The 57,671-nt window shown below is 71.5% G+C and carries 46 protein-coding genes and 2 pseudogenes (2 of these 48 only partly in view); 23 read left to right on the top strand and 25 right to left on the bottom strand.

What is annotated here, in order from left to right; translation table 11 throughout:
- Together OHT52_RS21920 and OHT52_RS21915 are read left to right on the top strand one after the other, a co-directional pair.
- On the top strand, window positions 1–111 hold the final stretch of the coding sequence (locus OHT52_RS21920; RefSeq protein WP_328721882.1) for an ABC transporter ATP-binding protein. It extends 1,623 nt beyond the left edge of the window; the window shows 111 of its 1,734 coding nt (coding positions 1,624–1,734); its start codon lies off the left edge, out of view; the stop codon is at window positions 109–111.
- A complete protein-coding gene (locus OHT52_RS21915; RefSeq protein ID WP_328721881.1) occupies window positions 111–2,036 on the top strand; it encodes an ABC transporter ATP-binding protein in 1,926 nt (641 codons plus the stop codon). The genes OHT52_RS21920 and OHT52_RS21915 overlap by 1 nt, the downstream gene beginning before the upstream one ends.
- A gap of 95 nt (window positions 2,037–2,131) precedes the next feature.
- On the opposite strand, the gene OHT52_RS21910 is transcribed toward OHT52_RS21915, so the two are convergent.
- The 7 genes from OHT52_RS21910 to OHT52_RS21880 all read right to left on the bottom strand — a co-directional run bounded on the left by OHT52_RS21910 (window position 2,132) and on the right by OHT52_RS21880 (window position 13,017).
- Window positions 2,132–3,271 (bottom strand): RNA polymerase sigma factor, encoded by a 1,140-nt coding sequence (locus OHT52_RS21910; RefSeq protein ID WP_328723843.1) that lies wholly within the window; start codon window positions 3,269–3,271, stop codon window positions 2,132–2,134.
- A 215-nt stretch (window positions 3,272–3,486) separates the two neighbouring features.
- The gene (gene dnaG / locus OHT52_RS21905; RefSeq protein ID WP_328721880.1) at window positions 3,487–5,397 is read right to left on the bottom strand and encodes a DNA primase; all 1,911 of its coding nucleotides are present in this window, start codon (window positions 5,395–5,397) and stop codon (window positions 3,487–3,489) included.
- Window positions 5,398–5,589: 192 nt separating this feature from the next.
- Complete coding sequence (locus tag OHT52_RS21900; protein ID WP_328721879.1) at window positions 5,590–6,849, bottom strand: NAD(P)/FAD-dependent oxidoreductase; 1,260 nt, start codon at window positions 6,847–6,849, stop codon at window positions 5,590–5,592.
- A 261-nt stretch (window positions 6,850–7,110) separates the two neighbouring features.
- Window positions 7,111–8,502 carry a deoxyguanosinetriphosphate triphosphohydrolase gene (locus tag OHT52_RS21895; RefSeq protein ID WP_328721878.1) on the bottom strand — a complete coding sequence of 464 codons (1,392 nt, stop codon included), beginning with the start codon at window positions 8,500–8,502 and terminating at the stop codon, window positions 7,111–7,113.
- Window positions 8,503–8,573: 71 nt separating this feature from the next.
- Window positions 8,574–9,392: a sirohydrochlorin chelatase gene (locus OHT52_RS21890; protein WP_328721877.1), complete on the bottom strand. Its 819-nt coding sequence runs from the start codon at window positions 9,390–9,392 to the stop codon at window positions 8,574–8,576.
- A gap of 261 nt (window positions 9,393–9,653) precedes the next feature.
- Window positions 9,654–10,565, bottom strand: a complete 912-nt coding sequence (locus tag OHT52_RS21885) for an HAD family hydrolase (RefSeq protein ID WP_328721876.1) — start codon at window positions 10,563–10,565, stop codon at window positions 9,654–9,656.
- A 106-nt stretch (window positions 10,566–10,671) separates the two neighbouring features.
- Window positions 10,672–13,017 (bottom strand): GH92 family glycosyl hydrolase, encoded by a 2,346-nt coding sequence (locus OHT52_RS21880; RefSeq protein WP_328721875.1) that lies wholly within the window; start codon window positions 13,015–13,017, stop codon window positions 10,672–10,674.
- Window positions 13,018–13,316: 299 nt separating this feature from the next.
- On the opposite strand from OHT52_RS21880, the gene OHT52_RS21875 reads away from it, so the two are divergent.
- From OHT52_RS21875 to OHT52_RS21850, 6 genes are all read left to right on the top strand, one after another.
- Entirely contained in the window at window positions 13,317–13,814 is a 498-nt protein-coding gene (locus OHT52_RS21875) for a hypothetical protein (RefSeq protein ID WP_328721874.1), read from the top strand.
- A 33-nt stretch (window positions 13,815–13,847) separates the two neighbouring features.
- A complete protein-coding gene (locus OHT52_RS21870) occupies window positions 13,848–14,276 on the top strand; it encodes a hypothetical protein (protein WP_328721873.1) in 429 nt (142 codons plus the stop codon).
- A gap of 476 nt (window positions 14,277–14,752) precedes the next feature.
- Window positions 14,753–19,576 (top strand): RICIN domain-containing protein, encoded by a 4,824-nt coding sequence (locus OHT52_RS21865; RefSeq protein ID WP_328721872.1) that lies wholly within the window; start codon window positions 14,753–14,755, stop codon window positions 19,574–19,576.
- Window positions 19,577–19,743: 167 nt separating this feature from the next.
- Window positions 19,744–20,025: a hypothetical protein gene (locus OHT52_RS21860; RefSeq protein ID WP_328721871.1), complete on the top strand. Its 282-nt coding sequence runs from the start codon at window positions 19,744–19,746 to the stop codon at window positions 20,023–20,025.
- 133 nt (window positions 20,026–20,158) lie between these two features.
- Window positions 20,159–20,875 carry a SanA/YdcF family protein gene (locus OHT52_RS21855; protein ID WP_328721870.1) on the top strand — a complete coding sequence of 239 codons (717 nt, stop codon included), beginning with the start codon at window positions 20,159–20,161 and terminating at the stop codon, window positions 20,873–20,875.
- Window positions 20,876–20,914: 39 nt separating this feature from the next.
- On the top strand, window positions 20,915–21,676 hold the full coding sequence (locus OHT52_RS21850) for a hypothetical protein (protein WP_328721869.1): 762 nt from the start codon (window positions 20,915–20,917) through the stop codon (window positions 21,674–21,676).
- 66 nt (window positions 21,677–21,742) lie between these two features.
- On the opposite strand, the gene OHT52_RS21845 is transcribed toward OHT52_RS21850, so the two are convergent.
- The gene (locus OHT52_RS21845; RefSeq protein ID WP_328721868.1) at window positions 21,743–22,063 is read right to left on the bottom strand and encodes a hypothetical protein; all 321 of its coding nucleotides are present in this window, start codon (window positions 22,061–22,063) and stop codon (window positions 21,743–21,745) included.
- 319 nt (window positions 22,064–22,382) lie between these two features.
- Entirely contained in the window at window positions 22,383–22,577 is a 195-nt protein-coding gene (locus OHT52_RS21840; protein ID WP_328723842.1) for a hypothetical protein, read from the bottom strand.
- Between the two features lie 185 nt (window positions 22,578–22,762).
- On the opposite strand from OHT52_RS21840, the gene OHT52_RS21835 reads away from it, so the two are divergent.
- From OHT52_RS21835 to OHT52_RS21820, 4 genes and pseudogenes are all read left to right on the top strand, one after another.
- Window positions 22,763–23,593 (top strand): helix-turn-helix domain-containing protein, encoded by an 831-nt coding sequence (locus tag OHT52_RS21835; protein ID WP_328721867.1) that lies wholly within the window; start codon window positions 22,763–22,765, stop codon window positions 23,591–23,593.
- On the top strand, window positions 23,590–23,799 hold the full coding sequence (locus tag OHT52_RS21830; RefSeq protein ID WP_328721866.1) for a DUF397 domain-containing protein: 210 nt from the start codon (window positions 23,590–23,592) through the stop codon (window positions 23,797–23,799). Before OHT52_RS21835 ends, OHT52_RS21830 begins: the two co-directional genes overlap by 4 nt.
- 232 nt (window positions 23,800–24,031) lie before the next feature.
- Window positions 24,032–24,211, top strand: a complete 180-nt coding sequence (locus tag OHT52_RS21825; RefSeq protein WP_328721865.1) for a DUF397 domain-containing protein — start codon at window positions 24,032–24,034, stop codon at window positions 24,209–24,211.
- A 90-nt stretch (window positions 24,212–24,301) separates the two neighbouring features.
- Window positions 24,302–27,356, top strand: a pseudogene (locus tag OHT52_RS21820) (Tn3 family transposase).
- 84 nt (window positions 27,357–27,440) lie between these two features.
- Here the strand turns inward: OHT52_RS21820 and OHT52_RS21815 are convergent.
- On the bottom strand, window positions 27,441–27,995 hold the full coding sequence (locus OHT52_RS21815; RefSeq protein ID WP_328721864.1) for a TetR/AcrR family transcriptional regulator: 555 nt from the start codon (window positions 27,993–27,995) through the stop codon (window positions 27,441–27,443).
- 236 nt (window positions 27,996–28,231) lie between these two features.
- On the opposite strand from OHT52_RS21815, the gene OHT52_RS21810 reads away from it, so the two are divergent.
- The gene (locus OHT52_RS21810; RefSeq protein WP_328721863.1) at window positions 28,232–29,413 is read left to right on the top strand and encodes a 4-hydroxybenzoate 3-monooxygenase; all 1,182 of its coding nucleotides are present in this window, start codon (window positions 28,232–28,234) and stop codon (window positions 29,411–29,413) included.
- Window positions 29,414–29,561: 148 nt separating this feature from the next.
- On the opposite strand, the pseudogene OHT52_RS21805 reads toward OHT52_RS21810, so the two are convergent.
- The 3 genes and pseudogenes from OHT52_RS21805 to OHT52_RS21795 all read right to left on the bottom strand — a co-directional run bounded on the left by OHT52_RS21805 (window position 29,562) and on the right by OHT52_RS21795 (window position 31,812).
- Window positions 29,562–30,333 (bottom strand): annotated as a pseudogene (locus tag OHT52_RS21805) (tyrosine-type recombinase/integrase).
- A 466-nt stretch (window positions 30,334–30,799) separates the two neighbouring features.
- The gene (locus tag OHT52_RS21800) at window positions 30,800–31,315 is read right to left on the bottom strand and encodes a GNAT family N-acetyltransferase (protein WP_328721862.1); all 516 of its coding nucleotides are present in this window, start codon (window positions 31,313–31,315) and stop codon (window positions 30,800–30,802) included.
- 161 nt (window positions 31,316–31,476) lie between these two features.
- Window positions 31,477–31,812, bottom strand: a complete 336-nt coding sequence (locus OHT52_RS21795) for a cupin domain-containing protein (RefSeq protein WP_328721861.1) — start codon at window positions 31,810–31,812, stop codon at window positions 31,477–31,479.
- Window positions 31,813–31,883: 71 nt separating this feature from the next.
- Between OHT52_RS21795 and OHT52_RS21790 the strand changes: the two genes are divergently transcribed.
- Window positions 31,884–32,819: a GlxA family transcriptional regulator gene (locus OHT52_RS21790; protein ID WP_328721860.1), complete on the top strand. Its 936-nt coding sequence runs from the start codon at window positions 31,884–31,886 to the stop codon at window positions 32,817–32,819.
- Between the two features lie 120 nt (window positions 32,820–32,939).
- Here OHT52_RS21790 and OHT52_RS21785 read toward each other — a convergent pair whose 3' ends face one another.
- Entirely contained in the window at window positions 32,940–34,754 is a 1,815-nt protein-coding gene (locus OHT52_RS21785) for a subtype B tannase (protein ID WP_328721859.1), read from the bottom strand.
- 240 nt (window positions 34,755–34,994) lie between these two features.
- Between OHT52_RS21785 and OHT52_RS21780 the strand changes: the two genes are divergently transcribed.
- Window positions 34,995–35,666, top strand: a complete 672-nt coding sequence (locus OHT52_RS21780; protein ID WP_328721858.1) for a hypothetical protein — start codon at window positions 34,995–34,997, stop codon at window positions 35,664–35,666.
- 27 nt (window positions 35,667–35,693) lie between these two features.
- Here OHT52_RS21780 and OHT52_RS21775 read toward each other — a convergent pair whose 3' ends face one another.
- The 3 genes from OHT52_RS21775 to cutA all read right to left on the bottom strand — a co-directional run bounded on the left by OHT52_RS21775 (window position 35,694) and on the right by cutA (window position 37,163).
- Window positions 35,694–36,155, bottom strand: coding sequence for an NUDIX domain-containing protein (locus OHT52_RS21775; RefSeq protein WP_328721857.1), 462 nt, complete (start codon window positions 36,153–36,155; stop codon window positions 35,694–35,696).
- Window positions 36,156–36,282: 127 nt separating this feature from the next.
- Window positions 36,283–36,774, bottom strand: a complete 492-nt coding sequence (locus OHT52_RS21770; RefSeq protein ID WP_328723841.1) for a gamma-glutamylcyclotransferase family protein — start codon at window positions 36,772–36,774, stop codon at window positions 36,283–36,285.
- A gap of 44 nt (window positions 36,775–36,818) precedes the next feature.
- Entirely contained in the window at window positions 36,819–37,163 is a 345-nt protein-coding gene (cutA, locus tag OHT52_RS21765) for a divalent-cation tolerance protein CutA (protein ID WP_328721856.1), read from the bottom strand.
- Window positions 37,164–38,881: 1,718 nt separating this feature from the next.
- Between cutA and OHT52_RS21760 the strand changes: the two genes are divergently transcribed.
- The 3 genes from OHT52_RS21760 to OHT52_RS21750 all read left to right on the top strand — a co-directional run bounded on the left by OHT52_RS21760 (window position 38,882) and on the right by OHT52_RS21750 (window position 41,542).
- Window positions 38,882–39,676 carry an aminotransferase class IV gene (locus OHT52_RS21760; protein ID WP_328721855.1) on the top strand — a complete coding sequence of 265 codons (795 nt, stop codon included), beginning with the start codon at window positions 38,882–38,884 and terminating at the stop codon, window positions 39,674–39,676.
- Window positions 39,677–40,183: 507 nt separating this feature from the next.
- Window positions 40,184–40,753 (top strand): hypothetical protein, encoded by a 570-nt coding sequence (locus OHT52_RS21755; RefSeq protein ID WP_328721854.1) that lies wholly within the window; start codon window positions 40,184–40,186, stop codon window positions 40,751–40,753.
- Window positions 40,754–40,900: 147 nt separating this feature from the next.
- Entirely contained in the window at window positions 40,901–41,542 is a 642-nt protein-coding gene (locus tag OHT52_RS21750) for a class F sortase (RefSeq protein WP_328721853.1), read from the top strand.
- A 36-nt stretch (window positions 41,543–41,578) separates the two neighbouring features.
- Here OHT52_RS21750 and OHT52_RS21745 read toward each other — a convergent pair whose 3' ends face one another.
- On the bottom strand, window positions 41,579–42,370 hold the full coding sequence (locus tag OHT52_RS21745) for a TSUP family transporter (RefSeq protein WP_328721852.1): 792 nt from the start codon (window positions 42,368–42,370) through the stop codon (window positions 41,579–41,581).
- Window positions 42,371–42,689: 319 nt separating this feature from the next.
- Between OHT52_RS21745 and nirB the strand changes: the two genes are divergently transcribed.
- The 3 genes from nirB to OHT52_RS21730 all read left to right on the top strand — a co-directional run bounded on the left by nirB (window position 42,690) and on the right by OHT52_RS21730 (window position 46,699).
- The gene (gene nirB / locus OHT52_RS21740) at window positions 42,690–45,302 is read left to right on the top strand and encodes a nitrite reductase large subunit NirB (protein WP_328721851.1); all 2,613 of its coding nucleotides are present in this window, start codon (window positions 42,690–42,692) and stop codon (window positions 45,300–45,302) included.
- On the top strand, window positions 45,302–45,670 hold the full coding sequence (gene nirD, locus OHT52_RS21735) for a nitrite reductase small subunit NirD (protein ID WP_443046631.1): 369 nt from the start codon (window positions 45,302–45,304) through the stop codon (window positions 45,668–45,670). The genes nirB and nirD overlap by 1 nt, the downstream gene beginning before the upstream one ends.
- Before the next feature lie 105 nt (window positions 45,671–45,775).
- Window positions 45,776–46,699: an oxidoreductase gene (locus OHT52_RS21730; RefSeq protein ID WP_328721850.1), complete on the top strand. Its 924-nt coding sequence runs from the start codon at window positions 45,776–45,778 to the stop codon at window positions 46,697–46,699.
- A 52-nt stretch (window positions 46,700–46,751) separates the two neighbouring features.
- Here OHT52_RS21730 and OHT52_RS21725 read toward each other — a convergent pair whose 3' ends face one another.
- Window positions 46,752–47,162, bottom strand: coding sequence for a VOC family protein (locus OHT52_RS21725; protein ID WP_328721849.1), 411 nt, complete (start codon window positions 47,160–47,162; stop codon window positions 46,752–46,754).
- Between the two features lie 217 nt (window positions 47,163–47,379).
- Between OHT52_RS21725 and OHT52_RS21720 the strand changes: the two genes are divergently transcribed.
- Window positions 47,380–47,985 (top strand): TetR/AcrR family transcriptional regulator, encoded by a 606-nt coding sequence (locus OHT52_RS21720; protein ID WP_328721848.1) that lies wholly within the window; start codon window positions 47,380–47,382, stop codon window positions 47,983–47,985.
- 106 nt (window positions 47,986–48,091) lie between these two features.
- Entirely contained in the window at window positions 48,092–49,669 is a 1,578-nt protein-coding gene (locus tag OHT52_RS21715) for an MDR family MFS transporter (protein WP_328721847.1), read from the top strand.
- 100 nt (window positions 49,670–49,769) lie between these two features.
- Here the strand turns inward: OHT52_RS21715 and OHT52_RS21710 are convergent, their stop codons facing one another.
- The 6 genes in view from OHT52_RS21710 to OHT52_RS21685 are tightly spaced (at most 60 nt apart) and all read right to left on the bottom strand, a layout consistent with a single transcriptional unit that may run on beyond the window.
- Window positions 49,770–52,304 carry a family 43 glycosylhydrolase gene (locus tag OHT52_RS21710; protein WP_328721846.1) on the bottom strand — a complete coding sequence of 845 codons (2,535 nt, stop codon included), beginning with the start codon at window positions 52,302–52,304 and terminating at the stop codon, window positions 49,770–49,772.
- Window positions 52,301–53,839 (bottom strand): sulfatase-like hydrolase/transferase, encoded by a 1,539-nt coding sequence (locus OHT52_RS21705; protein ID WP_328721845.1) that lies wholly within the window; start codon window positions 53,837–53,839, stop codon window positions 52,301–52,303. Before OHT52_RS21705 ends, OHT52_RS21710 begins: the two co-directional genes overlap by 4 nt.
- The gene (locus OHT52_RS21700; protein WP_328721844.1) at window positions 53,836–54,825 is read right to left on the bottom strand and encodes an aliphatic sulfonate ABC transporter substrate-binding protein; all 990 of its coding nucleotides are present in this window, start codon (window positions 54,823–54,825) and stop codon (window positions 53,836–53,838) included. The genes OHT52_RS21705 and OHT52_RS21700 overlap by 4 nt, the downstream gene beginning before the upstream one ends.
- A gap of 60 nt (window positions 54,826–54,885) precedes the next feature.
- The gene (locus tag OHT52_RS21695; RefSeq protein ID WP_328721843.1) at window positions 54,886–55,656 is read right to left on the bottom strand and encodes an ABC transporter ATP-binding protein; all 771 of its coding nucleotides are present in this window, start codon (window positions 55,654–55,656) and stop codon (window positions 54,886–54,888) included.
- On the bottom strand, window positions 55,653–56,525 hold the full coding sequence (locus tag OHT52_RS21690; RefSeq protein ID WP_328721842.1) for an ABC transporter permease: 873 nt from the start codon (window positions 56,523–56,525) through the stop codon (window positions 55,653–55,655). The genes OHT52_RS21695 and OHT52_RS21690 overlap by 4 nt, the downstream gene beginning before the upstream one ends.
- Window positions 56,522–57,671, bottom strand: partial view of an ROK family protein gene (locus OHT52_RS21685; protein WP_328721841.1) — the 3' portion only. Its footprint extends 104 nt past the window's final position; the window shows 1,150 of its 1,254 coding nt (coding positions 105–1,254); the start codon falls outside the window, past its right edge; its stop codon occupies window positions 56,522–56,524. Before OHT52_RS21685 ends, OHT52_RS21690 begins: the two co-directional genes overlap by 4 nt.

Here is a 57,671-nt window from a genome sequence, read left to right as displayed (position 1 = left end):
CTGGACGAGGGGCGGGTCGTGGGCACGGGTACCCATCGCGAACTGATGGACGGCAATGAGACGTACCGGGAGATCGTTCTCTCCCAGCTGACGGAAGCGGAGGCGGCGTAATGGCGGGGCCGGGCGGACGGATGATGGCCGGGGCGCCCGCGAGCAAGTCCGCGGACTTCAAGGGGTCGGCCAAACGGTTGCTGGGGCGGTTCAGCGCGGAGGAGTCCTCGCTGTACCTGATGCTCCTCGCGGGTGTGCTGAGCGTGGGTCTGTCGGTGGTCGGGCCGAAGATCCTTGGCGCTGCGACGGACCTGATCTTCGGTGGGGTCGTCGGGCGGAGCATGCCCGAGGGCACCACGAAGGCGCAGGCGATCCAGCACCTGCGGGACCAGGGCGACGGCGGCATGGCGGACCTGCTGTCCGGGGTGGACTTCACTCCGGGGCAGGGCATCGACTTCACCGCGGTGGGCCATGTGCTGCTGGCCGTGCTGGCGGTCTACGTCGGTGCCGGGCTGCTGATGCTGGTGTCGACGCGGCTGTCGATCCGGGTGATCAACCGGGTGGTGTTCCAGCTCCGCGAGGACCTCCAGACGAAGCTGTCGCGGCTGCCGCTGTCGTACTTCGACAAGAAGCAGCGCGGCGAGGTGCTGAGCCGGGCGACGAACGACATCGACAACATCTCGCAGACGCTCCAGCAGACGATGGGGCAGCTGATCAACTCGTTGCTGACCATCGTCGGCGTGCTGGTCATGATGTTCTGGATCTCGCCGCTGCTGGCGCTGGTCGCGCTGGTCACGGTGCCGCTCTCGGTGGTCGTGGCGTCGCGGGTGGGCAAGCGTTCGCAGCCGCAGTTCGTGCAGCAGTGGAAGGTCACGGGCAAGCTGAACGCCCACATCGAGGAGATGTACACCGGGCACAACCTGGTGAAGGTCTTCGGTCGTCAGGACGAGTCGGCCGAGCGGTTCGCCGAGGAGAACGACGCACTGCACGAGGCCGTGTTCAAGGCGCAATTCAACAGCGGGATCATGCAGCCGCTGATGATGTTCGTGTCGAACCTGAACTACGTGCTGATCGCGGTCGTCGGCGGGCTGCGGGTGGCGTCGGGTGCGCTCTCGATCGGTGACGTGCAGGCGTTCATCCAGTACTCGCGCCAGTTCTCGATGCCGCTGACGCAGGTCGCGTCGATGGCGAATCTGGTGCAGTCCGGTATCGCTTCGGCGGAGCGGGTCTTCGAGCTGCTGGACGCCGACGAGCAGGCGGCGGACCCGGCCGAGGCGCAGCGTCCCTCGGAGCTGCTGGGCGGTGTGCGGCTGGACGAGGTGTCGTTCCGCTACGACCCGGAGAAGCCTCTCATCGAGGATCTGTCGCTGGACGTGGAGCCCGGGCAGACGGTGGCCATCGTGGGGCCGACCGGTGCGGGCAAGACGACGCTGGTCAACCTGCTGATGCGGTTCTACGAGGTGACCGGCGGGCGGATCCTGCTGGACGGCGTGGACGTGGCGCGGATGTCGCGCGACGACCTGCGGTCCCAGATAGGGATGGTCCTCCAGGACACCTGGCTGTTCGGCGGGACGATCGCGGAGAACATCGCGTACGGCGCCGCGCGCGAGGTCACCCGGGAGGAGATCGAGGAGGCGGCCCGCGCGGCCCACGCGGACCGGTTCGTCCGTACGCTTCCCGAGGGGTACGACACCGTCATCGACGACGAGGGCACCGGGGTCAGCGCGGGCGAGAAGCAGCTGATCACCATCGCGCGGGCGTTCCTGTCCGACCCGGTGATCCTGGTGCTGGACGAGGCGACCAGCTCGGTCGACACCCGTACCGAGGTGCTGATCCAGAAGGCGATGGCGCGCCTGGCGCACGGGCGGACCAGCTTCGTGATCGCGCACCGGCTCTCCACGATCCGGGACGCCGACGTGATCCTGGTGATGGAGAACGGTTCGATCGTGGAGCAGGGCTCGCACGAGCGGCTGCTCGCGTCGAAGGGCGCGTACGCGCGGCTGTACGCGGCCCAGTTCGCCGAGGCGCTGGCCGAGGTCGACTGAACCCCGGACGGGGTCGAGTCGCGCCCGAGGGCGCTCCTGGAGGGCTTCGCCGCCGTCCGGGGGCGCCCTCGGGCGTGTCCGGGGTCCGGCCCCGGTCAGTCGAGGTAGCCGCGGAGCTGTTCGGCGTAGGCGTGGCCGCGGAGCCTGGCGAGGGTCTTGGCCTCGATCTGGCGGATGCGTTCGCGGGTCACGCCGAAGAGCGTGCCGATCTCCTCCAGGGTGCGGGAGCGTCCGTCGTCCAGGCCGTAGCGGAGCCGGACGACCCGGCGTTCGCGTTCGCCGAGGGTGGAGAGCACCGCTTCCAGGTGTTCGCGCAGCAGCAGGAAGGACGCCGACTCCGCGGGTGAGGCCGCGTCGCCGTCCTCGATGAGGTCGCCGAAGCAGACGTCCTCCTCCTCGCCGACGGGGGCGTGCAGCGAGACGGGTTCCTGGGCGAGCCGCAGGACCTCGCGGACGCGTTCCGCGGTGAGGTCGAGTTCGGCGCCGACCTCCTCGGCGGCGGGCTCGTGGCCGCGTTCCTGGAGCAGCCGGCGGCGTACCCGCACGACGCGGTTGATCTGCTCGACGACGTGGACCGGGACGCGGATGGTGCGGGCCTGGTCCGCGAGGGCGCGGGACATGGCCTGGCGGATCCACCAGGTCGCGTAGGTGGAGAACTTGTAGCCCCGGGTGTAGTCGAACTTCTCGACGGCCCGGATGAGTCCGAGGTTCCCCTCCTGCACCAGGTCGAGGAGGGTGAGGCCGCGCCCGACATAGCGTTTGGCGACGGAGACGACGAGCCGGAGGTTGGCCTCGATGAGGCGGCGTTTGGCGGTGCGGCCGAGGACGACGATCCGGTCGAGGTCGTGGGCGAGCCGGGAGTCGGGGTCGGGGGCGGCGGCGAGGCGTTCCTCGGCGAAGAGTCCGGCTTCGACACGGCGGGCCAGCTCCACCTCCTCGGCGGCGGTGAGCAGCGGGACGCGTCCGATCTCCCGGAGGTACTGGCGCAGGAGGTCCGATCCGGCCCCGGTGTGCTCGGTGGCCCGGCCCGGGGGCGGCGCGGGGGCGAGCTCCTCGTCGTCCTGTTCCTCCAGCAGGCCGTCCGGGCCGCGGGGCACGGGCGGCCGGGCCCCGCTCTCCGGGTGGTGCGCGGCCCTGCTCTGCGGGGGAATCGCGGGGGCGTACGCGGGGGTGCGCGGGGGGACATCGTCCGTCGTACTCGTCACGGTCCGGGTCTGCACGGGGGCGACCTCCAGGTGATCGCTGCCGGAACGCGGTGACGGGGGTCCGCCCTCGGTGGGCCGACGCGCTCCGGTGGTTCAGGCACCGCTGTCCAGTGTGGCGTACGACACAACGTCGCCACGAGGGGCGTGCGGCGACTTTTTCGGTACCCGGCGGAGCCGGTACGGGGCCCCGGCGGTGCCGGTACGGACCGTCGCGGGCCCTGTCGCGGGCTCCGGGCGCGCAGGCGTCAGAGCGCGTCGGTGCCGTGGCTGCGGAGCGCCTGGGCGTACTGCTGGAGGACCCATACCTCGTTCTGCGCGGCGGCGAGGTGGTCGGGGGCGACCTGGGAGCCGAGGCGGGCGAGGCTGCTGTTCACGTCGGCGATCCGGCGGTCCACGGCGCGCAGCCGGACCTGGACGAGCTGCATGCCCGCGTAGGTCTCGTCGATGGACTTGCCGTGGAAGACCTCGACGGCCAGCTCGGTGACGAGTTTGCGGACGGAGTCGTGCGGGGTCGCTTCCAGGACGGCGGCCAGGTAGTCGCGGGGTTCGGCGACGCCCTGTTCGGCGCCCCCTGCCTCGGCGATGCACTCGCGCACGGCCGCGTAGGGCGGGGCGGTGAACTCGTCGGAGCCGTACGCGTCGAAGGCGGGCGAGACCAGGGCGGGCTTCTGGAGGGCCAGCTTGAGGAGTTCGCGTTCGGTGCGGTGGGCGGGGCTGCGGAGGTTGAGCGCGGGGCCGGAGGGCGCGACGGAGACGGGCGCCACGTCCTGGTGCCGGGCGCCGGGGCGCTGCTTGCTCCCGGACCTGCCGGTGTCGCCGCCCCGGCCGCGCGCCCACTGGGCGAGCTGGTGGACGCGGTGGACGACGTACTCCTGGTCGAGGATGCCGACGAGGCCGGCGAGCTGGACGGCCACCTCGCGCTGCACGCTGCTGGTCTTGATCTTCGCGACGACGGGCGCGGCCTCGTCCAGGGCGGCGGCGCGGCCGGCCGGGGTCTCCAGGTCGTAGCGGGCGACGATCTGGCGGAGCGCGAACTCGAAGAGCGGGGTGCGGGGTTCGACCAGGTCGCGGACGGCGTCGTCGCCCTTGACCAGGCGCAGGTCGCACGGGTCCATGTTGTCGGGCGCGATGGCGATGTAGGTCTCGGCGGCGAACTTCTGGTCGTCCTCGAAGGCGCGCAGGGCGGCCTTCTGGCCGGCCGCGTCGCCGTCGAAGGTGAAGATCACGCGGGCGCTGCCGTTGTCCATCAGGAGGCGGCGCAGGATCTTGATGTGGTCGTTGCCGAAGGCGGTGCCGCAGGTGGCGATGGCGGTGGTGACGCCGGCCAGGTGGCAGGCCATGACGTCGGTGTAGCCCTCGACCACGACGGCCCGGCTGGCCTTGGCGATGTCCTTCTTCGCCAGGTCGATGCCGTAGAGGACCTGCGACTTCTTGTAGACCGGGGTCTCGGGGGTGTTCAGGTACTTCGGGCCGTTGTCGTCGTCGCGCAGCTTGCGCGCGCCGAAGCCGACGATCTCTCCGGCGGTGTCGCTGATGGGCCACATCAGCCGGCCCCGGAACCGGTCGATCGGGCCGCGCCGGCCGTCCTGGGAGAGGCCGGAGGTGATGAGTTCCTTGTCGCTGAAGCCCTTGCCGCGCAGGTAGCGGGTGAGGTGGTCCCAGCCGGCGGGGCTGTAGCCGACGCCGAAGTGGGCGGCGGCGGCCTGGTCGAAGCCGCGCTCGGCGAGGAACGCGCGGCCGATCTCGGCCTCGGGTCCGTCGAGCTGCTCGACGTAGAACTTCGCGGCGGCCTGGTGGGCCTCGATCAGCCGGATGCGTTCGCCGCGCTGGTGGGAGGGGTTGTAGCCGCCCTCCTCGTAGCGCAGGGTGATGCCCGCCTTCGCGGCGAGGCGCTCGACCGTCTCGGAGAAGGTGAGGTGGTCGATCTTCATCACGAACGCGAGGGTGTCGCCGCCCTCCTGGCAGCCGAAGCAGTGGAACAGGCCCTTGGAGGGGCTGACCTGGAAGGAGGGGGACTTCTCGTCGTGGAAGGGGCAGAGGCCCTTGAGGTTTCCGCCGCCCGCGTTCTTGAGCTGGAGGTATTCGGACACGACGGAGTCGATCGGGACCGCGTCCCGTACCGCCTTCACGTCGTCGTCATTGATCCTGCCAGCCACGCATGAAGTCTACGGGGGCGCGAGGGGTTACCCGTCTGGCCGGTGCGGCGAGGTCCTCACGGCGCACGCCGGGGCGCGGAGTGCGCACGGCGGCGCGCATGTGCGCCGGAGGGTTGCCGGTGGCATGTCCCGTACACAGAGGGGCCGGCGCCTCCTCGTGTACGGGACGGGTCCCCGGGCGTGCGGAACGTCTCAGAGCAGGGATTCGAGCGGGACCGAGGGGTCCGCCAGGGCGTCCGGGCCGACCGGGGCGCGGGCGGTGATCAGCGCTTGGACGGTCTCCGTGACGTCCCACACATTGACGTTCATCCCTGCCAGCACCCGGCGGTCACGCAGCCAGAAGGCGAGGAACTCGCGCTTGCGCGCGTCGCCCCGGATGACGACCTGGTCGTAGCTGCCGGGCGGCGCCCACCCCGAGTACTCGAGGCCGAGGTCGTACTGGTCGGAGAAGAAGTACGGCACCCGGTCGTAGGCAACTTCCTGCCCGAGCATCGCGCGGGCGGCGGCCGGGCCGCCGTTCAGCGCGTTGGCCCAGTGCTCGACGCGCAGCCGGGTGCCGAAGAGCGGGTGCTCCACCGAGGCGACGTCCCCGGCGGCGTAGATGTGCGGGTCGGAGGTGCGCAGGGAGGCGTCCACGGCGATGCCGCCGCCGTGCGCCCGGTCGGCGAGCCGCAGCCCGGCGGCCTCGGCGAGGCCGGTGCGCGGGGCGGCGCCGATCGCGGCGAGCACGTGGTGGGCCGGGTGCTCCTCGCCGTCGTCGGTTCGCGCGGCCAGCACCACGCCGTCCTGGCCGACGATCTCGGTGAGGCGGGCGCCGAAGTGGAAGCGGACGCCGTGGTCGCTGTGCAGGTCGGTGAAGATCTGGCCCAGCTCGGGGCCGACGACACCGTGCAGCGGGGTCGGCTCGGGCTCGACGACGGTGACCTCGGCGCCGTAGCCGCGGGCCGCCGCCGCGACCTCCAGGCCGATCCAGCCTGCCCCGGCGATGACCAGGTGGCCGTTGTCCCGGCCGAGGGCGGAGAGGACCCCGCGCAGCCGGTCGGCGTGGGCGAGGCGGCGCAGGTGGTGGACGCCGACCAGGCCGGTGCCCGGAACGGGCAGGCGGCGCGGTTCGGAGCCGGTGGCGAGGAGCAACTTGTCGTAGTGGATGACGGTGTTGTCGCCGAGCTGGACGGAACGGGCGTACCGGTCGACGGAGGTGACCGGCTGACCGAGGTGGAGCTCCACGTCGGCGCCCGCGTACCACGCCTTCTCCTGGACGAACACGCTGTCGCGTTCGGCCTTTCCGGCGAGGTACCCCTTCGAGAGCGGTGGCCGCTCGTAGGGGTGGTCGAGCTCGTCGCCGATCAGGATCACCCGGCCGTCGAACCCCTGCGAGCGGAGTTCCTCGGCCGCTTTCGCGCCGGCCAGCCCTCCGCCGACGATGACGAACGTCCTGTGTGCGTCCACCACTTGCTGCCTCCTCAGTGCGTACTGCGCGACGCCCTCACCTTGCGAGCCTCCCGCACGGAGGGTGAGGGCGGAAGGGGGTGTGCCCCTCCCGGCGCGTGTCCCATGGTTGCGTGCCCGGCTGTGTGCCAGCACATCATCCGCCCCGGGGCGCTGTCCCCGGGGGATCACGGCGCGTCAGGAGGCGGGGCGGGAGGTTTCGTTCGGATCGGGCGGGATCGGGGACCGGGACCCGCGAGCCCGGCGTGATCCGGACGGGAGGCCTCAGGTCAGGTACATGTGCAGGGAACGGGCCGAGGCGTCGGTGAGGGCGGCGATCTGGTCCACCAGGACGCGCTTGCGGGCACGGTCGTCGGGCGCGGACTCGTACAGGGCGCGGAACTGGGGCTCCAGGCCCTCGGGTGCCCGGGCGGTGAGCGCGGCGGCGAGTTCGGCGATGACCACGCGCTGATCGGCGCGGATCACCGCCTGTTCGGTGCGTTGCATGACGTACCGGACGGCGACCGCCTTGAGCACCGCGCACTCGGCGACGACCTCGCGGGGGACGACCAGCTCGGCGCCGTACCGGGTGAGCCGGCCGGGGCCGTGGACCTCGCGGGTCGCGGTCTCGGCCGCCTGGCAGAACCGGCCGATGAGCTGGCTGGTGGCGTCTTTCAGCCGGGCCTGGGCCACGGCGGAGCCGTCGTACGCGTGCGGCCACCACTCCTGGCCGGTGAGCCGGTCCAGGGCCTCCGCCAGCTCCTCCGGATCGGTGTCCGCCGGGACGTACCGGCCGATGGCGGCCGCCCAGATCGCCTGCCGCTCGGACGGGTCGTGCAGAACGGCGGGGACGAAGTGGCCCGCGTGCAGGCCGTCCTCGAAGTCGTGGACGGAGTACGCGACGTCGTCGGACCAGTCCATCACCTGGGCCTCGAAACAGGTGCGGCCGGGCGGGGCGCCCTCGCGGGCCCACGCGAAGACCGGCAGGTCGTCCTCGTACACCCCGAACTTGGCCGACTCCGGGTCGGCGGGCCGGCCGCCGCGCGGCCAGGGGTACTTGGTGGCGGCGTCGAGGGCGGCCCGGGAGAGGTTGAGGCCGACACTGGTCGGTTCACCGGTGCGCGGGTCGCGGACGAACCGCTTCGGCTCCAGCCGGGTCAGCAGCCGCAGCGACTGGGCGTTGCCCTCGAAGCCGCCGCAGTCGGCGGCGAACTCGTTGAGCGCCAGTTCGCCGTTGTGACCGAAGGGCGGGTGGCCCATGTCGTGCGCGAGGCAGGCCGTCTCCACCAGGTCCGGGTCGCAGCCGAGGGTCGCCCCCAGCTCCCGGCCGACCTGCGCGCACTCCAGGGAGTGGGTGAGCCGGGTGCGCGGGCTGGCGTCCCAGGCGTCGCCCCGGGTACCGGGGGTGACGACCTGCGTCTTTCCGGCCAGCCTGCGCAGCGCGGCGGAGTGCAGCACCCGGGCGCGGTCGCGTTGGAAGGCGGTGCGGCCGGGGCGTTTGTCGGCCTCGGTGTCCCAGCGTTCGGTGTCGGAGCGTGAGTAGGGGGCGGGCGCGGGCGCGTGGACCGGGGCGGCTGCCCGCTCCGTGCTGTCGGGCGCTTCCCGGTCCGTGCTGTCGGTGTGCCGTGTCCCGTGGCGTTCTGTCCCGTGCGTACCGATCCCGTGTGTCCCGTCCATGGTGACGACCATAACGACCGCCTCGGACAGAGGGCCCGGGATCGCACCCGCAGGCCCGGGGAGGGCTGGGGTCAGACGGTCGCGAGGAGGGGGGCGCCGGACGCCGGTCCGCCGCCCGTGGGAGCGGCTTCGGCGCACGCGTGGTCGTAGCGGTGCAGCAGCAGCCGGACCATGGCCGGGTGGTCGCCGAGCGGCGCCGCCGCGATGCCCGGGGACGCGTCGGCCGCAGCCGTCGCGAAGCGGCCGGGGGCGGTGAAGTACGAGGCCACGGCGGTGCGGTGGTATCCCCGGGCGGCGAGCGCGCGGACCGCGTCGGGCACGGTGGGCGTGGCGGCGGAGGTGTACGCGGCCACCACCGGCACCCCGCCGAGCCGCTCGGAGAGCAGGCGGGCGGTACGCCGGGTGTCGGCGGCGGACTCGGGGTCGCGGGAACCGGCGGAGGCCAGCACCACGGCGTCCCCGCTCCCGCCCGGCCGCCCTCCCGCCGGCCACCCGGCTTCCAGGAGCCGCCCGTACAACGCCTCCACCAGCAGCGGGTGGGGGCCGAGCGGGGCGGCGATCCGGGTACGGACGGCGGGTGCGCCGGCGGCGAGGGCGGGCAGGTCGTGCTTGACGTGGTAGCCCCGGCCGAGCAGCAGCGGTACGAGGACGGCGGAGCCGCCCGAGAGCCCGGCGAGCGTCTGCGGCAGCAGCGGTTCGTTCAGCTCGATGTGGCCGAGGCGCACGTCGAGGCCGGGCCTCGTCTCCCGTACCCGTTCGAGGAGTCGCGTCACGGTCCGGAACGCTCGCGGGTCCCGGCTGCCGTGCGCCACGGCGACCAGGGCCGGGGGGCGTGCAAGGTCGCCGAAGGTGTGCGGGACGGGGCGGGCTGACTGCCGGGTGCGCTGCATGGGCCTGCGGGTTCCGTTCCGGGAGGCGACGGCGGGGACAGGGGTGTTTGCCGGGGTGGCGAGGGTCCGTACCGTCCTGTCACCAGCGTGCGGGAGGGAGGTTGCCTGTCCGTTGCGCGGGGGTCACGGGTGTTTTCGCCGTCCTCACCGGCGGGCGTGGGGCGTTGTCAGCACCTTGGTACGCGCGTGACACGGGCGCCTCGTCGTCCCCCCGGGCGCGCGCCGTCCGCACGGGCGCGCCGCACCTTCGCCGCGTGCACGTCAGGCGGTGGCGGGCACGCCGTCCTGGTCGTCGCCGGTCCGGACCGGCGGGAGGACCGGGGCCGCCGCGACGACCGGCGTGACCGTGAATCCCTCCCCCGCGCCGACTGCCCCGTACAGCCGCTCCAGGACGACGGCGACCCCGTCCTCCTCGTGGGAGAGCGTGCGGTGCGCGGCTGCGGCGAGGACGTCGGGGTGGGCGTTGGCCATGGCGTAGCCGGCTCCGGCCCAACGCAGGACGGCCAGGTCGTTGGGCATGTCGCCGAAGGCGACGACGTCGAAGGCGGTGAGTCCGCGCTCCGCGCAGAGCATCGCCAGGGTGCCGGCCTTGGTGACCCCCAGAGCGCTGATCTCCAGCAGTCCGTGCCCGCCCGAGTGCGTGTACTGGGCGAGTCCGGGCGCCGCCCGCTCGATCGTCGCGAGCAGGGCGTCGGCCTCGGCCCGGTCCGACCAGGCGAGCAGCTTGGTGACGGGCCGGCCGGTGGTCCAGAGTCCCTCGCGGGACGGGACGACGGACGCCCCTTCGTCGTCGCCGGAGAAGCGCAGCAGGAAGGACGGCTCGAAGAAGACCTGGTCGCCCGCCTCGACCCCGAAGGAGATCTCCGGCAGTTCCGCCGCGAAGCGGTCGGCGACGAGCCGTGCGGTGGGCAGGGCCAGCGGCCGGGAGGCGGTGACCGTGCGGGTGGCGAGGTCGTAGACGAGCGCGCCGTTGCTGCACACCGCCGTGCCGGTCAGCCCGGTCGACTCCGCGAGCCGGTCGAGGTACCGGGGCGGCCGGGCGGTCACCACGACGATCTCCGCGCCGGCGTCCCGCGCGGTCCGCAGCGCACGCAGGGTACGGGCGGAGGGGGTGCCGTCACGTCGCAGGAGCGTGCCGTCGAGGTCGGTGGCGACGAGGCGTGGGAGCGTCATCGCACGATGTTAATGGCCGGCCCTGCGGCGGGAAACGCCAGGACCCGCCCCCGGTGAGGGGCGGGTCCTGGCGTCGGTGCGTACCGAGTGCGTGCCGGTCAGCGCGTCACTTCAGGGCGGGCGGAGCCGCGTTCACCGAGGTGCCCCATGTGGAGGGCTCCGTGCCGACCTCGTAGGTCAGCTCGCGGGTGTCACGGATGTCTTCCGTGGTGAGGTAGGTCTTGGCGTACGAGCGGCCGTCGGCCTTCGCGGACTGGATGTAGCGCACCGAGTCCGAGGTGCCCGGAGCCTTCACGGTGAGCTTGCCGTTCGGGTAGTAGCGCTTGTCCAGCGTCAGGTCCACCCGCTCGAAGACGGGGGTGGAGAGGCCCCAGGTGTCGGTGCCCGGCTGGACCGGGAAGATGCCGATGGAGGAGAGGACGTTCCAGGCGGACATCGTGCCGAGGTCGTCGTTGCCCGTCATACCGGTCGGGGCGTCCGTGAAGAGGGTGAGCGCGGCGTGCACCACGTCGGTCGTCTTCCAGGGCTCGCCGGTCGAGAGGTAGGTGTACGGGGCGATCAGGTCGGGCTCGTTCTGCGGGTTGTACTTGTCCGCGTTGTAGTACGCGTACGGGCCGTTCACCCACGTCTCACGGGCGGTCTTCGCCGGGTCCTGGACCAGCTGGTCGTAGGCGAAGAAGGAGTCGAGGCGGGCGTTGGCGGCCTGGGTGCCGCCGATCAGGCCGACCATGCCGGGCAGGTCCTGGGGGACGAGCCACTGGTACTGCCACGAGGTGCCCTCGTGGAAGCCCACGCTCTGCGCCGGGTCGACCGGGCCGGTGAAGGCACCGGAGGCGTCACGGGCGCGGAAGAAGCCGGTCGAGCTGTCGAAGATCGTGCGGTAGTTCTGGGCCCGCTCGGTGTAGCGCGCGGCGTCGGCCTTGTGGCCGAGGTCCTTGGCCATCTGGCCGAGCATCGCGTCGGAGAGCGCGTACTCCAGGGTGGCGGAGGCGCCGTGGTCGTAGTCCGAGTCACCGGGCTTCACGTGCGCGCGGTCGGCGATGTACGGGGCGAAGCCGTTCGCGAGGTATTCCGTGTTGGCCTCGCGGCCCACCGGAGCGGAGTCGGCGGCGGGGACGCCGTCGGCGTTCTTCTTCAGCGCCTTGTACGCCTGCTCCTCGTACCCCTTGAGGAGACCCTGCTGGTAGGCGTTGGTGAGGAACGGGGTGACCGGGTCACCGGTCATGATGTTCGTCTCGACCGTGCCGTACCCCCACTTGGGGAGCCAGCCGCTCTCTTCGTCGATCTTGATGACGGAGATCGCCATGTCGCGGGACTCGCTGGGGGCGAGCAGCGACAGCAGCTGGGCCTGGGTGCGGTAGGTGTCCCAGAGCGACCAGTTCTGGTAGTACGTGAAGCCCTTGGCCCGGTGGATCTTCTGGTCCCAGCCGGTGTAGCGGCCGTCCACGTCGCTGCCCAGGTTGGGCGCGAGGAACGAGCGGTACAGCGACGAGTAGAAGGTCCGGCGGACGGTCTCGCTGCCGCCCTGCGCCTTGACGTCGTCGAGGCGGTCCTCCCACGCCGCCTGCGCGGCCTTGGCCACGTGGTCGTACGAACGCCCGCCCTCGGAGCGGAGGTTGAGGGCCGCACCCTTGGCGTCCACGTAGGAGATCGCGGTCGTCGCCTCGACGGTGCGGTCCTTGGTGGTGTCGAACCGCAGGAAGGCGCCGTTGCGCTCGCCGGCGGCGGTGGAGGACTTCGAGCCCTCGGTGACGACGTCACCCTTCCAGGTGCCCGAGACCTTGAAGGGGCGGTCGAAGCGGGTGATCGTGTACACCGTGTACGGCTTGGTGTCCTGGCAGAAACCGCTGCCGGTGATGGCGGTGCGCACGGTGCGGTTGTCGAGGATCTCGACCTTGGTGCTCACCGTCTTGTGCAGCGACTGGCCCGCGTTGACGAGGACGTTGGCCTTGTCGGTGGCCGGGAAGGTGTAACGCTGCACGCCGGTACGGGCGGTGGCGCTCAGCTCCGCCTTGATGCCGTTCTTCAGGCCGACTTGGTACGTGCCGGGGGCGGCCTTCTCGTCGTCGTGGCTGAACTCTGCGGCGTAGACGGCGTTGTCGGTCGACGTGATGTCACCGGTCGTCGGGAGCACCGGGAGGTCACCGCCGAGGCCACAGCCCACACCGGAGATGTGCACGGTGGAGAAGCCCCGGATGTGGTTCTGGGAGTAGTCGTACCCGGTGTTGTGTCCGGTGTCGGGCGAGAACTGCACCATGCCGAACGGCACGGCGGCACCGGGGTAGGTGTTGCCCTCGTTCTCCGACCCGATGAACGGGTTGACGAGATCGGTGAGCCTGTCCTGACCGTGCCGGGCGCCGTCCGCCACGGCCGGTGCGGCGACGGCTCCGCCGAGGAGCGCGGCCGTCGCGGCCACCGTCCCCGCGCCGCGAATCACGTGGGTCCATCTCATGGAAAGAACGCCTCTTCCGACGTAGACAACGTTGTCATACCGTAGTGCGTGATCATTCTTGGCCCGCCTTCGTGTACCCGTCAAGAGTCGTGACACGGCGAACTCCTCCCGCGGCGGGCCCGGCGGACTCGCGGCCACAGATCCACAACGAGGGCACAACGGAAGGGCGGAGGCACCGCCACCCGGCGCTGACCGGCCCTACCATCCGGCGTACGGGAACTCTCACGAGTGATCCCCGGACGGGGGGTTCTGTGCGATCGACCTGCTCACGGCCGGGGTTCCGGCGCGCGGCCCGCACCTTGGCCGTCGGGCTCACCCTGGCCACGACCTCCGGGTGCGGCGCGTCCTTCGACGGCGTCACCGGGATCTCCGTGACGGCCGACGGCGGGCTGCTCGGCGTCGTCATGGTCTGCGGCCACGAGATCACCAGCGCGGGGCTTATCGAGGAGGGGGACGGTCGGCGAGAAAGCACGAGGATCGGCGAGTGGGCGCCGGATCGCCCCCTCAAGGCCGGCCTCACCACGTGGTCCCTCGACTCCCCCACCGCCGGCTGGACGACGACTCGGTCTCCCGGGCCGCTCGCCGACGCGAAGGCCTACAGCCTCGTCGGGTGGACCGGGGACGTTTCGTGGTCGGCCAGGAGCGTCGACTTCACCACGGCCGACCGTGACCGGCTCCGCCCCGGCCGGGTCCTGTACGAGGACTACTCGAAGGACGGCGAGGAAGTCGTCCGCCTCGTCCCCCTGTCGGAGTTCGAAGCGACGGCTTGCGACGCTCGCTCGTCCACGCTGTGGTGACCGCGAACGAGAGGCATGGAGGGGGAAACCGTCATGACTGATCGGTGGTACGTCCTGATCGAGGAGGACACCCGAGAGACCCGGCGGGCCGACGGCGTCGAACTGAGGCTGCACCGATGGACGTTGGCGGCCAGCTACCCCGTCGACGGCGACGAGGCGCGGGCGCGGGCCGTGGCCGAGGACGCGGCGCTCCACTACGTGCCGGGCATCCTCGCCCGCCATGCCCGGCCGGGCGACGTGCCGGCCCGCAGCGCGTTCCTCACCCCCGACGGCTCCTGGCTGGTCCACGTCCGCCAGCACCACCGCGAGTGCCACGTCCGTGTGACCACCGCCCGTCTGGTCCACACGCGGCGGGAGCAGGAGGCACCGCCCAAGTCCCTCAAGGAGAAGTTCCGCCACGCGCTGGACGGGCCGGAACCGGGACCGGCCCCGTGGGCACCCGGGCGGGACACCTCTCCGTAGCGCCGTCCGGGACGCGCACCCGGTCAAGATCCGCCGGACACACCCTGAGCCGGGGCGCCGTGGGGCTACCGCGCGAGTGGCGCAACCACCCACGAATGTCCCGCTGTTCGAAAACTGTTCGCCGACCGTTCGCCCACCCGGCATAGTTTGTAGTGAGCATGATCAGGACCCGGGACGGCTCCGCCGCGGCAGAGCGTCCCGGGTCGTCCGCATGGGCGGCGGGGGGCCTTCGCCTTGGCAAGGGGACGCGCCACGCCGTAACACCCGTTGATCCCGGGCGCCTCGGCAGCCGGGGCCACCGGCGGACGCCCCCGTGACTGTGGAACCTCCTGCCCGCCTCCGCCATGGAGAAGGGCACCACCTTGCGTTTCAGACGTCCCTACAGATCATCCGGCCGCGCTCCGACGACCGGACCCACGACGGCTTCCGTCGCCCGGACGGGTTCCCGGACCCGGCTCCGCGTCAGCGGTACCGCCGTGTCCCTGGCCGTCGTCTGCGCACTGCTGGCGAGCCTCGTCGGCGCACGGCCCGCACCGGTGTCGCCCGCCATGGCGAACGTCGCGGACAGCTATGACGGCTTCGACGCGGCGGCGGCGGAGCAACTGCGGCAGGACCAGTGCCTGATGGCCGGCGCGTTGCGGGTCGGCGGCACCTCGACGGTACCGGTGGCACAGAACGCGCTGAACCAGTCGCCCGCCTCCCTGCACACGCTGGCCGACCAGGAGTACTGGAACGGCACTCCCCTGTCGACCGCGTACGAGCAGGACAGGGACGCCATCGACGCGACGAGCGACGCGCTGGTCGCCCGGCTCGCGGCCTGGCAGGTCCCGCTCAGCGGACTGTCCTACCCCTACAACTTCGCCAACAACGCGGAGTTCTACTGGCCGCCGGGCGTTCCCGGCACCACGGCGGACTTCTTCGACCAGGTGGGCTACGGGCAGTGGCTCGGCGACCAGTGGTGGAAGGACGAGAGCGACCTCTACGAGGACCCGACCCCGGTGGCGGACGACGCCACCGTGCAGGCGGTGAAGGACCTCGGGACGCCGTTGTACGGGGACCCCGATCCGTCCCTGCCCACCCAGGACTGGCAGCAGGCCTACGCCGAGCACCAGGCTTTCGAGGATCTGGTCGACGGATACGACCCGACCGGCGCCGACGACGCACGGATGTTCCTGTCCGCAGGCGGCTTCCCGCGTACGGCCCCGGAGCCGGGCAGCCTGGAGTTCCGGATCGCCGTCGAGGACCTGAAGTCCCGCTTCGCGTCCTGCGCGTGGCGCGACCCGATCGACCCGAACAGGGTCCTCGGGCAGGAACTCGCCACCGCGTCGGCCGAGTGGCAGCAGGAGATCGCCTCCCAGGCGACCCAGCGCAACCAGATCATCGCCGCGAACACGTCCGCCACCAAGGCACTCACCACGTCGGCGCAGGCGCTCGGTGAGATGCTCGGTCAGTCCTGGATCGCCGACCACCTCGCGCGCTGGCAGGACTACTGGTCCGCAGGCGGCACGGGTTGGATCGGCGACAGCCCGATGGCCATCCACGCCAACGGCTCGTCCTCCAGGTGTCTGGAGGTCGGCGGCAACTCCACCGCCGACGCGGCCGTCGTACAGATCTACACGTGCAACGGCGGCGCCAACCAGCAGTGGCGCATCAGTGGCGACACGCTCGTCAACGTCAACTCCGGCAAGTGTCTGGTACCGAAGGCCTCGGGCAGCGCGAACGGTACGGCGATGGTGCAGGGTTCCTGCGCCGTCAGCGGTACCAGCGCCAACCGGTGGAAGTACAACCCGCACGCCACCACGCCGCTGACGAACATCGCCAACGGCAAGTGCCTGAACCTGCCGAGCTTCACCAACAGCCAGGACGCCACCCTCTCGGCCTGCACGGGCGGTTCACCGCAGAAGCTCGACATCGTCCCCGCCGGCCACAACGGGACCGGCGACCTGGACTACCCGACCGCGGCCCAGTTCACCAAGGCCACCAAGGGGGTCGCCGACGCGAAGGCCGCGGCACAGGCCCAGCTGACGCTGATGCAGAAGCAGGCGCAGACCGCCGGCATCGCCGCCACCGAATCCGACACGTACCTCGCGTCGGCGTACGGCATCTCCGACCAGGCGGGCGCACCGAGGGGCCGGGGGCTGCTGGTCGGTCTCCAGAAGGCGCAGGTGACCAAGGCGTCGGCCTCCGCGATCAACGCGATGCTCGCCGCCGCTCAGACCGCGCTGTCGGCGACCAAGGCGTCCGCGGCGGACAGCGCCACCATCGCCGCTCTCGCCGTGACCCAGGCCGCCGCGACGACCGCGGCGTTCCGCAACGCCGCTGCCGAGGCCGCGAAGAACCAGGCGAAGGCCGCGGCGGACGCCGCCGCCGTCCAGGCGGGCAACGCCAAGACCGCCCGGGACACCGCCAAGGCGAAGCTGGCCGTGGCGCAGCAGGCGGAGGCTGACGCGAAGGCCGCGGCGGCGACCGCGCACGCGCGCCGCCTGGACGCGGAGGCGGAGGAGGCGACGGCGAAGGCGGAGAAGGAGACCGCCGCCCAGAAGCAGGCCGAAGCCGCCCAGCACAAGAACAACGCGCAGGAGTACGCCGGTCAGGCGGAGACGGCCAAGGGCAAGGCGGAGGCCGCCGACGCCACCGCCACGCAGAAGCGCAAGGACGCCGAATCGGCGGCCGACAAGGCGAAGGACCTGCGCGACGACGCCTGGGACGCCGAGCAGAAGGCCGACGCGGCGCGGGCCAAGGCCGACGCGAAGGGCGCGTACGCCCAGGCGGAGGAGAGCGAGAGCGACGCCCAGGACGCTCGGGACGCCGCCGACCAGGCCGACACCGCCGCCGACGCGGCGGAGAGCGCCGCGGTGTCGGCGCGTTCGGAGGCGGACGCGGCCACCCAGGCGGCGGCCGACGCCGACGCCGCCGCCACTCGCGCGGAGGCCGCGGCGAAGCGGGCGCACACCGACGCCGACGCGGCCCGGGCCGCCAAGTTGAAGGCGGACGCGGCGGTCGCCACCGCCACCAGCGCCGCCGCCGACGCGATCACCGCCTCGAAGGCGGCGGCCACCGCGGCGAGCGCGGCGGTGAGACTCGCCGACGAGGCCGAGGCGCACGCCGCCGACGCGAAGACCCAGGCCGACGCGGCGAACACCGCCGCGCTGACCGCGATCTCCGGTGCCAACACCGCGGCCGGGCACGCGTACACAGCCGCGCAGGCGTCCGTCGACGCGGGCAACGCCGCCCTCCAGGTGGCGGCCCCCGCCAACGACGCCGTCCAACTCGGTGCTCCGTACGTCACCACCGACTCGGCGGCCGGGCTCGCCGTACTGACCGGCCAGTCCGCCAAGACGATCGCGGAGCAGCAACGGGCCGTCGCCGAGGCCCACGCCCAGAACGCCCAGGCGGCGGCGGCCCAGGCGGCCAGCACCGCCAACGCCGCCACCGGTGACGCCAAGGCGGCCTACACCCTGGCCGCCGAAGCGGCAGGTTACGCCGCCGACGCCCGCAACTCCGCGAAGGCGGCCCTGGGGTATGCGGCGGAGGCAGCCGGCTACGCCTCGCAGGCGGCCCAGTCGCTCTCCCGGACCGTCGCGTACGACAACCAGGCCACCGCCGACGCCCAGGCCGCCGACGAGGCCGCCGGCCGCGCCGACGGTTACGCCCAGCAGGCCCGCGACTCGGCCGACACCGCGGCACTCGACGCCGAAGCCGCCCGCAGCGCCGCCGCCCAGGCGGAGCAGGCCGCCGAGGACGCCCGGGCCGCCGCCGACGACGCCGACGCCCAGGCCACCGCGGCGGAGGAGGCCGCCAAGAACGCCCAGGCGTACGCGGAGTCTGCCCAGCAGGCGGCCGACGAGGCCGAGAGGGCGGCGAACGCCCAGCAGATCGCGACCGGCACGGTTCCCGACGACACCGGCGCTCTCATCGGCGGCATGTTCTACGTCGTCGACCACTACGAGAACATCGGTGAGCCGCAGGTCCTGAGCAAGACGGACGGCTGCGACGGCTGGATCGACAAGCTCTTCTACAACGGTGACTGCACCATCACCGCGAAGATCCGCTACCAGGCGCTCCTCGATGTGTACATGTGCACCGCCGAGGGTGGTTCGCAGTACACGTGTCCCGCCGCGGACACGGTGTACCTGGGTCTCTTCCCGTCCGACGAGATGACCGAAGAGGTCACGCACACCATCACGATCGGGGAGTACCAGGAGGGCGTCGACCCGATCGACATCCTCTTCGGCAGCTGGATCAAGTGCGCCCAGAAGGTCGTGCCGGGCGGTGCGAGCGGTAGTGGCGTCGGGTGCGCCTGGGCTGCCCTGGACGTGGCGGCCATGTTCGCCGGCAAGATCATGCGGACCCTCGGCGACGCGGTCCGGGCAGTGGACGCCTCGGCCCGTACCGGCATCGGGTTCGTCGACGCGTGGCGGGGTCTGCGTGCGGCCGGTCTGCCCGAGAGCGCCGTCACCGGCATCGCCGCCAAGGTGTTCCAGAAGCTGAAGGCCGCCTGTCTGAAGGACAGCTTCCCGGCCGGAACACCCGTGCTGCTGGCCGACGGTGCTTCCAAGCCGATCGAGGAGATCGGTGTCGGCGACAAGGTGCTCGCCACCGACCCGAGTGCGGACATCACGCGCTCGGCGTCCGTCACGGGGACGCTCTCGCACCCGGCGGACCGGCTCCTCCTGATCACCCTCGCCGACGGCGGGCAGATCCGGACCACACCCGGACACCGGCTCTGGTCTCCGGGACGCGGCTGGGTCCAGGCCTCCGAACTGCGGGTAGGGGACCCGCTCCGCACCGCGTCCGGTACCTCGGACGGCATCGTCGGCATCGGCCCGGTCGTCGCGCCGCAGACGGTGTGGGACCTGAGCGTCGCCGACCTGCACACCTTCTACGTGCTCGCGGGCGCGACTCCCGTACTGGTCCACAATGTCAACTGCCCCGACTACGTGGACGTGTATCCGAGTGGTCGTGGGGTCGTCGCCGGCCTGGACGAAGAAGGAATCATGACGCTCGCCATCGAGGCGGGTGCGGACACCCCCCGAGGCGGTGAGATGTTCAACGCCGCGCTCGCCCACTTCGGCGACGCGGTCAAGGGCGTCAAGGGGTACTGGCAGGACGGTGGCACCCTCATCGACAACCTGGACTCCTTCAACGCGGCCGTACGGGGCGGCGCCACCCTGGAGGAGGCGGCCCTCGCCACGTTCACGGGGAAGATGGCCTCACGGGCGGGCTTCACCCGCGTGGAGATGGTCGAGCTGAGAGGGATGCCGGGGGCCTATACGGAGGTGGGCGCCCTCTTCCACTGAAGGCTGTCCGGTGGGCCGGGGCCGGATCGGGCGTCGGGCCCCGGCCCTGACTCGCCGGACACCACGTGAGTCGGACAGATGAAAGGGGGCGGACGCACGCGTATACACGTGCGTCCGCCCCCACTCCCCCTCGGTACGAGAACACGAGCGACGAAGGACTGATCGTCATGGCAGGCATCGAGAGCACCGCGGAGAAGCTGAAGGCCTCGCACGCCGGAGGGGCGGGCGCGGTGGAGGTGGCGTCGATCGCCAGGGAGGAACTGGGCCCGGGGTTCGGCGCCATGGCGTTCATCGCTTGCTTCCGTCTCGCGTTCGCCGTTCCGCTGCCCGTCCTCCAGCGCGCCCAGGCGTGGGAGGGATTCGGCTGGGGGGACAGACACATCTCCGACGAGGAGTTCACCGCCCTTCTCGCCCCCTGGCTCGCGGCGCCGAATCGCCCCGCCGACTGAGGACTTCACGGGGCGACGGCACAGCGAGATCCCCGCACGCAGAACTCCCGGGTACGTTCCTTCGTCCCCACAGGAGGGGGAGGGCCGCACGAGCGCCGTGCGCCGGGCATCGACGGAGGTTCCCATGCGAAGAATGAGACTGCCGAAGGCCCTCGGGGCGGTCTTGCGGCCACGCCGGTGGCCGGAGCTGGTCCCGCGCACCCGGCGAGGTCAACGGCGGTCGCTCCAGGGCCTGATGGTGGCCTGTGCGGTGGCGCTGGCGCCGATGACGTGGATGTACGCGTCGGCCGAGGCGCACGTACGGACCACGGCCGACGCGCCGCGCGAGGACGTCGCCGTGGTGTTCGGCGCCGGGCTCTGGGACGGGAAGCCGACCCCGTACCTCGCCCACCGGCTGGACGCGGCGGCCGAGTTGTACCGGGCCGGCAAGGTGAGGGCCCTTCTGGTGACCGGCGACAACAGCCGCACGGAGTACGACGAGCCGGACGCGATGCGCACGTACCTCACCGCGCACGGGGTGCCCGGACCGCGCATCGTCAGCGACTACGCGGGCTTCGACACCTGGGACTCCTGCGTCCGGGCCAAGAAGATCTTCGGGGTCGACCGCGCGGTCCTGGTGAGCCAGGGGTTCCACATCCGGCGGGCCGTCGCCCTCTGCCGGGCCGCCGGGATCGACGCGTACGGGGTCGGCGTGGACGAGCCGCACGACGTCACCTGGTACTACGGAGGTACGCGCGAGGTCTTCGCGGCGGGCAAGGCGGCCCTGGACGCCGTCTTCCGGCCCGACCCGCACTTCCTGGGCCACAAGGAGACCGGGGTCGCGGACGCGCTGGCGGCGAAGGCGGGTTGAGGGGCCGGCGGGGGCGGGCGGTGAACGGGTGGACCGCGCATGGCGGTCCACCCCACGGGGAATCACGGCTGGGTGAAGTCGACGGGGGACGTGCAGGACGGGTACCGCGCGTGGCTGCCCTTCTGGCTGCGGGGACTGATCGTCCTCGCGGCGGGGTGGGTCGTCCTTCTCTGCGGCCAGCAGCTCGGCGACATGTACACGAAGGCCACTGAGTACCGCCGGGCGCCGGTCTGCGCGGCAGGGAGCGGGTACGACGGCGACGGTGCGGCCTGCGTGCGGCACGAGACGGCCACGGTGACCGACCACCGGACGCGCCTTTCGTGTCACTCCGACGGCACCAACCCGATGGAAGGGGGCGGCGTCAACTGCGTCACCTTCCACGAGGTCAAGGCGGAATGGCCGGACCACTCGGCCTGGTTGTCGGTGGACGCGAAACCGTACGAGAAGATCAGGATGGGCGACCGGGCCGAAGTCCGGCTGTGGCGGGGGGAACCCGTGGGTCTGGTGGTGGGCGGCGACACCTACTCCTACCTGGCGGTCTCGCGGTTCCGGATTCTTCTGTGGTGCGCGCTGATCTGCCTGTTCGTGGCGGTGGCCGCGCGGACGGTGTTGAGCGCGCGGCCCTGGCGTGCCGACGACTTCCCCCGCGACGGGCGGTTGCTCGCGCTGCTCGCGGCCCTCGGCGTCGGGTGGCTCGGCACCCTGGCACTGTTCGGCCAGGACCCCGTGGCCCGCTACCTCACGATCGCGTGGACGGGGGTCATGGCCCTCTGGATCGCGTGCGCCCGCCGGACGGACTGACAGCCCCCTCCGCCCGTGTCGGCGTCACCCCGTACGGCGGGGCAGGGGGTGCCGGTGGCGTGCCGCCTATCCGGCAGGGCGTCCGGCAGGGTCGGTGATCTCCCACGAGTGGTGCGCCGGGTGGTCGGCGAAGAACCCGCAGGGACCGAGCAGTTCGTCGGAACGGGTACACCGGAGCAGTACGACGCGGTACATGCGGCCGCCGGCTGTCCAGCGGATCCATACCCCACCGCCGAGCCGGTCGTCGTCCCACAGCAGGTACGCGTGTTCGTCGGGGTGCCGTTCCCCGAGTACGCACCGGATGGGCCTTGGCTCGGCCGGGGTTCCGTCACGGCGGGCCGCGCGCTGCGAGGCAGGCAGCAGGGCGACGGCGGTGCACTGGATCACCGTGCACTTCCTCGCGGGGCGAGGCGCACGGGAGCGCCTCCCTCGGTTCGTCGGTCCTCGGCCGGTGGGCCCGGTACGGAAGTCGCCGAGGGGTTGCCGGCTTCCGCCTCCGGGTGTTCGGCCGCCTGATGACGTCTGCGCAGGACTCGCCAGTCAGTCGCGGCGCTCAGGTCGCCCGTCCGCTCGGCGTCCTTCTCGGCCCAGTCGAAGTCCTGACAGACAGGGCAGTCGGCAGGGGCGGGGGCGGGGGCGGGGGCGGGCGACCGTCGCGCCTCGGTGGGGGTGGCGCCTTCGGGGGTGGCGTCTTCGGGGCTCGCACTCACAGCACATCACCCCGACTCCGGGCGTTGCAGCGCGCGTTCTCCGCCCGCAGCCGCTCTGTCGGGCTCGCCGGCCGTACGGACTCGGGGGCGGCTTCCCACTCGATCCCGCCGCCGACGGGCCTTATGGCCCAGTACGGCCCGGCGACCCCTCGGAACTCCCCGACACGATCCTCACGGCTGGTGTCCACCATGAGTGCACCGGGGCGCGGGAGCGTTCCGTCGGGGTCCCGCTCCGCCGGATCACCGGCGTCTGGCACGGAAGGCACGGACATGGGCAACTCCTCTCTGTAGCCGTTTCGCTACCAGGAGGCTTCAGAGTGACCTACTCTTAAAACGCCTTCAACCTCCACGAAACTGAATGAAAGATCGATGAAGAGTGGCAAATCGCAAAGAGTTAGACCCGGGGGCGAGCCCTCGCGCGGCCTTCGGGGAACGTCTGCGCAGGCTGCGAGAGGAACGCGGGTGGACACAGGACGAGCTGTCCGCCCGCACGGGATATTCCGCTTCGCATATTTCCGGGGTGGAAACTGGTGCACGAACTCCAACTGCCAAGTTCACCGCAAGTACCGACCGGGCCCTGGGCACGGGCGACGCACTGACGCGGCAGGGGGCGGCAACCCGAAACAGCGCGATCCTCGACGGCTTCCCGGAGTTCGTGGCGCACGAGGGGCGGGCGACAGAGATGTGGCTCTTCGAAATCGGCGCGGTACCAGGGCTGTTCCAGACTCAGGCATACGCTGCTGCCATCACCCGGGGTGCGGTTCGGCGAGGTGCCATCACCCACGTCCAGGCCGACGAACGGCTGGCGCTTCTCGCCCGACGCCAGCAATCCCTCGCTCGCACACCAGCCCCGCAGGTCTACGTCGTTCTTGACGAAAGCTGCATCCGGCAACACGTCGGTGGTCCGACGGTCATGACGGAGCAACTGGACCATCTCGTGATGGTCGCCGACATGCCGAACACTGTCGTGCAGGTGGCAACTTTCGGGCTCGGAGAACGCCGCTCACTGAACAAGCCGCTCACTCTGGTAACCCTGGCGGACCGCTCACACGTTTCCTACGCGGAGTCAGCGCACTCTGGGCAGTTGGAGCGCGACAGTCGCTTCGTCGAGCCACTCCTGACGGCCTACCATCAGCTTCAGGCCGAAGCGCTTTCACAGGCCGAGTCCGTGGCCATGATCATTCAGGTACGAAAGGGCATCTCGTGACTACCGAATCCCTCCGCTGGTTCACGTCTTCCTACAGCACCGACGGTGGCCAGTGCGTCGAGGTCGCCACCAACCTCGTCGCCACGCACGGCACGGTCCCCGTCCGCGACTCCAAGGACACGAGCGGCCCGGTTCTGGGCATCTCCGCCACCTCGTTCACCGCGTTCGTGGCAGGCGTCAAGGCCGGCAAGTTCAGCAGCATCTGACAAGTCGTTCAACCCGTTCGGCACGAAGCCCCCGCCCTGCCAGAACGCAGGGTGGGGGCTTCTTCTGTCCCTCAGTCGACCAACCGGTGGCAAAGCCCACAGAACCACAGTTGTTTCAGTGCCACTTGGGCCTCATAGGCCGGTTCGCACGGCGTGGAGCGGGGCAGACCAAAGCGTCACTCCAGGTGACCGCGCCCCGTGACTCCAACCGACAGAGACGAGAGGCAATCCGGTGACTGCCGACGATTCCCCCTACTGGTTCACGTCCTCCTACAGCAACAATGGCGGCGCCTGCGTAGAGGTCGCCACCAACCTCGTCGCCACCCACCACACAGTCCCCATCCGCGACTCCAAGCACACGAGCGGCCCGGTACTGGGGGCTGAGGAACATCCGTGTCAGATCGTGCGCTAAGGGATCGCTGGGTTGTTTCGTGCTTTGACCTGGGGTGATTGAGCGTCGGAGCCTTCGTGGGTCGTTGTTGTCGATCTTCGTAGAGCTGTTGTGGCGGTCGAGTTCCTGACGGATGAGCAGGCGGCCCGGTATGGGTCGTTCCGCGAGGCGCCTTCGCGGGCGGAGCTGGAGCGGTACTTTTTCCTGGACGACGCGGACCGGCAGGCGGTGCAGGCCAAGCGGCGGTCGCACAACCGGCTCGGGTACGCGGTTCAGCTGACGAGTGTGCGTTTTCTGGGCCGGTTCATGCCGGACCCGCGGCAGGTGCCGGCGGAGATGGCCCAGTATCTGGCCGGGCAGTTGGAGATCGCGGACGCCTCGTGCCTGAAGCTGTACGGCGAGCGGGACGGCACGGCCCGTACGCACGCCGGGGAGATCCAGGAAGCCGGGGGCTGGCGGGACTTCGCCGAGGTCCGCGAGGAGCTGGCGGGCTGGCTGGACGCGCGGGCATGGACGACGGGGGACGGGCCGAAGGCGTTGTTCGACGCGGCAGCGGGGTGGCTGCGCGAGGGCCGGGTGCTGCTGCCGGGAGCGAGTCGACTGGCCCGGCTGGTGGGCACGGTGCGGGAGGCGGCGAACCAGCGGCTGTGGGACACCCTGTACGGGATGCTGAGCGTCGGGCAGCGGGCGGTGCTGGACTCGCTGCTGACGGTGGCGCCCGGTGAGCGGGTTTCGGAGCTGGACCGGCTGCGGCGCGGTCCGGTGCGGGTGTCGGGTCCGCAGATGAGGCGGGCGCTGAAGCGGGCGGAGGAGATCGCCGCGCTCGGGATGGGCGCCCTGGACGTGTCGGGGATACCGCCGCGGCGCCTGGCGGAGCTGTCCCGGTACGGGGTGGACGGCAAGGCGTCGCTGCTGCGCCGGCACTCCGACGCCCGGCGGCTGGCGGCTGGCGACGTTGCTGGCCACCGCGGTCTACCTCACGTCGCGGGCGGTGGACGACGCACTGGACCTGCTGGAGGTGCTGATCGCGACGAAGCTGCTGGCCCGGGCGGAGCGGGAGAGCGCGAAGGAGAAGCTGAAGACACTGCCGCGGGTCGAGCGGGCGTCGGTGAAGCTGGCGACCGCCTTCCAGGTCGTGTTCGACACCACGAGCGAGCAGGTCGACACCGACACCGGGGAGATCGCCCCGCCGAAGGTGGCGAGCCTGGACGCGATGTGGGCGGCCATCGAGCAGGTGGTGCCCCGCGACGAGCTGGCGGCGGCGATCGCCGCCTTGTTCGAACTGACCCCGCCGCTGGACTCCGACGCCGACGAAGCATGGCGGGCCATGCTGATCAACCGGTTCGGTACCGTCCGTCCGTTCCTGAAGCTGCTGGTCAGCGTGGTGGACTTCGACGCCACCCCGGAGGGTGAGGCCGTGCTGGGCGCGCTGTTGTCGCTGCCGGGGCTGATGGGCCGCAAGAAGGTCGGCCCGGCTGAGATCGACACCGGTCTGCTCACCGGCTCCTGGCGGCGTCCGGTCCTGGCCGCGCCCCACCTGGAGCCGGGGACGGTGGACTGGAGGGCGTACACGTTCTGCGTGCTGGAGCACCTGCACCGGATGCTGCGCAGCAAGCAGGTCTTCGCCCGCAACTCCTCCAAGTGGGGCGACCCGCGGGCGAAGCTGCTGGCCGGCGAGGCATGGAAGCAGGCAAGGCCGACCGTGCTGGCCTCGCTTAACCTGCCCGGGGAGGCGGGCGGGCACCTGGCGGCGCGGGCCGCGCTGCTGGAGGGCACCTACCGGGAGGTCGCCGCCCGGGTCCCGGACAACGCGCAGATCGTCTTCGACGGCGACGGCCGTCTGCACTTCGCCGCCCTGGAGCCGGAGCCCGAACCGGCGTCCCTGCTGGACCTGCGGGCCGCGGTGAACGCGATGCTGCCGAGAGTAGACCTGCCCGAGGTGCTGCTGGAGGTGTTCTCCTGGACCGGCGCCGACCAGGCGTTCACCTCGGTCACCGGCGGTGATGCGAGGCTGAAGGACCTGCCTGTGACGATCGCGGCGCTGCTGGTCGCCCATGGCTGCAACGTCGGCTACACCCCGGTGATGGGCGGCGCGGATGCGCTGAAGTACGGCAGGTTGTCCCACGTGGACCAGACGTATCTGCGGCTGGCGACCTACCGGGCCGCGAACGCGACCCTCATCGAGCACCAGGCGTCCATCGATCTCGCGCAGGCGTGGGGCGGGGGCCTGGTCGCTTCGGTGGACGGGATGCGGTTCGTCGTTCCCGTCCCCGGCGTGTACGCGCGGCCGAACCCCAAGTACTTCGGGCGCCGGGGCGGGGCGACCTGGCTCAACATGATCAACGACCAGGCCGCAGGACTGGGCGGGAAGGTGGTGGCTGGCACCCCGCGCGACTCCCTGTACGTACTGGATGTGCTCTACGACCGCGATGGCGGCAAGCGCCCGGAGATGATCGTCACCGACACCGCGAGCTACAGCGACATCGTGTTCGGCCTTCTCACCCTGGCCGGGTTCGCCTACGCTCCGCAGCTCGCGGACCTGCCGGACCAGAAGATGTGGCGCATCGACCGCACGGCCGACTACGGCGCCTTCCAGGACGCCGCCCGCGGCCGGGTCGACCTCGCCCGCATCGAGCGGCACTGGGAGGACATCCTGCGGATCATCGGCTCCATCCACACCGGAGCCGTCCGCGCTTACGACGTCATCCGCATGCTGTCCCGCGACGGTCGCCCCACCCCGCTTGGCGACGCGATCGCGCACTACGGGCGGATCGCGAAAACCCTGCACATCCTGCGCCTGGCCGACGAGCCCGGATACCGCCGCCAGATCAAGGTGCAGGCCAACCTCCAGGAAGGCCGCCACGCGCTCGCCCGGAAGATCTTCCACGGCCGGGCAGGGCAGCTCTACCAGGACGGCATGGAGGACCAGATCGGCGCGCTGGGCCTCGTCCTCAACGCACTCGTACTGTTCAACACCCGCTATATGGACGCCGCCGTAGCCCAGCTCCGGAGTGACGGTTTCGGGGTCCGGGACGAGGATCTCGCCCGGCTCTCCCCGTTCGTGCGACATCACATCAACGTGCTCGGCCGGTACTCCTTCCAGCTCCCCGACCTGCCCGGTGGCCTGCGGCCCCTGCGCGACAAGACCGCCGTGGACGAGCTGTGACGGGGCAGCGGTGGGGCCGGCGCCGGACGGTGCATCCCTGTGGGGCCGGGCGCGCGGGCCGGGCTGGACGGAAGGGGTCAGGTGTCAGCGCGGTACGCCGAGGCCGTCGAGGACGATGCCCACGGCCCGGTCGAGTGCCTCGCCTTCGCTGAGGTCCGTGGCGTATGCGAGGGCGCGCAGGAGGAGGGAGACGTCGTCGCCGGTGACGTCGGGGCGCGCGGCGCCGGCGGCCTGGGCGCGGTGGAGTGCGCCTTCGAGGGCCGCGCGGAAGGCGTCGGCGGCCTCGGTGACCGGCCGGGACAAGCCCTGGCCGTCGTCGTCGTGCGGGGGCAACAGGTCCAGCAGGGTCATCTTCACCGGCCCGGCCGCCGCGAGGGACTTCATCAGGGAGGCGAAGGCTTTTCCGGCGTCCTGGCTTTCGGCGAGCGCCAGCGCCTGGGCGGTCAGCTTCTCCAGGTAGCGGCACGCGGTGGCCTCGATGAGGTCCTGCTTGGTGGCGAAATTCCGGAAGACGGTGGCGATGCTGACCCCGGCCCGCTGCGCGACCTCATCAGTGGAGGCGGCGGCCCCCTTCTCGGCGAACACATGCTCGGCGGCCAGCAGGACCTTCTCCCTGTTGGCGGCTCCGTCGCGGCGCATAACCGACCCCTTTTGCAAACGTAGTGGACACTACGTATGATGCGTAGTGGAGACTTCGCTTAAGGGTAGGGGGTTTCGCCCCGCTGTGCCAAACGCGCGGGACGCCCCATGTCCGACGAGCGCCCTGAACAGAACGGGCCGATGAGCGCACAGCCCTCCCAACCGCAGGCCCTCAGGGCGCCGGCGTGGCAACGGCCCTCCCCACGGGCCAGCAGAAAACACAAGGAGAACCAACCATGTCCGTAACGGACGAGAACACCACTGTCGTGATCGTGGGCTCGGGTGTCGCCGGGCTCGCCCTCGGCAACTTCCTCCTGCGCAGCGGGATCGACTGCGTGGTACTGGAGCGGCACAGCCGCGAATACGTCGAGCAGCGCCAGCGCGCGGGGGTCATCGACCCCAGGGCCGCGCGCATGTTCCGCGAGTGGGGCCTGGAGGACCGGGTCCTCGACGGCGCCCCCTTCGCGCCGGTGCTGAACTTCCGCGTCGACGGCGAGACGCGACCCTTCCGGTACGTGACCGACGACCACGTCGACGGACGCTTCTGCCCCCAGCAGGTCCTCGTGCGCAACCTCATCGACGTCTTCGTCAGCGACGGCGGCGACCTCCGCTTCGAAGCCGAGGACGTCGAACTGGAGGACCTCACCGGCCCCCGGCCCCAGGTGCGCTACCGCGACAGCACGGGCGTGACGCGGACCATCACCTGCGACTTCATCGCCGGCTGCGACGGAGACCACGGCGTCAGCCGGGCGAGCATCCCCGACAACGTACTCACCCGCCAGTCCCACGAGTACGGGTACGCCTGGCTGACCGTCCTGGCCGACGCCCCCGCCAACCACCAGTCCATGATGGCGATCCACGACCGGGGATTCGCCGGCCAGTTCGCCCGCGGCCCCCAGGCCAGCCGCTTCTACCTCCAGTGCCCGCTGGACACCGCCGTCGAGGAGTGGACGGACGACCGGATCTGGGAAGAGATCGAGGCACGCTTCGGCGAACCGGTCACCGCGAAGGGACCCATCACCAGCAAGACGCTGGTGCCGCTGCGCAGCGTGGTCTACGACCCGATGAGCTACGGCCGCCTGTACCTGCTCGGTGACGCCGCGCACATCGTGCCGCCCATGAGCGCCAAGGGCATGAACCTGGCGCTGCACGACGCCGACGTGTTCGCCACAGCCGTCCTGAAGCAGGTCAAGGAGCAGGACGCGGGCCCGCTGGAGGCGTACTCCGCCACCTGCCTGAAGCACGTGTGGAACTACCAGGCGTACGCCGCATGGTTCACCGACCTCATGCACGACGCGGGAGACGTCTCCTACCACGGCGAGTTCCGGCGCAGCCTCGCACGCGCCGAGTTCGAACGCCTCTACGACTCCGAGACCGCCAACCGGCTCTTCGGTGAGTTCCTCACCGGCTTGAACTGAGCCTCCATCTCCTGGCCGAGTAAACAGAGTTTGCAGGCATGAGCAGCCGAGCCACCAGCACCTGCGGGGGCCGGAACGGGGTTCCCCGTTCCGGCCCCCGCAGGTGCTGGTCATGAACACCGTGCCGTGACGGTTCGGTGGCGCAGCTTCATCCGCTGCTGCCTCCCGGGGCGAGCAGACTGGTCAGTTCCGCGATTGCCTCTGCAGAGGGCTTGAAGTATCGGCGCACGTTCTCCGGCTTCTTGTGCCTCGACTTCGCCATCAGCATCAGCAGCGACGCCCCCTGCTCCCCCAGATGGGTCAGAGCGGAATGGCGGTACTCGTGCAAGTCCCAGCCGGTACCGGGCCCCCGCACAGCCGTGTGCTCATCCAGCAGTGCACGGGCCTGGCCGTAGGAGAGGCGGGCCAGACCGGTGTCCGGGCATACGTCACGCGGGTTGACGACCTTCCCCGGACCGGGGCGGCGGTGGGTGACGAACACCGGGCCCCGGGAACGGCCACGCAGCAGGCGGGGCAGAAGCCGGGCTGTACCAGCGTCCCAGTAAACGGTCTCCAGCACGAAGTCCTCACGGGCCTGGCCCCGGCGTCGGGCCTTGCTCCGGGCGCCCTTGGCCTTGACCGAACAGCGGCGGCCACCGAGGTCCAGGTCCTCGATGTTCACGCCGAGGACCTCCTCCGTGCGGGCGGCGGTCTCATACAGCGACCGCCGCGGCGCCCCACAGCAGTTCCAGGGCCTCGCCGATCTCGTCGTCCGCGACCGACCTCAGCGGGCGAGCCTCCCCGATCTGCTCGGCTGTCTTGCCGACGCCGACTCCGTAGCTGCGGACGGTATTCGGATTGCGGAGCGAGCCGAGGAAGGCGTCAGCCGTCGCCCGGACGGTCAACGCCTTCCCTGCCGGCAGTTGTACGACAGTGGGCACCGCTTCCCCCTTGCCACGGATAACAGGGCCGCTTCATGTACAGCCCGGCGGACGTCACCGCAGGTAACGAACCAATCTCCCACAGATAATAGGGCGTTATCCGTGGAACGACTTCAGACCGGCCCCACAGCCGATGCTCCGTCAGCCGCCCACCAGGATCAACGAACGCTTAGCGCACGATCTGACACAGATGTTCCTCAGACCCCGTACTCGACATCTCCGCCACCTCGTTCACCGCATTCCTGGCAGGCCTCAAGGCCGGGGACCTCGGCACCGTCTGACGTGCGGCACGCAGCTGGGCCGCCCGCTTCGTCCGGCGGATCCGGGGCCGGGGCGGTGGCCGGAGGATCGTGGCGGGGGTCGGGGTCACGAGGGCCACGAGGTCCGTCCGCCGACCGACGCCGGTCCCTCGACCGCCGGGCGTGCGACGCCACATCGCGCGCCCCGCTTCGAGCAGCTACCGGGGTCACGTCAACAGGTCTTTCCGCATGAGGAGGCACATCGTCTCGTGGCGGCGGATCGTCCCGTCTGGCCCTTCCTCGTCCCAAGCGTCCGCCTCCCGGCCGTAGGCGACGTAGCCCAGACGCTCGTACAGGGCTCGTGCCCGGGGGTTGTCCTCCTCAACGGCGAGTTCGGCCCTGTGCAGCCCACGGTCCCGGACCCGTTGTTCTGCGGCCCGGACGAGCAGGGTGCCCAAGCCGCAGGACTGCAGTGCCGGCAGGACGGCGAACTGCCACAGGGTTCCGGCGCCCTCGGAGACCTGGTAGTCGATGCCGCCGATCGCCACCGGCAGATCCGCCGGAGTACAGACGGCCAGGTAGTCCACCTCACCCGCCACCGCGCGGGCCAACTCCTTTTCCACGTGGCGGAGATGGAGAGCCGAACCCGACCAGGTACAGGCCGGGAGGTCTCCCGGCAGAAGATCGCGCACCCGCACTGACAGCGTGAGGGGCGTTCCGGTGTGGTCGTTTTCGGCAGTCACAGACCGAGCATGCGACAGCGACCACGGCACGACAACGCGTTTCCCGGCCTGCGAACACGCTGACTCACGGGCGGAGCCAGAGACTGATCACTGCGGGGTGACGGTGGTGTGGTGGACCTGGCCCTCTCGTCGTAGGCCGGAGGCAGACTGCGGGTGAGCATTCAGCCCTCCGGATAGAAGAGGAACAGCGTGCAGCCGCTGGTGGTCGAGGGCAGGTGCCACGAGCCGGCCGGGGCATGCAGGAACGTGCCCGCCGGATAGTCGCGTGCTCCGTCGTTGAAGGTGCCGCTGAGCACGTAGACCTCCTCCGGGCCGGGTTCGTGGACGTCACGTCGTGGCCATGAGGTCCCCGCTTCCATCTCCAGCACATTGGCGTGCGCACCATCCTGCCCTCGCCAGAGGGGGCGCAACCGGATGCCTGGGAAGAGCTCACGGACCGGGGATTCGTCGACTGAGGCGGAGGTGTAGCCCTCCTGCGCGAGGATCTCAGGATGCATGCCTGCAACGGTGCCGTGCCGGGCGGTGCGAAGACAGAGCCCCGGTGGACACGGTGGGGTACTTTCCTGCCATGCATCGCGTGGTGGTTTTGGTGCGACCCGTGCAGTCGACGTTTGAACTCGGCTGCGCCGTCGAGGTCTTCGGCACGGAGCGGTCGGGCCTACCGCAGTACTACGCATTCGAGACGTGCACGGAGACACCGGGCCCGGTGCCGACCACGGCTGGGTACGCGATATCCGTGTCGAACGGGTTGTCGGCGCTCCAGGCCGCGGACACCGTGATCATCCCGGGCTGGCTGCCTGTGGAGGAGTCCCTCTCCGACGTCGTGCGCCGGGCGCTGGTGCGGGCGCACGCGCGCGGGGCCCGTCTGGTGACGATCTGCTCAGGGGTGTTCGCGCTGGCTCGCACCGGGCTGCTGGACGGCCGTTCGGCCACCACGCACTGGGCGCGCGCCGAGCAGTTGCGCCGTGAGTTTCCCCTGGTGCGCGTGGAGCCGGACAGGCTCTACGTGGATCACGGTGATGTCGCCACCAGCGCCGGCGCTGGCGCCGGGCTCGACCTGTGCCTGCGGCTGGTCCGGAAGGACCACGGGGCCCCGTACGCCGCCCTGCTCGCGCGGCACATGATGATGCCGCCGCACCGCGAGGGCGGCCGAGCGCGGTACGCGACGCCCGCGCCACCCGGGGATGCGCTCGACGGCCTGCTCGAATGGGCCGACGAGCGCCTCGGCACACCGATATCGGTGGACGATCTGGCCGCTCACCTCGGCGTATCGCCCCGCACCCTGGCCCGGCGCTTCGCGGACCGGCTCGGCACGAGCCCGGGTACGTGGTTGCTCTCCCGCCGGATAGACGCGGCGCGCACCCTGCTGGAGGAGACGGACCTGCCGGTCGAGGCGGTAGCGGCCCGTGTCGGCCTCAGTTCCGCGGTCAACTTGCGCCGCCGTTTCCGCGCCCGGACGGGTACGACCCCGGGCGCCTACCGGCGAACCTTCCGGGTCCTGTGATCCGGACGACAGGCCCTGAGGGCGGGCGGCACAGCTCTCAGAACATGCCGTGGGCGGTGCCCGGCACGGTCGGCCGTCGCGGACGAGGGGTGCACGCCCGTCCGCGACGGCCAGGCTCCGTCAGCGGCGACCGGCGCCCAGCGGGTCCCCCGCCTTGCGGACGACCTTGGCGATCCAGGCCATGGCCTCGGGTACGTCGTAGTTCCCGGCGTGCGGCTGGTTCCAGGCGAGCCGGTAGTCGACGTCCTCGACCTGCTTGTCCGCTTCGAGCGCCCGGTCGAGGTTGAGCGAGACGGTGAACGCGGTGTCCCGGTCGCGGGTGCCGGCGCGGACGTACCAGTGGGCGGCGGTGTCGGCGCCGGTGCCGATGAAGTCCATCGGGTCGATGAGGTGGATCTGGTCGTCCACGGTGGTGGAGCGCTTGGCGGTGTACTGGGCCCAGGTCAGGCCGGTGTCGTCGATCCCGCTGCCGTCGCCGGGGACGTCGTTGTGGTCCCAGCTGTACTGGGTGTAGTTCATGTACTTCTGCGTCGCCGGGCCGAAGAGGTTGGTCTCCGTGCCGCTGGTGGTGTTGCCGTTGACGCCCACGGCGTCGAAGGCGGGGGTCGTCTTCAGGGTGGCCTGGGCGACGACGAACGCGAGGTACTTCTTCATGTCGACCGAGCGCACCGTGCGGGTGGCGGTGTCGACGTCGATCCAGTCGTTGACGTACGACTTGGTGGTGGGCGTGCCGCCGGGGAAGCCGCCGCCGGACTGGAGGTCGAAGGTGGAGCCGAGGGCGGGAATCGCGTTCGCCGGATCGGCCTTCAGGTAGGTCTCGGCAGAGCGGACGAGTTCCTTCCTGATGGTGTCGATCATGTTGGCGGCGGTGAGCTTCGAGCCGTCCGGGTTGCGGAGCCCGAGGCTCTTCTCGTACGCGGGGAACTGCGCGGCGATCGCGGCGGCGTCCTCGGGGGACGGGTTCTGGCCGGTGTCCGCGCGGGTGTCGAGGATGTCGTACAGCCACTCGTACGCCTTGTCGGCGTTGCCCAGGTCGGTGATCGGGCAGTACGCGTTGACGGCGAAGACGTCGTCGCGCAGGGTGCTGCGGCCCTTCGCGTCGATGCCGGCGGCGCCGATCTCGGCGAGGTAGGGGTCGTACTCGGCGCTGTTGCCGGAGGCGCCCAGGATCGACACCAACGCGCCGCCGCCGCTGGTGCCGTTGATGACGATGCGTTCGGCGCTGCCGGGCATGGCGGCGTCGTTGAGGCGCAGGTAGCGCACGGCCGCCTTGGCGTCGACCACCGCGGCGGGGGCCTTGCCGGGGGCCGTACCGTCGGCACCGAGCAGCCCGCGGCTGCGGTTGGCGACGTCGGCGAAGACGTACCCGGCCTTCAGCGCGGCGCCGACGTTGCTCGTCGCGCTGTTGTAGGAGGCGCCGCCGGTGACGCTCGCCTTGATGTAACTGGCCATCCAGCCGCTGTTGTTCACGGCGAAGTAGATCGGCGCGCGCTGGTTGCCGAAGGCGCTCTCGGGGACGAACACGTTCATGGCCTGGTAGCCGCATGCGGTGTTGGAGATGGTGGTGTTCCCGAACCCGCCGGACTGCTGCGCCGCCGCCTCGACGGGCTTCGCGACGTAGCAGATCTCCTTGTACCAACGCACGTTCATCGGTTGGCCGTCGACGGTGACGGTGATCGTCGTGTAGGCGGCGGAGTCGAAGGCCAGGGCGGCGTCCTCCGCGTCCACGGCATGGGCCCGCTTCGAGGCCTGGGCCGGGGCGCCTTTGCCGGCCGCCGCGAAGGAGGACGGTACGGCGAGAGCCGTGAGGGCGAGCGAGCCCGCGACCGCGACGCCCCTCAGGAGGTTCTTACGGGATACGGAACGCCGTGTCTTCCGTACGGCGGTGGAGTGTTCGGGCGCTTCGCACCCGTTGGGCGCCGAGATCCGCTGCATGGGGTCTCCCCTCGTCGAGCGCCAAGTGCGTTCGCGCACAGGGCACTTCGTCGGAACTCCGGCCTCAGGGCCGAAGCGGGACGCACGCTACGGGATTGTTGACAATATTCCCAGCGATATCGCCAACATTTTGGTCGACTGAGGATTCCCTGTGAGGGCGGAGGGGCGGGCCGGTCTGCGCCCGGGGGGAAGATCTCCCCCATGACACCGCCTGATGCCGGAGCTGCCGACGATGCCGAAATGCGCCGCTGGGAAGAGCGGTTGGGCTGGGCATCCGGATTGACGGCCGACGATCCCGGCGAACGGAGCGCGGCGGCAGCCCTGTGCGCCGACACCCGGAGAGCTACGGACAGGGCCCGCGACCGGATGTACGCGACGTGGCGCTCGACGGCACGGTTCGGGCGATGGATGCCATGGCGGCAGCGGGCCCGCCTGCGGGCGCAGGGGGCGTACGACGAAGCCCGGAGCCACTCGCTGCCCCACGCGGTGTGGCATCGCCCGTCCGGCGACATCAGAGCATGGCCGGGGCTGCCCTACGCGTTGCTCTTCCTCGAGTGGGAGGCCAGGTATCCAAGGGACTGGACCCGGCACGCCAAGGACTGGGGCACGAAGCAGGGCCTCCTGCGGGGCCTGGCTGTCGCCGGCCACGGTGAAACGGTCAGGTCGAAGCTGACCGACCTCGTGGAGGTCGTCGTCCAAAGGCCGTACCGCTGCAAGGACCGCGAGTACGTCCGTGTCGCCCGGGCCGTGGACAGTGCGGATCTGCGCGCCAGACTGGAAGCCGTCGCCGGGTCGGACACGCCTTGGGCGCGGCGGAACGCCGGGTACGTGCTCTGGGCCCTCGAACACCCCGACGCGTCCAGCACGGTTCACGCGTGGCGGAAGTGGAACGCGACCGAGACCGGGGAGTGAGACACCCGACCTCCCCGCCCCGCGACCTCAGAGCGCGTCGTCGCCGGCGCCCCGGACGAGCTCCCGGTGGGACTCCTGCATCGCCGCGGGAAGCGCGTCCACGTCGAACCACCTCGCCTCCAGGATCTCGAAGTCGTCGATCTTCAGAGTTCCGCCGACGAGCCGCGCCTCGTAGGCCACTTCGAGGCGGAGCCGGTAGCCGCTCTTCAGCCGCACCAGGCGCCCCGGCTCCACGTCGAGCCCGGTCTCCTCCTTCACCTCGCGGACCACCGTGAGCGGGAACTCCTCGCCCTTGACGGCGAAGCCGGTCGGCAGCCCCCAGGGGTGCTGCGCGGCCCACAACCGGTGCTTCAGCAAGAGGACTTGACCGGCGTCGTTCCGGACGACCCCGGTGACTCCCACGTTGAACTTGGCGTGCGCGAGCCACAGGACCCGCCACTGGAGGGGACCGCGTATGAGCCGCCAGAGCTGCGCGACGAGTCGATGCATGGGGAACCTTTCATCGGCGGGTCATGGGTACTGCCTCACCCGCAACACTCCTCCATGGTCCCCTCACAGCGCCGCGCGACCCCTCACGTCCCGCACACGCCCCTCCCCCGGTGCGTGCGCGGCGCGCTCACGGCGTGCGCCGGTCCGGGGCGGGGCGAGGAGGGCGGTGGTCCAGCCAGTCGCCGCCCGGGATGCGCGGGCCGCTCGCGCGCAGCGTGCGCAGGACGGCCGAGGCCGCGAGGTAGACCCAGGCGCGGACGGTCCCGGAGCCGGGCACCTCGACGTCCCGGGCGACCCGTTCGTAGAGGTTGCGGGGGTCTTCCGGGCCCAGGTACGTCTCCAGCCGGTCCAGGGCGGCGAGCAGCCCGCCGTACTCCTCGGGCGCGGCGGTGATCAGCGCCCCGTGGACCGTGCCGTCCCCGTCGGTGGCGAAGGGGTACCCGGGGCCGTCGTAGAGCGCCCCGCCGTGCAGCAGCGCCGGCTGCTCCCGGACGTCGAGGCCCCGGACGTACCGGTCGTGGTTGTACTCGCCGGGCCGCAGGGTGCCGTAGACGAAGAAGGGCAGCGGCCCCTCGGCGCGGACCGCCCCGGAGCCGGGTACGGGTTCGGGGCCGGGTATGGGTTCGGGGCCGGGTATGGGGCCGGCCGACTCGGCGGTGGCCGTCACAGCTCCACCGTCGAGGACGTCTGGTCGGTCACCCACGCGAGGTAGCGGGCGCTGCCCCGGACGATCGGGGTGGCGATGATCTCGGGGGTGTCGTAGTCGTGCGCGGCGCGCAGGTGTTCCTCCAGTTCGTCGTAGCGCTCGGCCCTCGTCTTGAAGAGCACCTGCCACTCCTCGGCGGTCTCCACGGCGTTGTGCCAGTGGTAGACGGAGGTGATGGGCGCGGAGATCTGCGCGCAGGCGGCGAGCCGCGCCTCCACCACGCCCCGGGCCAGGTCCCGCGCCTTCTCCTCGCTGTCGGTCGTGGTCTGCACGGTCAGCCATGCGGCCGGTGGCGTCGCCATGGTGGGCTCTCCTCGGGGTGCGCGGGTTCCGGGGCGCGGCTGCCCCGGTGGTCCGGTACCGATTGTCGGTCCGTACCGCGTCCCGCGCCGCCCGGACACCGGGAGCCGAGGCGCCCGGAGGTGACGGCCGTTCAGGGGGCCGGCATCCGGATCGCCGGGGGCGAACACGGGAGCACCACATCGCGCGGGCCCAGGAGGAGGGGAAGCCGCAGCCCGTCCCGGGCAGGGGATGGCCGGAAACAGTCTTCTCTTCATTCAGCGACCCAGGCAATTGCTCGCATATTCGTTTCCGCACTTCACGAGAACGAGCCGATTTCCGCCATGATCGATTCAGCGCGAACCACCACTGCCCCCATCGTCCGTCCTCCCTTCCCGCCACTTTCCTCCACCCCTCTCCACATTGCCGCAGAAAATACAGCGGGAAATTGACCCTTTATCTAAATACTACTTTTACGCCACCCTCCCGGCACGGTTATCCGAAAGGGAGACCAGGGAATATTCACCATGAGCACGGAAAGCGAGAGCCGCCTTACGGTCCATTTCTCACCGCTCGACGGAAATGAAGGGCCGCTCGCCGACCGTACGCACAGCCGTCCCGCCATCCCCGGGCGGGACGGCGCCCACCGGTTGCACCCCGCAGGTGCGCAGAGCCCAGGAGACGGCATGGCCGTGACGCCCAGGTCCGCGTCCTCATCCACCCCCTCCGAATCCACCCCCTCCGAATCCACCCCCTCGGATCCGCCCGTTTCCCCGCAGGACGGCGACGCCCGAGCCCCCGCTCTCGACGACTCCGACCCCACGTGCGACCCCTTCCCACCCGGCGGCGAGCAAGGCCCCGCCGGCCCGCAGGGGCCTCCCGGACCTCAGGGCCCAGCCGGTCGCGCGGGCTGTCCGGGCCCGATCGGCCCTCCGGGGCCCACCGGCCCGAGCGGACCCACCGGCCCTGCGGGATCACCGGGGCCGGAGGGCCCTGCCGGTGCGCAGGGGCTTCGCGGCATCGAAGGCCCGGCGGGCCCCGAGGGCCCCTCCGGGCCCGTCGGAGCCGAGGGGCCCGTGGGGGCGACGGGCTCGGAGGGCCAGCCCGGCCGGGACGGCAGGGACGGAAAGCCAGGAGCCCACGGGCTGTCCGGAACGGACGGCCGGGAGGGCCCGGCCGGGCCTCGGGGGCCGCAGGGTTCTCGGGGCGACCCGGGCCCCGAAGGTTCCGCGGGCCTTCGCGGCCCCCGCGGACCGAAAGGGGAGCCGGGGGACCCGCCCAGTCCGGAATTCCTGCGCCAGCTCATCCGGGAGGCCCTCGCCGAGGCCGGATTCTGCACCCCCGCCTGAAAACCGCCCTGAAACCGCCCCGATAATCTTCCGGATACCCCTTGCAGGTCTTCCGCGTCCCGCCGAAAGCCCCCTCCTTCGCGCACGACGGCGAATCGTGCCGAATTCCGTGTCGAGCGGGTCGCACGAGTAGGCGGCCACCACGGACAGGGCGCTCCCCATCGAATGCGACGCGTCGCACGCCGGAGAGACGCCCGCATCCCGTCGGATGCGGGCGTTCCGACGTCGTGGCGGTGTGCCGCGGTTCCCGTCGCGCACCGCCAGACGTTTCGGGACACCCCCCGGAATCACGGGCCACCCCCGAGGAGGGAGAGCCGCCCCTCCCCGCCCCTCGGGGCTGCCACCCCCCGGCGACTTCGGGCCGGGGGGCCTCACGAATTACCGTGGACTTCATGATCCCTCCCTCTCCCGTCCCGTACGTCGAGTTCGACGGTCACCCCGCCACCCCGGACGACCTGCGGATTCCCGCCTTCTCCGGCTACGGCCACTTCACCGCCTTCCAGGTCGTGGACGGCCGCGTACGGGGCTGGGACCTCCACCTGAACCGGCTGCGCGCCGCGAACCAGGAGCTGTTCGGCCTGGACCTGGAGGCGGATCTGCCGCGCCGGCTGGTACGCGGGGCCCTGTCGGGAGCGGGGGTACGGGACGCCACGGTGCGGGTGCACGGCTTTCTGCCGCCGGGCGCGGTGAAGACGGTGCTGATGGTGACGGTGGCCCCGCCCGCCGGACCGGCGAAGACGCCGTTGAGTCTTCTCTCGGTGCCGTACGCCCGCGATCTGCCGCACCTCAAGCGGCCCGGCGACTTCAGCCAGACCTACTACGGCAGGCTGGCGGTGCGGTCGGGGTACGACCAGGCACTGCTGACCGCCCCCGGCGGGGTGGTCACCGAGGGCTCGGTCACCAACGTCGGTTTCTGGGACGGCGATCATGTGGTCTGGCCGAACGGTCCCGCGCTGATCGGGATCACCATGGCGCTCCTGGAGGAGGGGCTCGCCCTGGCCGGGGCCCCTTCGGTCCGCCGGCCGGTGGCCCTGGAGAGCCTCGACGCCTTCCCGGCCGCGTTCGTCACCAACTCCCGGTCCATCACCCCCGTCCACCGGATCGACGACCGGACGTACCCGGTGGACGCCGGACTGATGGAACTGCTGGAGAAGGTGTACCGGGACACCCCGGCCGACCCGGTCTGACGCGGGCCGGCTCCACGGCCCGGCGTCACACGGGCGGCTACCGACGGGCGGCGTCGGCGGGCGGCCACGGATGGGCGACTACGGATCGGCCTCGGGCGTCCGGCCCTGGACGCGACAACGCCCTCACCGGGCCCGGGGGGGGTGGGGCCGGTGAGGGCGGTTGCCAGGGGGTGGCGGGGGGGTGCCACCCCGTGGGGGGATGTCTACCGTCTGCCCGACCCTCGGAAGAGCATGCATGTGACCTGCGTCACGTCCCCGTTTCGCGTGTCACTCGTTCGGCACCCGGGCGCACCACGTGGACCGGGCCGCCCGCCGGAGCCGCCGCGACCTGCGCCGATCACCATGGGCAAGGGTGCCGCGCCGGTCCGTACGGGTGACTTCTGAAGGCGCGTCAGCAGGCATGGGGGGCGGCCCGCCCGTTACCTCGGAAGCAGGACCCGTCCCGTTCCGGCCCGTCCGGTCCGGGCTCGTCCCGCTCTGCTCGCGCCCGCACCCGGAGGACCTCCCATGCTCCGTCCACTCCGCTCCACCACCGGTACCGCCGTCGCGCTCGCCGCGACCACGGCCTTCGGCCTCGCCCTGCTCGCCCCGTCCGCGTACGCGGACGACGCCGACCGGGACCGGGGCCGGCTGGAGCTCACCCCGTCCACCGCCGTTCCGGGCGCCAAGGTCACCGCGGAAACCACCGCCTGCGGCAAGAACGGCTCGGGCGTCGGCGACGCGAACTCCCTGGGCGCGGGGGATTTCGAGCTCTACCCCGGCAGCGGCAAGGACGTCGTGACGGGGCACTTCACCGTCCCGCGCGGCACCCGGACCGGGACCTACGACATCGCGGTCGCCTGCGACAACGGCAAGGACGCCCGGGGCCGGCTGACGGTCACCGGCGGTTCCGGAGGCCATGAGCAGGATCAGGGCCAGGGGCAGGACCAGCAGCCCTGGGGCCACGTCCAAACCGGTGTGGGCGGCAGCGTCGGACCGGACCACACCCGGATCGCCGCGGGCTTCGGCGTGCTCGGCGCGGCCGGCGCCGGCGCGCTGTGGACGGCCCGTCGGCGCCGGGCGGCGGACTCCCGCTGACCCGTCCGACCGACGGGCGGGACCGGCCTCCCGGGGCCGTCGCCCCGCCCGTCGGTCCGTAGCCCCGTACCCCCGTACGCCCTCGTACAACCCGTACGCCCCCGTGGACCCGCAGGCCCCCAGGCCCGTGACGAGAAGGACGGCACCGTGTCCCAGACGGCGCACAAGGGCAAGGCCTGGCTGATCGGCGTCGCCGTGCTGGCCGGTGTCTGGCTGATCCAGAACGGTGCGGACACCCAGGTGGTGCCACCGCAGCCGTCCACCGCCGAGGCGTTCGCCGCCGGGCCGCAGCTCCTGCCGGGGTCACCCGTGGCCGAGCCGCTGGACCCGTCCGTACCGGTGCGCGTCCGCATCCCCGAGATCGACGTGGACGCGCCGATGACCCCGCTCGGCCTGCGCCCGGACGGCAGCCTGGACGTGCCGCCGGAGAAGGACCGCAACCTGGCCGGCTGGTACGGCGACGGCACCGAGCCGGGCGCCCGGGGCACCGCGATCGTGGCGGGGCACGTGGACAACGCGAAGGGCCCGGCGGTCTTCTACGGTCTGGGTGCGCTGAAGCGTGGCGACCGGGTGGAGGTGGTGCGGCAGGACGAGCGCACCGCCGTCTTCTCGATCGACGCGATCGAGGTGTACGAGAACGACGGCTTCCCCAGTACGCGTGTCTACGGGAAGGCGCCTTACGCCGCGCTGCGGCTGATCACCTGCGGCGGCGGCTTCTCGAAGGACACCGGCTACCAGGGCAACGTGGTGGTCTACGCCCACCTCACGGACGTACGGGAAGCCGCCTGAGCGAGTCCTGGACGCCTTGGACGCCCCGGGCGCGCCTCAGCCCGTGAACTGGTCGAAGCCCAGTTTGGCGACGAGCGAGAAGACGACGACCAGCAGCACGCCCCGGACGAACCCGGTGCCCCTGCTGAGCGCCATCCGCGCCCCGGCCAGTCCGCCCGCGAGGTTGAACACCGCCATCAGCGCGGCGAGCTGCCAGAGCACGGTGCCCTGGACGGCGAACATCACGAGCGCACCCGCGTTGGTACAGACGTTCACGATCTTGGCGGTGGCGGAAGCGGTCACCAGGTCGAGGTGGAGCACAGCCGTCAGCGCCAGTACCAGGAACGTGCCGGTGCCCGGCCCGAAGAGCCCGTCGTAGAGGCCGATCCCGCCGCCGACCAGCACGATCGCGGTGACCGTACGGGCCCGGGTCACCCGCCGGTCCGTCCCGTCACCGGCGGTCGCCGTGCCGAACGAGGGGCGCAGCAGGACGAACGCGGCGACGGCGAGCAGCACCACCATGATCACCGGCCGGAGCACGTCACTGCTGATCCCGGCCGCGAAGAACGCCCCGGTCATCGACCCGGCGAGCGCCATCAATCCGATCCGTACCGCCGTGCCGACCTTCACCGGTGCCCGGCGGGCGTAGGTCACGGCCGCGCCGCTCGTCCCGACGATCGCGACGGCCTTGTTGGTGCCGAGCACCTGCGCGGCCGGGAGGTGCGGGAGCCCCAGCAGCAGGGCGGGCAGGAGCAGCAGGCCACCCCCGCCCACCACCGCGTCGATCCATCCCGCCGCGCAGGCGGCCAGGCAGAGCAGGACGACGGTGGTCAGGGTTATGTCAGGCATGCACAGGACATTAAGCGACGGCATCGAGTGCCCCGCACCCGCCCCGACCTGCACGGTTCTCCGTCGCGCGGCTCCCGGTCGGCCACCGGTCGGCTACCGGTCGGCCCCCGGGCGCGCCCCTCACACCCACCGCCGGCCCGTGCTGAGCGCAAGGTTCCTCCCGGGAAACAGACGGGATGCGGTCGGGTAACACCGACCGCCCATCGTCTGTGCCATGACGAGCGGCGGGTGCGACCCGACCGCATCCGGCAGGACGGCCGACGCCCCCCGCCGGGTACGTCCCCGCTCCACCCGCAGACCGACGACGGAGGCTTCTGAGATGCCGGTGTCCCCCTTCCCGACTTCCCCGAATTCCGCGGTCTCCGCGGCCTCCGCCGCCACCTCCGCGCACACGATCGTGGTCGTCGGACACGGCATGGTCGGCCAGCGGTTCCTGGAGGCGCTCGCCGAGCGGGGCCTGACCCCGGCGGCCGGCGGCCCGCGGGTGGTCGTGCTCTGCGAGGAGCCCCGCCCGGCCTACGACCGGGTCCACCTGACCTCGTACTTCTCCGGCACCTCGCCCGAGGAACTCTCCATGGTCGAGACCGGCTTCATGGAGACCCACGGCATCGAGCTGCACGTCGGCGACCCGGCCGAGACCGTGGACCGCGAGGGCCGCACGGTCACCTCGCGCTCCGGGCTCTCCTTCGGGTACGACACGCTGGTGCTGGCCACCGGCTCCTTCCCGTTCGTCCCGCCGGTGCCCGGCAAGGACGCGGAAGGCTGCTTCGTCTACCGCACCATCGAGGACCTGCTCGCCATCGAGGAGTACGCGAAGAACGCGACGACCGGCGCGGTGGTCGGCGGCGGGCTGCTCGGCCTGGAGGCGGCCGGCGCGCTCAAGGGGCTCGGCCTGGAGACGCACGTGGTGGAGTTCGCGCCCCGGCTGATGCCGGTCCAGGTGGACGAGGGCGGCGGGGCTGCGCTGCTGCGCACCATCGAGTCCATGGGGCTGAGCGTCCACACGGGCGTCGGCACCCAGGAGGTCACCACCGGCGAGGACGGCGCCGTCAACGGCATGGCGCTCTCGGACGGTTCGACGCTCGCCACCGATCTGGTGGTCTTCTCGGCGGGTGTCCGGCCCCGCGACCAGCTGGCCCGCGACTGCGGTCTGGAGGTCGGTCCGCGCGGCGGGATCGTCGTCGACGCGGAGTGCCGCACCTCCGACCCGGCGGTGTTCGCGATCGGCGAGTGCGCACTGGCCTCGGACGGCCGGGTGTACGGGCTGGTGGCCCCTGGTTACGAGATGGCGGTGACGACCGCCGGGGTGATCGCGGGCCAGGAGGCGTCGTTCACCGGGGCGGACCTGTCGACCAAGCTGAAGCTGCTCGGCGTGGACGTGGCCTCGTTCGGCGACGCGCACGGCGCGACCGAGGGCTGCCTCGACGTGGTGTACGCGGACTCCCGCTCGGGGGTCTACAAGAAGCTGGTGATCGGCGCGGACGGCACCCTGCTCGGCGGGGTGCTGGTCGGGGACGCCGACCAGTACGGCATGCTCCGCCCGATGACCGGCACGGTGCTGCCGGTGTCCCCGGAGCAGCTGGTACTGCCGGCCGGTGCGGGAACCCCGGTCGTGCTGGGCCCGTCCTCGCTGCCGGACGAGGCCGTCATCTGCTCCTGCCACAACGTGACCAAGGGCGCGATCTGCGAGCACACCACCCTGCCCGAGGTGAAGAAGTGCACCAAGGCGGGTACGGGATGCGGGAGTTGCGTCAAGGTCATCGGCCAGCTTCTGCCGCAGAGCGCGGACGCGGGCCTGTGCGGCTGCTTCGCGAACACCCGCAGCGAGCTCTACGAGATCGTGCGCACCCTGGGCATCACCACCTTCGCCGAACTCCTCGACTCGCACGGCCGCCAGGCGGCGCGCGGTGGTGACGGCTGCGAGGTCTGCAAGCCGACGGTCGGCTCGATCATCGCCTCGCTCGCCCCCACGGTGGGCGCCAGCGGCTACGTGCTCGACGGCGAGCAGGCGGCGCTCCAGGACACCAACGACCACTTCCTCGCCAACCTCCAGAAGAACGGCTCCTATTCGATCGTGCCGCGCATCCCGGGCGGCGAGATCACCCCGGAGAAGCTGATCGTGATCGGCGAGGTGGCCCGCGACTTCGGGCTCTACACGAAGATCACCGGTGGTCAGCGGATCGACCTCTTCGGCGCCCGGGTCGACCAGCTCCCGCTGATCTGGACGAGGCTGGTGGACGCCGGGTTCGAATCGGGCCACGCCTACGGGAAGTCCCTGCGGACGGTCAAGTCCTGCGTGGGGCAGACCTGGTGCCGGTACGGCGTGCAGGACTCGGTGAAGATGGCGATCGATCTGGAGCTGCGCTACCGGGGTCTGCGCTCTCCGCACAAGCTCAAGTCGGCGGTCTCCGGGTGCGCCCGCGAGTGCGCGGAGGCCCGGGGCAAGGACTTCGGGATCATCGCGACCGCCGGCGGCTGGAACCTGTACGTGGGCGGCAACGGCGGAGCCACCCCGCGCCACGCGGACCTGCTCGCCCAGGATCTGTCGGATGCCGAACTCGTGCGCCTCATCGACCGGTTCCTGATGTTCTACATCCGCACGGCGGACCGGCTGGAGCGCACGTCCGCCTGGCTGGACCGGATCGAGGGCGGCCTCGACCACGTGCGGGACGTGGTGGTCCACGACTCGCTCGGGCTCTGCGACCAGCTGGAGCGGATGATGTCCGACCACGTGAAGGGCTACCGCGACGAGTGGGCCGAGACCATCAACGACCCCGAGCGGCTGCGCCGCTTCGTGACCTTCGTGAACGCGCCCGACGCGCCGGACCCCTCGGTGCGCTTCGTGCCCGAGCGCGACCAGATCAAGCCCGACCTCGACATCCTCGCGGGCCCGGTGCTCGCGATCCGCACCCTGGAAGGGACCGCATCCTGATGACGGTGACGACGACGGCCCAGGCACCCACGACGGGCCTCGGCACGATGGTTCAACTCGCCTACGAGGGAGGCTGGTTCAGCCTCTGCGAGCGTTCTCTGCTGGTCCCCGGGCGCGGGGTGGCGGCGCTGCTCCCGGACGGGCGCCAGGTGGCGGTGTTCACGGACCGGGCGGGGCGGGCGTACGCGATCGACAACCGGGACCCGTTCACGGGGGCGTACGTCCTCTCGCGCGGGCTGCTCGGATCGGCCGACGGACGGCCCTTCGTGGCCTCGCCGCTGCTGAAGCAGCGGTTCGACCTCGCGACGGGCGCCTGCCTGGACGACGACGAGGTGTCGGTGGAGGCGTTCGAGCTCCGGGAGGCGTAGAGCCCGCGGCCGGTCCCGCACGCGGGCCACGCGTCCGGGACCGGCCTTCCCGCGTTCCCGGACGCCGGACCGTACGGCCGCGCGCACCGGTCGTACCCTGGGCGCATGATCCAGGGCTGGAACACGCACGACATCCCCGACCAGAGCGGCCGTACGGCCGTGGTCACCGGGGCCAACAGCGGCCTCGGCCTCGTCACGGCGCGGGAGTTGGCCCGGCGCGGGGCCAGGGTGCTGCTCGCGTGCCGGGACGAGGAACGCGGGCAGGGTGCGGCGGACCGCATCCGGCGGGCGGTGTCCAAGGCGGACGTGGCGTTCGTACCGCTGGACCTGGCGGACCTCGCCTCGGTCCGGGAGTTCGCGGCCTCGCACGCCCCGGACCGGATCGACCTGCTCGTCAACAACGCGGGCGTGATGGCGTTGCCGTACGGGCGGACCGCCGACGGCTTCGAGACCCAGTTCGGCGTCAACCACCTCGGGCACTACGCCCTCACCGGTCTGCTGCTGCCCGCCCTGCGCGCCGCCGGGAAGGCGCGGGTGGTGACCGTGTCGAGCGGGCTCCACCTTCTGGCCGACATCGACATGGGCGATCTCAACAGCGAGCACCACTACCGGCGTTGGATCGCCTACGGCGCGTCGAAGTCCGCCAACCTGCTCTTCGTCCACGAGTTCGCCCGGCTGCTGGCCCGGTCCGGATCGCCGATCGTGGCCGCGGCGGCCCACCCGGGGTACGCCTCCACCAACCTGACGACGGCGGGGCCGCGGCTGGAACGGCGGCGGGGCAGGGAGCGGGTGATGGGGCTCGGCAATCTGCTGCTCGCCCAGACCGCGACGGCCGGGGCGCTGCCCGTGCTGTACGCGGCCACGGCGCCGGGCGTGCGCCCCGACTCGTTCACCGGCCCGGGACCGCTGGGAGTGCGCGGCGCGCCCGCTCCGTCGTGGCGGGCGCGCCGCACCCGCGACGACGTGGCGGGCGAGCGGCTCTGGTCGGCGTCCCAGCAGCTCACCGGGGTGCGGTACCCGGGGCTGTGAACCGGGGCCATGAACCGGGGCCCCGGGGCCGCGAACCGGGGCCCGGGGGGCGTCAGGAGCGTTCGGCGACCGCGGCCGGGTCCATCCACATGACCTCCCAGACGTGGTGGTCCGGGTCCTGGAAGGAGCGGCCGTACATCGTGCCGTAGTCCTGGGTCGCGCCGGCCGGGAAGCCTCCGGCGGCCAGTGCCGCGTCGACGGTCTCGTCCACCTCGGCGCGGCTCTCCGCGCTCAGACAGAGCATGACCTCCGTCGTCTTCGCGGCGTCCGCGATCTCCTTGGTGGCGAAGTCCTTGAAGCGCGGTTCGGTGAGCAGCATGGCGTAGATCGTGTCGCTGATGACGACGCAGGCGGCGTGCTCGTCGGTGAAGCCGGGGTTGCAGTGGTAGCCGAGCTTCTCGAAGAAGGCCTTGCTGACGTCCAGGTCCTTCACCGGGAGGTTCACGAAGATCATCTTTTCCATGGTGGTCCCACTCCTCCGTTCGCCGCCGCCGGGATTCGGCGGCGGTCGGGCGCCCCGGGGCTGTCCCCTCGGGTGGCTCGGCCATCCTGGCCGCGCCTGCGCGCGCTCTCGTAGAGGTAGACGGCCCACACGCCGGGAACTCATCGCCCGGAGCACAGGATTGCCTCAGAAAGAATGAACTTTGCAGACTGTGCACTTTTGCATAGCATGCACCTTCGTGACCTCCTCTCCCCCGACGCCCGGCTTGCGCGAACGCAAGAAGCGCGCGACCCGCGAAGCGCTGGCCGACACGGCCCTGCGCATGGCGGCCGAGCACGGGCTCGACCAGGTGACGGTCGAAGCGGTCACCGCGGCGGTCGGAGTCTCGGTACGGACCTTCTTCAACTACTTCGCCCACCTCGACGACGCGATCCTCGTACCGGACCCGGACAGCGCCGCACGGACCCGCGCCGCGGTCCTCTCGGCCCCGGCCGGCCTCGGCCCGCTCGCCGTGCTCCGCCAAGTCCTCGGGGAGGAACTGGCCCACTTCGAGGACGCGCCGGAGCGGTGGGGACTCCAGTGCACCGTGCTGGACCGCACCCCGGCGCTCTTCCCCCGCTTCCTCGCGGCACGCGGCGCGGACGAGGAGGCACTGATCGCGGCGGTGGCCGAACGACTCGGCCAGGACCCCAAGACCGGTCTGCGCCCGCGGCTGCTGGTGCACGCCACCATCGCCACCGTGCGGGCCGCCGTGGAGATCTGGACCGCCACCGGCCGGTCCCGCGCCTTCCTGGCCCTCTACGACGAAGCGTTCGACGAGCTCGCCGCCGGTCTCGGCGAGTGACGGGTACGTCGAGCCGTCACACACCCCGCCGGCCCGCCCCCGGGCCGGCCCGTCCGCCGCTCCCCGGAGCCGGCCACACCATCAGAAACCAGAGGTACGCCAGCCGATGTCCGCTGCCGTGACGCCCGAAGCCCGGGTGTCCTCAACCATGAACCACCGTCAGATAATCCAGGCCATGTCCGGGCTCATGGCCGGAATGTTCGTGGCCATCCTCGCCTCGACGGTCGTCGCCAACGCGCTTCCGCGCATCATCACCGACCTGCACGGCAGCCAGTCCGCGTACACCTGGGTGGTCACCGCCGAGCTGCTGGCGATGACGGCGACCGTGCCGGTCTGGGGCAAGCTCTCCGACCTCTACGACAAGAAGCTGCTGCTCCAGTGCTCCCTGTCGATGTTCGTCGTCGGCTCGCTGGTCGCCGGCTTCTCCCACAGCGTCACCGTGCTCATCATCAGCCGGGTGCTCCAGGGCATCGGCGCCGGTGGTCTCACCGCGCTCGCCCAGGTCGTGATGGCCTCGATCATCCCGCCGCGTGAACTCGGCAAGTTCTCCGGCATCTTCGGCGCCGTCTTCGCGGTCGGCACCGTCGCCGGCCCGCTGATCGGCGGCGTGCTCGTCGACACCTCGTGGCTCGGCTGGCGCTGGTGCTTCTTCATCGGCGTACCGTTCGCGCTGCTCGCGATCTTCCTGCTCCAGAAGACGCTCAAGCTGCCCGTCGTCCGCCGCGAGGCGAAGATCGACTACCTCGGCGCCTTCCTCATCATGGCCGGGGTCAGCGCACTCCTGCTCTGGGTGACGCTCGGCGGCTCGAAGTTCGACTGGGTCTCCGGCCCGTCGGCCGCGCTCGTCGTCGGCGGTGCCGTTCTGATCGCGCTGGCCGTCCTGGTCGAGTCGAAGGTCCAGGAACCGATGATCCCGCTGAGCATCTTCCGGAACCGGACCGTCTCCCTGACCACCGTGGCGAGCTTCCTCGTCGGTGTGGCGATGTTCGGCGGCACGGTCTTCCTGTCGCAGTACTTCCAGATCTCGCTGGGCAAGTCCCCCACGACCGCCGGTCTGATGAGCCTGCCGATGATCCTCGGCCTGATGGTCTCCACCACCGTCGCCGGGCAGATCATCAGCAGGCGCGGCAAGTGGAAGGCGTTCCTGGTCGCCGGCGGCGTCATCATGACCGCCGGTATGTGCCTGCTCTCCACGATCGGCGCCGGTACGTCCTTCCTCGTCATCGCGCCCTGCATGGCCGTCCTCGGCATCGGCGTCGGCATGCTGATGCAGAACCTGGTACTCGCCGCGCAGAACGACGTGCCCGCCGCCGAACTCGGCGCGGCGACGTCCACCCTCTCCTTCTTCCGCAGCCTCGGCGGCGCGGTGGGCACCAGCGCGCTCGGCGCGGTCCTCAGCCACCGGGTCGCGTCCGAGCTGGAGAAGGGCTTCGGCAGCTCCGCGTCGGGCGGCGGCGACGGGGCCATCCCCGACCTCACGACCCTGCCGGAATCGGCCCGCGTGATCGTGGAGAACGCGTACGGCGTCGCGACGGGTTCCGTCTTCCTCGCCGGTGCGCCCTTCGCGCTGCTCGCACTGGTCGCGGTCCTCTTCGTCAAGGAGAAGCCACTGAAGACCAAGAGCGGTCTGGAGCGGCTCGCCGAGGAGGGCGAGCAGCAGCCGCCCACCGTGCCGGTGCACTGACCCGCTCCACCCCCGCACAGCCGATCAGGGCCGGTTCCGGATGTCTCCGGCGCCGGCCCTGATCCGTACGTCCTCTCCTTTTGCCCCTTCTCTCCCGTCCCTACTTCTTCGCCCGGCCGGGCTTCACCGCGGGCTTCACCGCGGGCTTCCTGTGCGCGGGCTTCCCGTGCGACGGCTTCCCGTGCGCGGGTTTCGACGCCTCCGGCCGTGCCGGGGCGAGGGTGGTCGCGGCGGGCCCGTACGTCCGTACGTACGCGAAGTCGGCCACCGCACCCGTGTGGTTGTCGGAGATCAGACCGATCCTGAGGTCACCCTTGACCGGCAGCGTCCACACCCCGCTCAGCGTCCAGTGCACGCCGTCCCGGCTGGAGGAGGCGCGGACCTCGTGCTCCTGGTTCGCGGTGTCGAGGTGGTGGGTGAGCCGCAGCCAGAGGGTGTCGGCGGTCGGGCCGCCGAACATCGGCGCGTTGGCGACCGCGGTCGGCGGGGTGGTGGTGGGGCGTTCGCCCTCCTTGCCGAACTCGGTCACGTGGAGCATGGCTCCGTTGCCGTTGTTGAGCGGCAGCACCGAGTGGGTGAGCTTGAACCAGCGGTCGTCGTTCTCGTAGAGCACCAGCCCCGCCTGCTGGGCGTTGGTGGTGGGGGTGAAGTGCAGCTCGGTCTCCACCGTGTAGTCGCCCGTGGGTGCGGGGCGCAGCAGGACCGGGGCGGTGTTGTCGCCGAGGTACAGCTCGGTGTCGGAGGTGGGCCAGGAGAGCGCCCCGTTCACCATGGTGGTGCCGGCGGCGGGGCCGCGCACCCAGCTCCAGGCGGAGCCGGACGTGGTGCCGGGGAGGGCCGTGGTGTCGAACTCGTCGCTGTAGGCGGGGAGCAGGGCTCCGGGCCGGGCGACGGGGGCCCGCTCCGTGACCGGGGTGAAGAGCGCGGTGGCGCCGACGTTGTCGGCCTCGGCCCCCGCGCCCTTGGCGGCGGCGGAGACCGATCCGGCGTGGACGGCCGCGGCGGGCAGGGTGCGGGTCTGCTCGGCGACGGGGTCGCGGAGCCGGTCGCCGGTGACCTCCACGGTGAGCCGGGTGCCCCGGATCTCGGCGGAGACGGTGTGCCAGGTGTTCCAGGAGAACCCGGTGGGCAGGGCGCTCAGCTGGTCCGCCTGGGCGACGCCCTTCACCCGGACCTCGGTGACCAGGGCGTTCTTCGCCCGGTCCAGCCACACGGCGACCCGGTTGTCGGCGTCGGTGTGGGCGAGGGTCAGTCCCGCCGCACCCCCTGCGGCGGTGACCCTCAGGTCTGCCTCGGCGCGGACGGCGGCGGGGGCGGTGCCGTTGGAGACCAGATAGCCGGGGGCGGTGGAGCCCGGGGCGGGGGCGTACCGGACGTAGCCGTGGCCGTCGGTCTCGCCGGCGGTGGTCCAGCCGGCCGGGGTGGCGCCCTTTGTCCGCCAGCCGGTCAGGCCGGTCTCGAAGGTGCCGCCGGCGCTCCAGGTGGTGGCGGGTGCGGCGGTCGGGGTGTCCGAGGGGCCGGTACCTGCGCGGACGACGGGCCAGCCGTCGATCCAGTCGAGCCGGTCGATGAGCATCGGGCGCCGGGACAGCTTGAGGGTGCCGCCGGAGGCCGGGGCGAGGTCGGGCGACTCGCTGGGGATGCCGTGGTAGACGAGCCAGTCCTGACCGGACAGGTCGGTCTGGATGGCGTTGTGGCCGGGACCGATCCACCGGTCGCCGTTGGCTCCGACGACCACGCCGCCCTTGCTGCCGAGGGCCATCAGGTCGGTGCCCTCGTCGTCGGTGAAGGGGCCGGTGGGGCTGGTCGAGCGGCCGGCCTTCACCTGGTAGCCGCTGTACGCGCCGTCGCAGCAGCCCGCGTCCGAGTAGAAGAGGTAGTAGTAGCCGTCGCGCCGGACGACGAACCCGCCCTCGACCCGTCGGCCGCGCGCGACCTGGGTGACGGCGCCTTCGACGCGGGTGCGGTCGCCGTTCATCTTCGCGACGCAGATGGTGTCGTAACTGCCCCAGTAGAGATAGGGAGTTCCGTCGGTGTCGGTGAACTGGGCCTGGTCGATGCTGCCGGTGGGGCAGCCGCTGGGTGTGGGCAGCACCGCGCCCTTGTCGGTCCACGGGCCGGTGGGCGTGGGGCCGGTGACCAGGCCGACGGTGCCCCGGCCGGGGACGGAGTAGTAGAGGTAGTACTGCCCGAAGGCGTAGTGGATGTCCGGTGCCCAGAGCCGCGAGCCCTGGAGCCAGGCGGGCCGGGTCTGAGGGGTGAAGACCTCACCGGCGTAGCTCCAGCTCACCATGTCCGAGGAGCGCAGGATCGGCAGGATGCGCTCGCCGTCCTCGCCCTGGGTCTGGAAGACCGGGTTCTGGGTGCCGTAGGCGTACCAGTAGCCGTCCTTGCCCCGGATCATCGCGGGGTCGGGGAAGGTGTCGACGGTCCCGGCGGTGACCGGGTTGGTGTACGTGGCCGGGGCGGCGGCCCGGGGGGCCTCGGCGGCGTGCTGATCCTGCGGCCGTTGGGCCGCCTCGACTCCGTAGGAGGGGGCCGTGGCGAGGGTGAAGAGGCAGATCAGCGCTGCCGCCGGGGCCGCCCAGCGGGGCAGTCCGCGGGGCCGTGCGGGGGTGCTGCGGGTGCGTCTCATCGGGTCTCCGTGGTCTCCGTGGTTCCCGTGGCCGTCGCGCCCGCCGGGTGGTCGCGGGCCGGTGCGGTCGGGGTCGTGCCGTCCGGTTCGAAGGAGCTGAGGGTGACGTCGGCGTCCGAGCCGCCGATGTCGTACATCGACGTCATCCAGTGGTAGAAGTTGTCGCCCCGGTCGCGCAGCAGCGTGTAGAGCCGCCGCATCAGCCGGTCGCGCGCGGGCGCCGTCCCGGGGTCCTGGTAGCGGTTCTCCAGCTCGTGGGGGTCGTCCACGAGGTCGTACAGCTCGTTCACGGACTCCGGGTTGACGACCAGCTTGTAGCGGTCGTCGCGGATCATCCGCTGCGGGTACGGGAAGTGGTGGCCATGGAACTCGGCCACCAGTTCCGGCGCCCAGTCGGGGTGTTCGCCGCGTACCAGCGGGAGGAGGGAGCGGCTGTCCACGGCCTGGGAAGGATCGATCCCGGCCAGGTCGAGCAGGGTCGCGGTGCAGTCGGTGAGGCTGACGAGTTCGTCGCGTACCTGGGGCGGGGCACCGGGAACGCGCACGATCCCGGGGATGCGGTAGATGTCCTCGTACATCGCCGGGCCCTTGTCGTGCAGCCGGTGGGCTCCGGTGAACTCGCCGTGGTCGGCGGTGAAGAACACCGACGTGGCGTCTTCCAGGCCGAGTTCGTCCAGGCGGGTCAGGATGCGTCCGATCTGCTCGTCGATGAGGGTGACGTAACCCCAGTAGACGGCGACGAGTTTGCGGCTGACCTCCAGCGGCATGGTGTCGAAGGCCCAGTGCGCGCTGTAGTTCGCCTGTACCGGCGGCTTGTTCTCGAAGGTCTCGTGGATCGACGGCGGCAGCTCGACCGACTCGGGGTCGTACAGGTCGAAGTAGGAGTCGGGCAGCAGGTAGGGCAGGTGCGGGCCGAAGAAGTGGGTGGCCAGGAAGAAGGGCCGCCCGTCCGCCGCGTACTTCTCCAGCTGCTCGATGGCGCGGGTGGCGAGGTAGTACTCGAAGGTCGCCTCCACCGGCTGGTGCAGTCGCGCGGCCAGCAGGTTCCCGGGGTTGCCGGCCGGTGCCGTGCCCCGGACGTGGTCGGAGATGCGGTACGGGGGCAGGCCCCGCTCCTCCAGGTAGCCGAGGTAGTCGGGGTGGTCGACGGGATTGTGCCAGCCGGGCAGGTCGGGGCCGTCGAAGCCGTAGGAGGCGGCGTTGCGGCGGGTACCGCCGTGCCATTTGCCGATCAGGCCGAGCTGGTAGTCGCGCTCCTTCAGGGCGGCCGGGAAGGTGAAGACGTCGTCCCGGAGGTCCTCCAGGTAGCCCACGTTCCGCTCGTAGTTGGCGAGCAGGCGGTGGCGGAAGGGGGCCTGGCCGGTGAGCAGGCTGGCGCGGGCGGGGGTGCAGATGGCGGTCGGGGTGTAGAACCGGTCGAAGCGGGTGCCGGTGGCGGCGAGCCGGTCCAGGTTCGGGGTCCTGACGTGCGGGTTGCCGTAAGCGCCGAGGGTGTCCACCCGGTGCTGGTCGGTCATGAGGAACAGCAGGTTCACTTGGCGTACGCCTTCGTGTAGAGGTCGCCCTCGTAGTACGTGTCCGACTTCGGCACGGACTTCAGCTGGCCGGTGGACACGAAGAACTCGCCGAGGCCGTCGAGCCAGGAGGCGACGGTCCCGTCACCGGTCTTCGCCACCAGGTCGGCGGTGGTCATCGTCTTCACGTTGGCGGCGTCGGCGGCGACCTTGGCGCGGTCGACCTTCAGCAGCTTCGCGGCGGCGTCGATCGCCTCCTCGGGGTGGGCGGCCCGGTAGTCGTTGGCCTGCTGGAGGACCTTGACGACCTTGGTGGTGAGGCCCTTGTCGGTCTTGGTGCCCGAGACGAACGCGGTGGGGAACGCCTTGTCGGAGAAGTCCTTGGTGGAGCCGACCTCGTTGAGGCCGGGCTTCTTCGCCTTGATGGAGTCGATGAGCGGGTACCAGAGGCCGGCGCCGTCGATCTGCCCGGAGACGAAGGCGGAGACCACGGTGGCCGGGTCCATCGGAACCTTGGTGATGTCCTCGGGCTTCATCCCGGCCTTCTGGAGAGCCAGGTTGAGGACCATCTCTCCGGAGGTGCCGGCGGGGACGCCGACCTTCTTGCCCTTGAGGTCCTGGATGGTCTTGATGCCGGGCTGGGCGATGACCCGGTCCGCGTAGGCGAGGGTGTTCACGGCGACGACCTCGGCCTTGCCGGTGGCCGGCAGCCACATCGCCCCGGGGCCTATGTAGCCGAAGTCGAGAGAGCCGCCGCCGAGCGCCTGGATCTGGAGCGGGCCGTTGGTGAAGACGCTGTACTGGGGCGAGAGCCCTTCCTTCTTCCACAGACCCTGCTGGTCGGCGATGGCGAGCAGGCTGGCGCCGTTGTAGTCGCTGATGTAGCCGAAGCGCACCTTGGCGGTGCCGCCGCCGGAATCGCCGGAGTCCCCGGAGCATCCGGTGACGGAGAGTGCCAGGACGGACACGGCGGCGGAGGCCGCGAGGGCGCGCGGGAAGAGACTCATGGCGGAACGATCCTTCGGTGGGTGTGGGTGTGCGGAGGAAGACGGGGTCCGGCGAACCGGTCAGACCGCGGCGGGCTGGTGGTAGACGGCCTGCCAGACGGCGTTGCGGATGTCGGCGAACTCCGGTGAGAGCCGGACCGCCTCGGTGCGCGGGTACGGCAGGCCGACGTCGATGACCTGGTGGACACGGCCCGGCCGGGCGGCCATCACGATGACGCGTCCGGCGAGGTAGACGGCCTCGTCCACGTCGTGGGTGATGAAGAGGACGGTCCGCCGGTCGCGGCTCCAGGTGTCCAGCAACTGGTCCTGCAGCTGTACCCGGGTGAGCGCGTCCAGCGCGCCGAACGGCTCGTCCATCAGCAGGACCTGGGGATCGACGGCATAGGCGCGGGCGATGGCGCAGCGCTGCTTCATGCCGCCGGAGAGCGTCTTGGGCAGGGCGTCGGCGAAGTCGCCGAGGCCGACCAGCTCGATCGCCCGCTGAGCCCGCTCCTTGCGCTCCGCCGCCGGCACGGAGGCGAGCTTGAGCCCGAACTCGACGTTGCCGCGCACGGTCAGCCAGGGGAAGAGGGCGTACTGCTGGAAGATCACGCCGCGTTCGGGGCCGGGCCCCGTGACCGGCTTCCCGTCGACGAGGACCGTACCGGAGGTGGGTTCGGCCAGTCCGGCGGCGAGGTTCAGCAGGGTGGACTTGCCGCAGCCGGAGGGGCCGACGACGGTGACGAACTCCTCGTCGCCGATGTCCAGCGAGACGTCGTCGAGCGCGGTGAAGACCGTGTTCTTCACGGGGTAGGTCCGGGAGACCCCGCGGAAGGAGATCTTGGCGTTCATCGGGTTTCCTGCCAGTGGGTGAGGCGTCGTTCGGCGACGAGGAGCAGCCGGTCCATCACCAGGCCGAGCACTCCGATGGAGATCAGCCCGACGAAGATGGTGGGGAGGTCGTAGTAGAGCTGGGCCTGCTGCATGCGGAAGCCCAAGCCCTCGGGGGCGGCGATGAGTTCGGCGGCGACCAGGGTTCCCCAGGCGGAGCCGAGGCCGATCCGCATGCCGACGAGGATGAAGGGCGCGGACGCGGGGACGACGACCTTGAGGAAGATCGTCCCGTCCTTCGCGCCGAGCACCCGCGCCGCGTCGATCAGGGTGCGGTCGACTCCGACGACCCCCTGGAAGGCGGCGAGCACGCTGGAGAGGAACGCGGCGAGGAAGATCACGAAGATCTTGGGCGTCTCGCCGATGCCCATCAGCACGATGGTGAGCGGGATCAGGGCCAGCGGCGGGACGGTCCGGAAGAACTGGACGTACGGCTCCAGCAGGCCCCGGGCCACCGGGTACCAGCCCATCAGGAACCCGACCGGTACGGCGGCCAGGGTGCCCAGGGCGAAGCCGGTCAGTACCCGGCGCACGCTGGCGAGGGCGTCGCCGGCGAGGGTGCCGTCGGAGATCAGCTCTCCCGCCCGGGAGGCGACCTCGCCGGGGCCGGGCAGCACGTCGTAGCCGAGCGGGTTCAGCAGGGCCCAGACGCCGAGGCCCACGACGAGCGCGAGCAGGTTGAGCCCGAGCGAGGAGAGGAAGGAACGCCCGCCGCGCCTGCCGGTGCGGGCCGCACGGCCGCCGGGCGGGGAGGGCGTCGGGTCGTCCGGGGCGGCGGAGACCTTCTCGGCGGGGGAATCCTCGACGAGGGGCTGGTACGGGGTCGTCATGCGTCGTCCTCGGGGAGTGCCGGGCCCGGGTAGCGGGCGAGCAGCGGCGATTCGTGCAGGGCCAGGGCGACGCCGCCGTGCGCGCCGCCCGCTTCGCCGAGCGCGGCGGGGCGCAGCGTCACGCGGTCCCGGGCGAGCGGCAGGACGTGGGCGTCGAGCGCCTCGGCGACCGGGCCGAGCAGGGCCTCGCCGGCCTGGGCGAGCTCACCGCCGAGCACGATCGTGCTGGGGCCGAGGGCGCCCACCACCGAGGCGAGGACGGTCCCGACGAGGGTCCCGGCCCTGCGCAGCACGTCCTCGGCAACCGTGTCCCCGTCCTCCAGCGCGGCCAGGAACGCGGCGAAGTCCCGCGCCTTTTTGCCCCGTTCGCGGTACGCGGCGAGCACGGCCCCGACGGAGGCGACGGTCTCCAGGCAGCCGGTGCCGCCGCATTCGCAGGGGCCGCCCGCCGGGTCGGCGGTGATGTGGCCGAGTTCGCCGGCCAGCCCGTCGACGCCCCGGTGCAGAGCGCCGTTGACGACCAGGCCGCCGCCGACGCCGTGCGAGAGCCGCAGGTAGAGCACGTCGGGGCTGCCGGCCGCGGCGCCCCAGGTGGCCTCCGCGAGGGCGGCGAGACGGGTGTTGTTGTCGATGAGCACGGGGGCGCCGAAGCGGTGGGTCAGCAGCTCCACGAGGTCGGCGAGCGCACCCCCGTGACCGCCGCCCGGCCGGGTGCCCCGGTGCCCCCGCGCCGTCGGCAGGTCCTCGGTCTCCGTACGGCGCACCGGCCCTACGACGCCCACGCCGACCGCACCGGTGGCGCCGAGGGCGGAGAGTCGCAGCGCCCCTCCGGCCAGCGAGGCGACGAGCTTCTCGGCGAGGTCGACGCGGCCCTCCCAGGGGAGGTCCGGCGGGTGCGCGAGGCTGGCCGAACCGATCATCTCGTGCGCGACGTTGGCGGCGGCCACATGGACCGAGCGGCGGGCGAAGTCGATGCCGAGCGCCTGTCCGGCGGCCGGGTCCAGGGTCAGGTGCTCGACGGGACGGCCGCGTTTGCGCGGCCCGGGGTCGGCCGCGCCCGGGACCACCGCACCGCCCGCGACGAGGGTCGCCACGATGTCGTACAGCGTGGTGCGCGAGAGCCCCGAGAGCCGCCCCAGTTCGGCG

The organism is Streptomyces sp. NBC_00247 (assembly GCF_036188265.1).
Taxonomy (GTDB): Bacteria; Actinomycetota; Actinomycetes; order Streptomycetales; family Streptomycetaceae; genus Streptomyces.
This window is presented reverse-complemented; position numbering and strand designations above follow the sequence as displayed.

Excerpts from the sequence above, each read along its gene's own strand:
- OHT52_RS21915 (WP_328721881.1), top strand. The coding sequence starts at position 111 with ATGGCGGGGCCGGGCGGACGGATGATGGCCGGGGCGCCCGCGAGCAAG.
- OHT52_RS21895 (WP_328721878.1), bottom strand. The coding sequence starts at position 8,502 with ATGGACGGGACACACGGGATCGGTACGCACGGGACAGAACGCCACGGG.
- OHT52_RS21890 (WP_328721877.1), bottom strand. The coding sequence starts at position 9,392 with ATGCAGCGCACCCGGCAGTCAGCCCGCCCCGTCCCGCACACCTTCGGC.
- OHT52_RS21885 (WP_328721876.1), bottom strand. The coding sequence starts at position 10,565 with ATGACGCTCCCACGCCTCGTCGCCACCGACCTCGACGGCACGCTCCTG.
- OHT52_RS21880 (WP_328721875.1), bottom strand. The coding sequence starts at position 13,017 with ATGAGATGGACCCACGTGATTCGCGGCGCGGGGACGGTGGCCGCGACG.
- OHT52_RS21870 (WP_328721873.1), top strand. The coding sequence starts at position 13,848 with ATGACTGATCGGTGGTACGTCCTGATCGAGGAGGACACCCGAGAGACC.
- OHT52_RS21860 (WP_328721871.1), top strand. The coding sequence starts at position 19,744 with ATGGCAGGCATCGAGAGCACCGCGGAGAAGCTGAAGGCCTCGCACGCC.
- OHT52_RS21855 (WP_328721870.1), top strand. The coding sequence starts at position 20,159 with ATGAGACTGCCGAAGGCCCTCGGGGCGGTCTTGCGGCCACGCCGGTGG.
- OHT52_RS21850 (WP_328721869.1), top strand. The coding sequence starts at position 20,915 with ATGGCGGTCCACCCCACGGGGAATCACGGCTGGGTGAAGTCGACGGGG.
- OHT52_RS21840 (WP_328723842.1), bottom strand. The coding sequence starts at position 22,577 with ATGGTGGACACCAGCCGTGAGGATCGTGTCGGGGAGTTCCGAGGGGTC.
- OHT52_RS21815 (WP_328721864.1), bottom strand. The coding sequence starts at position 27,995 with ATGCGCCGCGACGGAGCCGCCAACAGGGAGAAGGTCCTGCTGGCCGCC.
- OHT52_RS21810 (WP_328721863.1), top strand. The coding sequence starts at position 28,232 with ATGTCCGTAACGGACGAGAACACCACTGTCGTGATCGTGGGCTCGGGT.
- OHT52_RS21795 (WP_328721861.1), bottom strand. The coding sequence starts at position 31,812 with ATGCATCCTGAGATCCTCGCGCAGGAGGGCTACACCTCCGCCTCAGTC.
- OHT52_RS21790 (WP_328721860.1), top strand. The coding sequence starts at position 31,884 with ATGCATCGCGTGGTGGTTTTGGTGCGACCCGTGCAGTCGACGTTTGAA.
- OHT52_RS21785 (WP_328721859.1), bottom strand. The coding sequence starts at position 34,754 with ATGCAGCGGATCTCGGCGCCCAACGGGTGCGAAGCGCCCGAACACTCC.
- OHT52_RS21780 (WP_328721858.1), top strand. The coding sequence starts at position 34,995 with ATGCGCCGCTGGGAAGAGCGGTTGGGCTGGGCATCCGGATTGACGGCC.
- OHT52_RS21775 (WP_328721857.1), bottom strand. The coding sequence starts at position 36,155 with ATGCATCGACTCGTCGCGCAGCTCTGGCGGCTCATACGCGGTCCCCTC.
- cutA (WP_328721856.1), bottom strand. The coding sequence starts at position 37,163 with ATGGCGACGCCACCGGCCGCATGGCTGACCGTGCAGACCACGACCGAC.
- OHT52_RS21760 (WP_328721855.1), top strand. The coding sequence starts at position 38,882 with ATGATCCCTCCCTCTCCCGTCCCGTACGTCGAGTTCGACGGTCACCCC.
- OHT52_RS21755 (WP_328721854.1), top strand. The coding sequence starts at position 40,184 with ATGCTCCGTCCACTCCGCTCCACCACCGGTACCGCCGTCGCGCTCGCC.
- OHT52_RS21745 (WP_328721852.1), bottom strand. The coding sequence starts at position 42,370 with ATGCCTGACATAACCCTGACCACCGTCGTCCTGCTCTGCCTGGCCGCC.
- nirB (WP_328721851.1), top strand. The coding sequence starts at position 42,690 with ATGCCGGTGTCCCCCTTCCCGACTTCCCCGAATTCCGCGGTCTCCGCG.
- nirD (WP_443046631.1), top strand. The coding sequence starts at position 45,302 with ATGACGGTGACGACGACGGCCCAGGCACCCACGACGGGCCTCGGCACG.
- OHT52_RS21730 (WP_328721850.1), top strand. The coding sequence starts at position 45,776 with ATGATCCAGGGCTGGAACACGCACGACATCCCCGACCAGAGCGGCCGT.
- OHT52_RS21725 (WP_328721849.1), bottom strand. The coding sequence starts at position 47,162 with ATGGAAAAGATGATCTTCGTGAACCTCCCGGTGAAGGACCTGGACGTC.
- OHT52_RS21715 (WP_328721847.1), top strand. The coding sequence starts at position 48,092 with ATGTCCGCTGCCGTGACGCCCGAAGCCCGGGTGTCCTCAACCATGAAC.
- OHT52_RS21710 (WP_328721846.1), bottom strand. The coding sequence starts at position 52,304 with ATGAGACGCACCCGCAGCACCCCCGCACGGCCCCGCGGACTGCCCCGC.
- OHT52_RS21700 (WP_328721844.1), bottom strand. The coding sequence starts at position 54,825 with ATGAGTCTCTTCCCGCGCGCCCTCGCGGCCTCCGCCGCCGTGTCCGTC.
- OHT52_RS21695 (WP_328721843.1), bottom strand. The coding sequence starts at position 55,656 with ATGAACGCCAAGATCTCCTTCCGCGGGGTCTCCCGGACCTACCCCGTG.
- OHT52_RS21690 (WP_328721842.1), bottom strand. The coding sequence starts at position 56,525 with ATGACGACCCCGTACCAGCCCCTCGTCGAGGATTCCCCCGCCGAGAAG.